Genomic DNA, 55,952 nt, shown 5'->3' on the forward strand with positions numbered 1-55,952 from the left:
CGCTGCAGGGCGCGTCGGCGGCGGTGGCCGCGCCCACCGCGATGGCGCTGGTCGCGACCACCTTCGCGCCGGGTAAACCCCGTAGCCAGGCCTTCGCGATCTACGCGGCGATGACGGGTGTCGGCTCGGTGGCCGGACTGATCCTCGGCGGTGTGCTGACCGAGGTGTCGTGGCGCCTCGTGTTCCTCATCAACGTGCCCATCGGACTGGTCGTCGTCATCGGTGCGATGCTCGCGCTGCGTGAGTCGCAGGGGGAACGGCTGCCCCTCGACGTCCCCGGCGCGGTGCTCGGCACCCTCGGCTGCACCCTGCTGGTGCTCGGCGTCAACGAGGGGCCCAACGGGTGGGACTCGCCGGTCGTGATCGTCTCGTTCGTGCTCGGCGCACTGGCACTCATCGCCTTCGTGATCGTCGAGCGCCGCGCTCCCAACCCGATCCTGCCGTTCTCCCTGTTCGACAACAGCTCACGCGTCGCGGCACTGCTGGCGATCCTGTTCGCCAGCATGATCATGATGTGCATGGCGGTCTTCATCTCGCTCTACCTGCAGGGCATCTTGAAGTACTCGCCGATCCAGAGCGGTCTGGCGGTCGTCCCGTTCGCCTTCGGTCTCGGAATCGCCGCGGCGATCGCGTCGAAACTCGCCCTGATGGTCCAGCCCCGCTGGCTGGTCCTGGTCGGCGGTGCGGTCATCCTCGCCGGCTGCTTCTATGCGTCGTCGATCGCCACCGATGCGCCCGATTACTTCCCGGGCATCTTCATCCCGGTCGTCGTGATCGGCTTCGGTGTGGGGCTCGCGGTGATCCCGCTGACCCTGTCCGTGGTCGCCGGCGTCGGCCCCCACGAGATCGGTCCGCTGACCGCCCTCGCACAGGTCGCCCAGAACCTCGGCGGCGCTGTCGGCCTGGTCGTGGTCGGTGCGCTGGTGACGTCGCGGGCGCTGTCTAAAGGCGGCACCACCGAACCGGTCGAGACCATGAATCCCGCCCAGCTGGCGGCCCAGGCGGAGGGTTACGGTCTCGCCTTCGCGGCCTGCGCCGGGATCGCGGTCGTCGCCGCGATCGTGGTCCTGTTCATGCGGTTCACCCCTGAGCAGGTCGCCGAGGGGCAGGCGGCCCAGGAGGCCGCCGACGCGGGCGTCGACAAGTAACCGACGATCAGTCCGTCAGCACGACGATCTGATCGGGTGCGGCGATCTCGACGCGTTTTCCCGCGTCGGACAGTACGGCGGCCAGTCCGTTGACGTCCCGCACGTTCCGCCGCGTGCGGACCAGCTCGCGGGCCATCAGGCCCTTGTAGTGCTTGTTGAAGTGACTCACGACCTTGCGTGAGCCGTCGGGCTGTTCGGTCATCACCGTTGCGGTGACCGCGCCGCGGACGGGGCCCAGCTGCTGGTAGACACCCGAACGAAGATCGATGACGAAGTCGTCGACCGCGTCCAGCGCGGGCGAGAGCTCCGGCTTCCAGATCGACGCGAGCGTCGCCATCCCGGGGAGCTTCGATCCGCCCGAGAGCCGGTAGGCGGGGATCGCGTCGGCGGCCCGCACCACACCGAACAGTGCCGATGCGATGGCCAGCCGTTCGGTGGCCTTGGTCTTGCCCGCCTTCGTCAGCGAGGCGTGGTCGAGGGCGTCGTAGAGGACGCCGGTGTAGCGCTCGATGGCGGGACGGGTGGGGGAGAGCCACAGGTCGGCGTTGCGGTCCACCTCGGCGAGCTGGGTGGCGCCCAGGCCGAGCGCCGAGCGGCTCGCGTCGAGGTCGCCGGCGAGGTCGACGATCGCCTCGCCGATCCGTTTGCGGACGGGGTTCAGCTCGGGAAAGGACAGGGTGTCCAGGTCGAGGGGAGCCCCGTGCCCACCGTCGGATTTGGTCTCGGAGGGAGGCAGGATGACGAGCACCGGAACACCATAACTAAGCTGGTTTGTCGTGATCACACGCATGTCGACCCTGTTCCTGCGGACCCTGCGCGACGACCCGGCCGATGCCGAGGTGCCCAGCCACAAGCTGCTGGTGAGAGCGGGCTACGTCCGCCGCGTCGCGCCCGGTGTCTACTCCTGGCTGCCGCTGGGTCTGCGCGTGCTCAAGGCCATCGAGAACGTGGTGCGCGAGGAGATGAACGCGATCGGCGGCCAGGAGATCCTGCTGCCGGCGCTGCTGCCGCGTGAACCGTACGAGGCGACCAACCGCTGGACCGAATACGGCGACGCGCTGTTCCGCCTCAAGGACCGCAAGGGTGCCGACATGCTCCTCGGGCCCACGCACGAGGAACTCTTCGCGACGCTGGTCAAGGGCGAGTACTCGTCCTACAAGGACATGCCGGTCATCCTGTACCAGATCCAGACCAAGTACCGCGACGAGGAACGGCCCCGCGCGGGCATCCTCCGCGGTCGCGAGTTCGTGATGAAGGACGCCTACTCCTTCGACCTCGACGACGACGGCCTCAAGAAGGCCTACAACCTGCATCGCGAGGCGTACCAGAAGATCTTCGAACGCCTGCAGATCAAGTACGTCATCGTCTCTGCCACGTCCGGCGCGATGGGCGGCAGCGCCTCCGAGGAGTTCCTGGCCGAATCCGAGGTCGGCGAGGACACCTTCGTGCGGTGCCTGGAGTCGGGTTACGCGGCGAACGTCGAGGCGGTCGTGACGCGTGCGCCCGAACCGAAGCCGATCGACGGCCTGCCCGAGGCCGTGGCACACGACACCCCGGACACCTCGACGATCGAGACCTTGGTGACGTGGGCGAACGAGACCCTCGACGGTGAGTTCGCCGCGGCCGACACCCTCAAGAACGTGATGGTGAAACTGCGTGCGCCGGGCAAGGACTGGGAGATCGTCGGCGTCGGCGTCCCCGGTGACCGCGAGGTCGACATGAAGCGTCTCGAGGCATCCGTCGAGCCGGCCGAGGTCGAGTTGCTCACCGACGCCGATTTCGCCGCCAACCCGTTCCTCGTCAAGGGGTACATCGGACCGAAGGCCCTGGCCGCCAACGGTATCCGTTATCTCGTCGACCCCCGTGTGGTCGACGGCACGTCGTGGATCACCGGTGCCGACGAGCCCGGACGCCACTACGTCGGCCTCGTCGCCGGCCGTGACTTCACGCCCGACGGCACCGTCGAGGCCGCGGAGGTCCGCTACGGCGATCCGTCGCCGGACGGCGCCGGAGTGCTGGTGAGCGCCAAGGGCATCGAGATCGGGCACATCTTCCAGCTCGGCCAGAAGTACACCGATGCCTTCGAGGTCGACGTGCTGGGCGAGAACGGCAAGCCGGTCCGGCTGACCCAGGGGTCCTACGGCGTCGGCGTGTCACGTCTGGTGGCGGTCATCGCGGAGCAGTCGCACGACGACAAGGGACTGCGCTGGCCGAAGACCGTGGCGCCGTTCGCCGTTCACCTCGTCATCGCGAACAAAGACGAGGCCGCGATCTCCGGTGCCGAGCAACTCGCCGCCGATCTCGATGCCGCCGGACTCGAGGTTCTCCTCGACGACCGCAAGGCGTCGCCCGGCGTGAAGTTCAAGGACGCCGAGCTCCTCGGCATGCCGACGGTGGTGGTGGTGGGACGCGGTTACGCCAACGGCACCATCGAGATCCGCGACCGCTTCACCGGTGAGACCACGGAGGTGGCCGTCGACGGGGCGGTGGACGCGATCGCCGCGGCCGCCCGCGCCTGAGAATCAGCCCCTGTTAGGCGACCCCGGGAACGCGACCGTGACCGGGGTCTCCTGCAGCAGCGCCCGCCAGGTGGCGGCGCGGACCGCGCAGTCCGACAGGCCGTCGACGCCGATCCGGCGGCCGGCCTCGTCATCGGCCTGCTCGAGCAGGGCCCGGTATGCCGTCGTGCAGTCCACCTCGGCCGCGAGTGCGGCCTGTGCGGCGGATTCGGGATCGGTGACCTGCACGGGGAGCGTGTAGCCCGCCGCGGCGAGCGGCGGGGTGCCACCGGCGGCGGAGATCGTCCGGTCGATCTCGTCACGACGGGCACGGTGCTCGGCGGCGTAGTCGCCGACCATGCGACGACGCGCGGCCGCGACGTACGCGGTGATCACCCCGTAGGCGAAGATCGCGGCGTTCTCGGCGTCGGCGGCGACGGCGAGCGGATCGCCGCTGTCGGCCACGGGCGACGGGGACGGGACGGGTGTGGTCATGCCAGTTGCACCTCTCGCATCGAGGTCACGGCGGCCGCGACCGATCCGACCAGTCCGGCCGGGTACCCGGACAGGGAGATCGCCACATTGCGGGCCTCGCCCGACGACCGCTCGAGTTCGGCCCGCAGGCTCACGAGGGTCGGCGGTGCGGCGGGTGCGGGTGACGTCGAGGGTTGCGGCTCGTCGACGGTCGCCGCGACCTCCTGGTCGAGACGGATGATCTCCTCCCGCAGCGCCCGCGCATGCTCGGCGCGCTGATCGGCCACGACGGTGAGCGCCGCCGTATACCCGGGTTCGGCGGTCGCGAGCGAGCGAGCGCTCTTCTCGTCGGCGAGAGCGCTGCGCACGAGGGGTACCAGTCGCTCGGCGGTGACGGTCTCCTCCGACGGTCCGGTGCTGCAGCCTGCAACGCCGACGACTCCCAGGCCGGCCACCGCGACCCCGAAAACGAGTCCGCCGCGCAGCACGGTGCGCCGATCCAATGTGGTCACGCGACACATGATGCCAGCCGCGAAACCGAGGTGGTCGGGGCATGCCCGTCGATCCACTAGGATGTGTCAGGCAACGACGTGCGAAACCAGGCACGGCCCGACAACTGAAGACGAGGGGAGTGGCATGCCGATCAGCCCGCCGCAGGTGAGTGAACTCGTCGAAAAGCTTGTCGCAGAGCAAGGTTTCGACCTCGAGGACGTCACCGTCAACCGGCGCGACGGCCAGGACGAACTGACGATCGTCGTCGACCGCGACGGCGGCAGCGACCTCGACGTCCTCGCCGACCTGTCCAACCGGATCTCCGAGGTCCTCGACGCGGTTCCCGAACTCGCCGAAGGCGACCCCTACGTCCTCGAGGTGACCTCGCCGGGGGTCGACCGCCCGCTGACTCTTCCGCGCCACTGGCGCCGCAACGCCGGTCGCCGCGTCGCCGTCGACGTGGCCGCGCGGGAGGGGAGTGAGGCCCGCTCCGTGACGGGCCGCATCGGCAAGCTCACCGGCGAGACCGTCGAGATCGTGATGAACCACCGCGGGCGGATCGCGGTCGAGTCCATCCCGCTCGACGCGGTGACGACAGCGGTCGTGCAGGTCGACTTCTCGCAGCCGAGCGTGACCGAACTCGAACTCTGCGGCCTCGACGCCGACGAGATCGAACGCCGGCGGGCGCGAGACCGGACGCAACTGAACAACTGAACAACCACTGACGAGAGAACTGCAGCGACAAGTGAAAAGCGGGGGACAAGTGAATAGGAGCCAGATCGCATGAACATCGACATCGGCGCACTGCGCATGATCGAGGCCGACAAGGGCATCTCGATCGAGACGGTCATCACCGCCATCGAGACCGCCCTGCTGACCGCCTACCGTCACACCGACGGCTTCGCGCCGCACGCGCGGGTCGACATCAACCGCAAGTCGGGTGCCGTCCGGGTGATGGCGCAGGAGGTCGACCAGAACGGCGACGTCGTCCACGAGTGGGACGACACCCCCGAGGGCTTCGGCCGGATCGCGGCCACCACCGCGCGCCAGGTCATTCTGCAGCGGCTGCGCGACGCGGAGAACGAGAAGAACTTCGGTGACCTCGTCGCCCACGAGGGTGAAATCGTCGGCGGCGTCGTCCAGCAGGACTCCCGCGCCAACGCCCGCGGCATGGTCGTGGTCCAGATCGGCAGCGACGCCAACAGCACCGAGGGCGTCATCCCGCCCGCCGAGCAGGTGCCCGGCGAGGTCTACACCCACGGTGACCGCATCAAGTGCTACGTCGTCGGCGTGAGCCGCGGCCCCCGCGGACCCCAGATCACGCTCTCGCGAACCCATCCGAACCTGGTCCGCAAGCTGTTCTCACTCGAGGTGCCCGAGATCGAGGACGGCTCGGTCGAGATCGTCGCGGTCGCCCGCGAGGCCGGCCACCGCTCCAAGATCGCCGTGCACACCGGTGTGGCCGGGCTCAACGCCAAGGGTGCCTGTATCGGCCCGATGGGACAGCGCGTGCGCAACGTGATGAGCGAACTCGCCGGCGAGAAGATCGACATCATCGACTACGACACCGATCCCGGGGTGTTCGTGGGGAATGCGCTGTCGCCTGCGAAGGTTGTATCGGTCACCGTGGTCGACGCGGCCGCGAAGGCGGCCCGCGTCGTCGTCCCCGACTATCAGCTCTCCCTCGCCATCGGCAAGGAAGGGCAGAATGCCCGGTTGGCCGCCCGGCTGACCGGTTGGCGGATCGACATCCGCTCCGACGCCGCGCCTGCGGTCGAAGGAGCCGCCGAGTGACGCGTGTGACAGCCGATTGTTCGCGACCGGCACGATCGCGCTAGACTGATCGATGGTTCAGCGTTCCGCCCCCCGCACGTCAACCAACCACAGGCCCGTCCGGATGTGTGTCGGTTGTCGGCAACGGGCAGAGATCACCGAGTTGGTACGCGTCGTCGCGCAGAAGTGTGACGACACCACCGGCCTCGTGGTCGATCCCGCGAAGACCATGCCGGGACGTGGCGCTTGGTTGCATGCGAGGGCGGAGTGCATCTCTGTCGCGACGCGACGCAGGGCCTTCGCCGCGGCACTCCGGACCCCCGGTCTGACCGCGGACCCGGAAGATCTCGCCGAACAGCTCGGCGTGATCACCCACTAAAAGATGGCTCCTCGGAGCCGGAACAGGTTGCAGAAGACATGAGCACACCGTGAAGTCCCCACGATGAGCATGTACCGGACATAAATCGAGGCCGTAGCGGGTTAGCCGCTTGGCCTCCAACAAAGGAGAGCAGTGGCAGGCAAAGCCCGCGTGCACGAACTGGCCAAAGAGCTCGGCGTGACGAGCAAGCAGGTGCTCGAGCGCCTTAAAGAACAGGGCGAGTTCGTCAAATCGGCGTCGTCGACGGTAGAGGCCCCAGTGGCCCGTCGACTGCGTGAATCATTCCCAGGCAAGGACGGGGTGAGCAAGGACGGCGGTTCGTCGTCGGCACCCGGTCCTCGCCAGTCGGCCAAGCCCGGACCCAAGCCGTCCGGTGCGCCGAAGCCCGGAGCCGCCCCGGCAGCGCCGGCGGCGGGTCGTCCCACCCCGGGACCCCAGTCCACCGCGCCCCAGACCGGCGCACCCCAGACCGGCGCACCCCAGACCGGCGCACCCAAGCCGGGCGGCCCGAAGCCGGGTCCAGCCCCGGTCGAGACCCCCGCACCGGCTGCGGCCGAGCGTCCCAGTCCGGCCCCCGCCCCAGGCGGTCCCAAGCCGGCACCGGCACCTGCGGCCCCGGCCGCGTCGGCAGCTCCCACGCCGCCGACCAAGGCCCCGGGTCCCCGTCCCGGCCCCAAGCCCGGCCCGCGTGCTCCGCGCGTCGGCAACAACCCGTATTCGTCGGCCCCGGCTCCCGCGCCGCGCCCGGCGGCTCGTCCCGGCCCCGGCCAGGGCGGTCCGCGTCCCGGTGGCGGTCGTCCCGGTCCCGCCGGCCAGGGCGGACCCCGTCCCGGTGGCGGTCGTCCCGCACCCGGCCAGGGTGGTCCGCGTCCCAACCCGGGCAACATGCCCCCTCGCCCCAGCCCCGGCGCGATGCCCTCGCGCGCGGCGCGTCCTGACGCCCGTCCGGGTGGTCGCGGCGGTGCCGGCGGCGGCCGTGGCGGAGGCGCCGGCGGCGGCGGTTACCGCGGCGGACCCGGTGGCGGCGGCGCACCCGGTGCACCCGCAGGTGGTGGCTTCCGCGGTCGTCCCGGTGGCGGCGGCGGTCGTGGCCGCGGCGGTGCAGCCGGTGCGTTCGGTCGTCCCGGCGGCGCCCCCCGCAAGGGTCGCAAGTCGAAGCGCGCAAAACGCGCCGAGTACGAGAGCATGCAAGCACCGGCCGTCGGTGGCGTCCGGCTGCCGCGCGGCAACGGCGAGATCATCCGTCTCGCACGTGGTGCCTCGCTCTCCGACTTCGCCGACAAGATCGACGCCAACCCGGCATCGCTGGTCCAGGCGCTGTTCAACCTCGGCGAGATGGTGACGGCGACCGAGTCGGTCAACGACGAGACGCTCGAGCTGCTGGGCTCGGAGATGAACTACCGCGTCCAGGTCGTCAGCCCGGAGGACGAGGACCGCGAGCTGCTCGGCAGCTTCGACCTCACCTATGGCGAGGACGAGGGCGGCGAGGAAGATCTCGAACAGCGCCCGCCGGTGGTCACCGTCATGGGCCACGTCGATCACGGTAAGACCCGACTGCTCGACACGATCCGTAAGGCGAACGTCCGCGAGGGCGAGGCCGGCGGTATCACGCAGCACATCGGTGCCTACCAGGTGAACACCCACCTCAACGGTGAGGATCGCCTGATCACGTTCATCGATACCCCGGGTCACGAGGCGTTCACCGCCATGCGTGCCCGTGGCGCGAAGGCGACCGACATCGCGATCCTCGTGGTCGCGGCCGACGACGGCGTCATGCCGCAGACGGTGGAAGCGGTCAACCACGCCCAGGCGGCCGACGTCCCGATCGTGGTCGCGGTGAACAAGATCGACAAGGAAGGTGCGGATCCGCAGAAGATCCGCGGACAGCTGACCGAGTACGGTCTGGTGCCCGAGGAGTACGGCGGCGACGCGATGTTCGTCGACATCTCGGCCAAGCAGGGCGAGAACATCGACGCACTGCTCGAGGCCGTGCTGCTCACCGCGGACGCATCGCTCGACCTGCGTGCCAACCCGGACATGGATGCCCAGGGTGTCGCCATCGAGGCGCACCTCGACCGCGGCCGTGGCCCGGTGGCGACCGTGCTGGTCCAGCGCGGCACCCTCCGCGTCGGCGACTCGATCGTCGCCGGTGACGCCTACGGTCGTGTCCGTCGCATGGTCGACGAGCACGGCGAGGACGTCCCCGAGGCACTGCCGTCGCGTCCGGTCCAGGTCATCGGTTTCACCTCGGTCCCCGGTGCAGGTGACAACCTGCTCGTGGTCGAGGAGGACCGCATCGCCCGGCAGATCGCCGACCGTCGCAACGCGCGCAAGCGCAACGCGCTGGCCGCGCGCAGCCGCAAGCGGATCAGCCTGGAAGACCTGGATTCGGCTCTCAAGGAGACCAGCCAGCTCAACCTCATCCTCAAGGGTGACAACTCGGGTACGGTCGAGGCCCTCGAAGAGGCCCTGCTGGGTATCGAGATGGGCGACGAGGTGTCGCTGCGCATCATCGACCGCGGTGTCGGTGGTGTCACCGAGACCAACGTCAACCTGGCGGCGGCATCGGATGCGATCATCATCGGCTTCAATGTCCGCGCGGAGGGCAAGGCCACCGAGCTGGCCAACCGCGAGGGTGTCGACATCCGGTACTACTCGGTGATCTACCAGGCCATCGACGAGATCGAGAGCGCGCTCAAGGGCATGCTCAAGCCGATCTACGAAGAGGTGGAGCTCGGCCGCGCCGAGATCCGCGCCATCTTCAAGTCGTCGAAGGTCGGCAACATCGCCGGTTGCCTCGTCCAGTCGGGCATCATGCGCCGCAACGCGAAGGCGCGCCTGCTGCGTGACAACGTCGTGGTCGCCGAGAACCTCACCGTGTCCTCGCTCAAGCGCGAGAAGGACGATGCCACCGAGGTTCGCGAAGGCTACGAATGTGGTCTCACGCTGACCTACTCGGACATCAAGGTGGACGACGTGATCGAGACCTACGAGCTGCAGGAGAAGCCGCGCGACTGATGCGCGTGGGCTCCGAGCTCTCGTAAGAAAACTCTCGACCCGCTGCCGTGCGCGTCGTTCCCGACCAGGGGACGGCGCGCACGGCACCGCTTACGGAAGGACTCCCGATGGCTGATCCAGCACGGGCACAGCGACTGGCCAAGCGGATCTCGACGATCGTCGCCTCGGCGATCGCCTCCGAGATCAAGGACCCGCGCCTGGCCTACGTGACGGTCACCGACACCCGCGTGACCAATGATCTGCACGACGCGACCGTCTACTACACGGTGATGGGTGAATCCATCGACGCCGAACCCGACTACGACGCCGCCGCGGCCGGACTGGCCAAGGCGACCGGCGTGCTGCGGTCCAAGGTCGGTGCCGGAACCGGCGTCCGCTTCACCCCGACCCTGCGTTTCGTCCTCGACACGGTGCCCGACGCGGCTCGTCAGATGGAGGAGCTCGTCGCACGCGCCCGCGCCAACGACGAACTCGTCGCACGGCGTCGGGCAGAGGCGTCACCGGCCGGTGACGCCGATCCCTACCGTTCGGCAGACGACGCCGGCGACGACGAGTGAACGCTTCGGCGAGTGCCGCGATCGCCGCAGAGCTGGCGACCGCATCGGCGGTGACCATCTGCTGTCACGTCCGCCCGGATGCGGACACGATCGGCAGCGGTCTCGCACTGGGACTGGCCCTCGACCGGCGTGGCGTCGACGTCGAGGTGTCCTATCCCGGTGCCGAACAGCTACCGGCATCGCTCGGCGGTCTGCCCGGCAGCAAGCTCCTGTGTTCACCGAACCAGGTGATCGGGCACCCGGTGGTGGTGTCGGTCGATGCCGCGAACCTCGAGCGCCTCGACTCGCTGGGCGCCGTCTTCAGTGCGGCCGACACCTCGATCACCATCGACCATCACGCGTCGAATCCCGGTTTCGGCGACCTCGATCTCATCGACCCGGCCGCCGACTGCACGTCGGTCCTCGTGCTCGACGTCCTCGACGAACTCGGGGTCGATCTCGACGCCGACATCGCCACCTGTATCTACGCCGGGCTGACCACCGACACCGGGTCCTTCCGCTGGGCCCGACCGCAGTCCTTCCGGATCGCGGCGCGCCTGCTGGAGACCGGCGTCGACGCACGCAAGTGGAGCCGCATCCTCTTCGATTCGCATCCGTTCGAGTGGTTCGCCATGATGTCGGACGTGCTGGCGTCGGCGAAGCTGGTCCCGTCGGCGTGCAACGGCGAGGGACTCGTCTACGCGATCGTCGACCAGCGGGCCCTCGCCGGAATGAGCTGGGAAGAGTCCGAGAGCGTCGTGGACACCATCCGGACCGCCCGCGACGCCGAGGTGGCCGCGGTGTTCAAAGAGAGTGCGCCCGGCGTCTGGACGGTGTCGCTGCGGTCCAAGGACGTCGTCGACCTCGTTCCGATCGCCCGCGCCCATGGCGGCGGCGGACATCGGCAGGCGTCCGGTTACAGCGACACCGGCACCGCCGACGAGGTGGTCGCGAGATTGTTGGAGTCGCTCTGAGCGATGATGCGGGTGTCGCGCGGATCGCGACGCTGACCGTCTCGGCGCTCGCGGTCCTGATCGCACCACCGCTCTACCTGCTTCTCGACCTCGCGGTCGTCGGTCGTCTCGGCGGCGAGCAGCTCGCCGCGCTCGGCGTCGGAACGCTGGTCCTCTCGATCGTCAGCACCCAGCTCACCTTCCTGTCGTACGGCACCACGGCCCGTGCGGCGCGCAGGTTCGGCGCGGGTGATCGGGCCGGTGCGGTGCACGAGGGCGTCCAGGCCAGCTGGATCGCGGTCGCCGTCGGTGTGGTGATCGTCGCGGTCGCCTATCCGCTCGCGCCCGCGGTCATGAGGTTGCTCGTCGGCGCATCGTCGCCGGATTCGGCCGCGGTGGCCGCCGACGCCGCACACTGGTTGCGGATCGCGATGTTCGGGGTGCCGCTGATCCTGCTGTCGATGGCCGGCAACGGCTGGATGCGCGGCGTGCAGGACACGCGCCGGCCGGTCTTCTACGTGGTCATCGGGCTGTCGCTCGCGGCGGTTCTGGTCGTCGGCCTCGTGCACGGCATCGGACCGTTTCCGCGTCTCGGCCTTCCGGGTAGCGCCGTCGCGAACGTGATCGGGCAAGGGGTCACGGGCATGCTGTTCGCGGTGCGGGTGATCCGCGAGGCGTCAGGGGAGTCGCAGGGGTTCCGACCGGACCGTCCGATCATCGTCGCCCAGCTCGCGATGGCACGCGATCTGATCGTGCGCAGTCTCTCGTTCCAGATCTGTTTCGTCTCGGCCGCCGCGGTGGCCGCCCGGTTCGGCGTCGCACAGGTCGCGGCCCATCAGCTCGTACTGCAGCTCTGGGAGTTCATGGCGCTGTTCCTCGACTCGGTCGCGATCGCCGCCCAGGCACTCGTCGGTGCCGCGCTCGGCGGTGGTCGCCTGACGATCGCCGACGCCGTGGCCCGCCGCGTGACCGGGGTGTCGGTGGTCGCCGCGACCGCGATGGCCGCCGTCTTCGCCGCCGGTGCGACGCTCATCCCGCGCATCTTCACCACCGACGACGCCGTGCTCGACGCCATCGGGGTGCCCTGGTGGTTCTTCGTCGGCATGCTGCCGATCGCCGGCGTGGTCTTCGCCCTCGACGGCGTGCTCCTCGGCAGTGGCGACGCCGCCTTCCTGCGCACCGCGACACTGACCGGTGCGCTCGTCGGGTTCCTGCCGCTGATCTGGCTGTCGCTGATCTTCGACTGGGGCCTGGCCGGCGTGTGGTCCGGCCTGGTGGTCTTCATGGTCATCCGGCTCGCGACCGTCGTGTGGCGTATTCGTTCCGGCCGGTGGCGGCAGGCAGGGGTCGTACCCGCTTGACCTGACCTCGTCCCTGCTCAGCGCTGCTCGTCGCCGGGACGCCTGATCTGCGTGGTGCGGAACGACGGGTCGTCGGGACGCCGCGGGGGCTGAGCGAGCGGCGGCGGTGACACGGGATACCGTTCCGTCTCCCGCTGGTCGATCTGATGGGCCTGCGTCCGGTACAGCTGGGTGGCGCGATGGTCCTCGACGCTCGCCGCGGCCGCGGGTGCGCCTGCCGCCCGGGGTTTCCGCGTGGCGAGGCCGATGCCGTCGCATGCCCACAGGATCAGGATCGCCGCGAGCACGAACGCGATCTCGAACGTCACCACGCCCACGTGGTAGCCGAGGGGCAGGGTGCCCCCGCTCGTGAGGTCCGCGCCGAAGTCGGGCTGATGGAAGTAGATCGCCCACGTCCCCAGGGAAAGCACCCCGGCCGCCGGGATCACGCCCAGCCAGGTGGCTGCCGACCGTCGCCGGGCGATGGACCAGACGATGACGACGCCGCTGTCGAACAGGGCGATGTTCGCCATCGCCGCCGCTTCGAGTACTCGCGCATTCCAGTCGGCGATCACGGACGAGTCGAGATAGAAGGGGAGGATCGCGACCCGTTCCAGAGCCAGGAGGAGCAGTCCCACGGGTAGCACGAGCGCAAGGCGCAGACCGCTGCGCGCCCACGCCGCCGTGATCAGCAGGAACACGAACGGCACGACTGCCGACGCGCCGAATCGAGCCCAGGAGTCGGTGCCCGCCGAATCCAGGGCGTAGAGCGACATCACGAGGGCGACGGTGAACGCGACGAGGATCGCGGTACTCACCAGCGCCTGCACCCACCAAGGTCCTCGATTGCCTACCACCGTTCGATCGTCCCACGTGAGACCGCCCCCGGCACGGAGTGATCACGACCTCTGGCACGATGGATCCTCGTGGCAACTTTGTGGGCGATCAGCGATCTGCACGTCGCCCATCGGGGCAACGAGCACATCATCGACGACATCCGGCCGACGTCGCCGGAGGACTGGCTCATCGTGGCCGGTGACGTCGCCGAACGCACCGACGACATCGTCGACACGCTCCGCCGCCTGCGGACCCGTTTCCACACCGTCATCTGGGTCCCGGGCAATCACGAGTTGTACACCACGGCCAAGGACCCGCTGCAGGTGTTCGGTGTCGCCCGGTACGACTATCTGGTGCAGGCGTGCCGCGACATCGGTGTGGTGACCCCCGAGGACATCTATCCGCTGTTCGATCCCGGCGACGGCGGCGAGCCGGTCCGGGTGGTCCCGATGTTCCTGCTGTACGACTACACGTTCCGGCCGGAGGGCACCGCCAACAAGCTCACCGCGCTGGCGCTGGCGCGCGAACGCAACGTGGTGGCGACCGACGAGTTCCTGCTCTCACCCGAGCCGTTCCCGACCCGCGACGCCTGGGGCCGGGCACGCATCGAGATCACCCGCCGCCGCTTGCAGGCGCTCGATCCGTCGGAGAAGACGGTCCTCATCAACCACTGGCCGTTGCGCCGCGAACCGTGCGATGCGCTCATCTACCCGGAGTTCGCGCTGTGGTGCGGCAGCGAGCTGACCGCCGAATGGCACACCGAGTTCAACGCCGCGTGCTGCGTGTACGGGCACCTGCACATCCCGCGGACGACCTGGTATGACGGCATCCGGTTCGAGGAGGTGTCGGTCGGCTATCCGCGTGAGTGGAAGCGGCGCGGCCTGCCGAATCCGTTGATGCGCAACATCGTGCCCGGTGATGGTCTCGGCGAGACCGATCTGCCTGAGCACGGGGTGCGCTTCGACCTGCCGCCCGACTATGCCGAGCGAGCCGCGGAATTCCGCGCGCGTGTGGAGCAGCGGCAGGCAGAGCGCCGGACCCGGCAGGTGGAACGGCAAGCAGGAAAGGACGACCGGTGATCGAACAACTCCTTCCATCCGGGGTCGCCTCGGCGGAGGCGTTCGACGATCCGCCCGGACTGACCCTGATGCCCGCCGAGCAGGCGCTCATCGGCAAGGCCGTCGAGAAGCGTCGCCGCGAGTTCACCACCGCCCGTCACTGTGCGCGGCAGGCGCTGGCGGAGTTGGGTTACGAGCCGGTGCCGATCCTCAAGGGGGACAAAGGCGCTCCGATCTGGCCGGCCGGCATCGTGGGCAGTCTCACGCACTGCGACGGCTACCGCGCGGCGATCGTCGCCCACTCGATGGGCGTGCGATCCCTCGGCATGGACGCCGAACCGCACGACGCGTTGCCCGACGGCGTGCTCGAGCACACCAGCCTGCCCGCCGAACGTGAGGTCCTGGCGACCCGTCCGTCCGGCCTGCACTGGGACCGGTTGCTGTTCTGCGCCAAGGAGGCCACCTACAAGGCGTGGTTCCCGATCACCAAGCGGTGGCTGGGTTTCGAGGACGCCCTGATCACCTTCGAACAGACCGCGGAGACGTCCGGGACGTTCATCTCCCGCATCCTCATCGACCCGGCCGCGGCCGACGGCGGTGCGCCGGTGCTTGAGTTCCACGGCCGTTGGCTCGTCGAGCGGGGCATCATCACCACGACGATCGCGATGGTCTGAATGGCCGACGCAACCATCGAGAAGGCCGGTCTGCTCATCGTGGACAAGCAGGCCGGGATCACCAGCCACGATGTCGTCTCGCGATGCCGCAAGATCTTCGACACCCGCCGGGTCGGTCACGCCGGCACCCTCGACCCGATGGCCACCGGCGTCCTCGTCGTCGGGATCGAGAGGGCGACAAAGCTTCTCGGTCTGCTGTCGCTGACCACCAAGTCCTACACCGCGACCATCCGGCTCGGTGCCTCGACCACCACGGACGACCGCGAGGGCGAGATCCTCACCACCGCGGACGCCTCCGGTGTCACCGACGACGAGATCGCCTCGGCCGTCGCCGATCTCACCGGCGACATCCAGCAGGTTCCGGCGAAGGTCTCGGCGATCAAGGTCGACGGCCGGCGCGCGCATGCACTCGTCCGCACCGGCGCCGAGTTCGACCTGCAGGCCCGGCCGGTCACCGTGTCACGATTCGACGTTCTGGCCACGCGGCGTGCGGGGGACACCGACAACGACACCGCGGGCGTCGTGGATCTCGATGTCGCGGTGGACTGTTCGTCGGGCACCTACATCCGGTCGCTCGCGCGCGATCTCGGTGCCGCGCTCGGCGTCGGTGGGCATCTGACCGCGTTGCGGCGCACCGCCGTGGGGCCCTTCACCCTCGAACACGCCCGCACGCTCGACGAGGTCCGCGAGGACGGCCGCGTCAGCCTCGACATCGACGAGGCGGTGAAGCTGTCCTTCCCCCGCCGCGACATCAGCGACGACGAGGCCGAATCCATCAGCCAGGGACGATGGCTCGAGCCGATCGGCATGAAGGGCGTCTACGTGGTCGTCGACCCGCACGAGCAGGCCATCGCGCTCATCCAGGAGAAGGGCCGCCGGGCGGGTTCGGTGATGGTGGTGCGTCCGGCCACCCTGCGCTAGCGCGGGACGACGAAGATCGCGCGCGCGGCGATGTCGCCGAGGTCGATCGGCGTCGCGTCGTCGAGGGATACCGAGATGGTGCCGGCGAAGGGCCGCTTCTCGGCGACGGTGACGACACGGTCGAGGGCCACGCCGACCTCGTCGAAGTAGCGGAGCATCTCCGGGTCGGTGTCGGAGATGCGGGCGATGCATCCCGACGCCCCGACCTCGAGGTCGGCGAGCAGTGCCGCGGCGGGTGTGGGGATCGAACCGTCGAGTGCGGGGATCGGGTCGCCGTGCGGATCCCGGTCGGGGAAGCCGAGTTTCGCGTCGAGCCGGGCCATCAGCCGATCCGAGACGGCGTGTTCGAGGATCTCGGCCTCGTCGTGCACCTCGTCCCAGCGGTATCCGAGTTCGCGGACGAGGAAGGTCTCGAGGAGACGGTGGCGCCGCACCATCAGGATCGCCGCCTCGCGGCCCTCGTCGGTCAGCGTCACCGCGCCGTAGGGCTCATGGGAGACCAGGCCCTGATCGGCGAGTTTGCGGATGGCCTCCGAGGCCGTCGACGGGGACACTCCGAGGGACTGGGCCAGCAGCTTGGTCGTGACCTTGACGTCTTCCCACTCCTGGCTGGTCCAGATGACCTTCAGATAGTCCTGGGTGACCTGTGACAGTTCGGTCACCGGACGGTCTGATCCCCTGGGCATGGGTATGAGCTTAGCGTCACCTTGTCTGCTCGCCGACATCTCGTCGTCGACACCCCGTCCGCTCGTAGGCGTGTGGCGGTGGTGGTTTGGAACTGGTGCTGCCCGTAGGCTGGTCGCGTGTTGCGATGGCGAGGTCTTGATGACATCCCCGCGGACTGGGGACGGTGCGTGGTCACCATCGGTGTCTTCGACGGTGTGCACCGTGGGCATGCCGAACTGATCCATGCCGCCACGAAGGCGGCCAAAGAGCACGGGGTGCCGTCCGTGCTGATGACCTTCGACCCGCATCCGTCGGAGGTCGTGCGGCCGGGATCCCATCCGCCGCAACTGACCACGCTGACGCGACGGGCGGAGCTGGCCGAGGAACTGGGGATCGACGTCTTCTGCGTCATGCCGTTCACCCCGGAACTCGCCGCGCGCTCGCCCAAGGACTTCGCCCACGACATCCTCGTGGAGACACTGCATGCCGCCGACGTCGTGGTGGGGGACAACTTCACCTTCGGGCGCAAGGCCGCCGGCGACGTCGCGAAACTGACCGAGCTGGGCGCCAAGTTCGGCTTCGAGGTGCAGGCCATCTCACTGTTCGGCGAACACGCGGTGACCTACTCGTCGACCTACATCCGTTCCTGCGTCGCGGCCGGTGACATGGACCGCGCCGCCGAGGCGCTCGGCCGCCCGCACCGGGTGGAGGGCGTCGTGGTGCGTGGGGACGGCCGGGGACGCGATCTCGGGTACCCGACCGCGAACGTCGCGCCGCCGATGTACGCCGCGATCCCCGCCGACGGCGTGTACGCCGCGTGGTTCACGATCCTGGGCGTGGGACCGGCCGTCGGCGAGGTGCTGCCGGGAGAGCGGTACCAGGCGGCGGTGTCGGTGGGCACCAACCCGACCTTCTCCGGGCGCACCCGCACCGTCGAGGCCTTCGTCCTGGACAAGAACGCCGACCTCTACGGCCAGCACGTGGCCGTGGACTTCGTGCACCGCATCCGCGGCATGGTCCAGTTCGACGGGATCGACGACCTCGTCACCGCCATGGGCGACGACGTGGCGAAGACCAGGGAGATCCTGGCGGCGGCCGAGACGCCGTGAGTACACCGCGCACAGGTGGCGCGCAGACCTCGGCGGTCGCCGCGGCCCTCGCGTCGGTCGTGCTGGGCCTGGTGGTCGTGGCCGCCACCTTCATGGAGTGGGTCGACCTCGGTTCGGTGGGGCTCGCACCGCTCAACCCGAACGGTTTCGGGGTTCACAACGGGCACTACGCGCAGACACTCGGAACCCAGCTGACGCTGGGGTGGTTCACCACCGCACTCGGCCTTCTCATCATCATCGGTGGTCTCCTGGCCCTGTTCGCCGTCGTGCGTCGGGTGGGGGCGCCTCATCCGGGTTTCGCCCTGGTCGCCGGGGCCGGTGTGGGCGTCGTCGTCATGGCCGGTGCGGTACCCGTGCGGCCTCTCGGTCTGACGCTGCCGCTGGGCCAGATCGGGGCGACGTCGGCGGCCGCCGACGTCGGTGAACCGACCGCCGGGTTGTTCCTGATGCTCGCCGCCGCTCTGACCTCGGTCGTCCTCGGCCTGGTCGGTGTGTCGCTCACCGGTCGCGAGTCCGCCGGAGCGGCCCGTCGCCTCCTCGCGATCGCGATCGTCGTCGGCGCCCTCATCGGCGTCATCGCGGTCGCACTGGTGTGGTGGTGGCTCGGCCGCGATGCGGCCCTGAGCATCCACGGATTTGGGTCCGCACCGGGCGACAGGTAGCCTGATCAGTCGGTGTTGCTGCAGTCCGCGGTGGCACACCAGTGGTTCTCTTCCAGACGCGGCACTGAGAAACAGGAGTATCTCCATGGCATTGACTGCCGAGCAGAAGAAGGAAATCCTCACCGAATACGGTCTGCACGAGACCGACACCGGTTCGCCTGAGGCCCAGGTCGCGCTGCTGACCAAGCGCATCGTCGACCTGACCGAGCACCTCAAGCAGCACAAGCACGACCACCACAGCCGTCGCGGTCTGCTGCTGCTCGTCGGCCGTCGTCGTCGCCTGCTGAAGTACGTCGCCAAGGTCGACATCAACCGCTACCGTTCGCTCATCGAGCGTCTCGGCCTGCGTCGCTGATCGCGGACCTGCGCGGAACAGACTTGCCGACCGGCCACCTCCCATCGGGGAGGTGGCCGGTTTCGTCTGTGTGCGGGCTCGTCATATTGAGGTATTGACAGCACGCGGTGATAGGCTGACAGACGGATCGTTGCCGTGAACTGATGGCAGTGCGTGACGACGAGCCAGATCGGTCCTCGGTAGTGGCCGCCGGAGCAAAGGTTCCGGCCGCTTCGATCGAAGGCCGTCTGAGCACTCAGCCGGGCGCGAACACGTCGCGCCATTCACCCGCTGCCGTGTTTTCTCGGCGCGTTCTGGGTCGGTCCGATCCGCGCGTGCGACGAGTTCGACAGCACGACTGCACCGGCATCGGTGCACGCTGCGCACCTCGCGATGACCACCCTCAACCGCACAAGCGGCCATGTCTGAGTGGCCGCGCATCATGACGGCCGCTTACGGCAGCCGCTACGAAGGGATTCCACCCCACATGACAGATGTGACCACCACCGAAGACTTCACCGACGAGTACGACGACGCGATCACCGAGGCCACCGCGATCATCGACAACGGGAGCTTCGGCACCCGCACGATCCGGTTCGAGACCGGACGTCTCGCCCTGCAGGCCGCCGGTTCGGTGACCGCCTACCTCGATGACGAGAACATGCTGCTCTCGACCACCACGGCGTCGAAGCACCCGAAGGAGCACTTCGACTTCTTCCCGCTGACCGTGGACGTCGAGGAGCGGATGTACGCCGCCGGCCGCATCCCCGGGTCGTTCTTCCGTCGCGAGGGTCGTCCGTCGACCGACGCGATCCTGACCTGCCGCCTGATCGACCGCCCGCTGCGCCCGTCCTTCGTCGACGGTCTCCGCAACGAGATCCAGGTCGTCGTGACCGTGCTGTCGCTCAACCCGGACGACCTCTACGACGTCGTGGCCATCAATGCCGCGTCGGCGTCGACCCAGCTCGCGGGTCTGCCGTTCTCCGGCCCGGTGGGTGGCGTGCGCGTCGCGCTCATCCCGACCGAGGAGAACAAGGCCGGTCAGTGGGTCGCGTTCCCGACCGTCGAGCAGCTCGAAGGTGCCGTGTTCGACATGGTCGTCGCGGGCCGCATCGTGAGCGGTGAAGGCGACACCGCCGACGTCGCGATCATGATGGTCGAGGCCGAGGCGACCGACAACGTCATCGACCTGATCGCCGGTGGCGCGCAGGCACCGACCGAGGCCATCGTCGCCGAGGGCCTCGAGGCCGCCAAGCCGTTCATCGCCCGCCTGTGCGAGGCGCAGAAGTCGCTGGCCGCGGCCGCTGCCAAGGACACCGGCGAGTTCCCGCTGTACCCGCCGTACCAGGACGACGTCTACGAGGCCGTCGCCGCCGCCGGCACCGAGCGCCTCGCGGAGATCCTGACGATCGCCGGCAAGCAGGAGCGCGACGACAAGACCGACGAGCTCAAGGCCGACATCCTCGCCCAGCTCGGCGAGCAGTTCGAGGGTCGTGAGAAGGAGATCGGCGGCGCCTACCGTTCGCTGACCAAGAAGCTGGTGCGCCAGCGCATCCTGACCGACCACTTCCGCATCGACGGTCGCGGCATCACCGACATCCGTGCACTCTCCGCCGAGGTCGGCGTGATCCCGCGCGCCCACGGCAGTGCGCTGTTCGAGCGTGGCGAGACCCAGATCATGGGCGTCACCACCCTCGACATGGTGAAGATGGCACAGCAGGTCGACTCGCTCGGACCCGAGACGTCCAAGCGGTACATGCACCACTACAACTTCCCGCCGTACTCGACCGGTGAGACCGGCCGCGTCGGTTCGCCCAAGCGTCGCGAGATCGGCCACGGAGCGCTCGCCGAGCGTGCCCTGATGCCGGTGCTCCCGAGCGTCGAGGACTTCCCGTACGCGATCCGTCAGGTCTCGGAGGCGTTGGGCTCCAACGGTTCCACCTCGATGGGTTCGGTCTGCGCCTCGACCATGTCGCTGCTCAACGCCGGTGTGCCGCTGCGCGCCCCGGTCGCCGGGATCGCCATGGGCCTCGTCTCCGACACCGTCGACGGCGAAACCCGTTATGTCGCACTGACCGACATCCTCGGCGCCGAAGACGCCTTCGGCGACATGGACTTCAAGGTCGCGGGCACCAAGGACTTCGTGACCGCCCTGCAGCTCGACACCAAGCTCGACGGCATCCCCTCGCCGGTGCTCGCGGGTGCGCTCAGCCAGGCCAAGGATGCGCGGCTGACCATCCTCGACGTCATGGCCGAAGCCATCGACGAGCCCGACGAGATGAGCCCGTTCGCACCGCGGATCACCACCATCAAGATCCCGATGGACAAGATCGGCGAACTGATCGGCCCCAAGGGCAAGACGATCAACGGCATCACCGAGGAGACCGGCGCCAACATCTCCATCGAGGACGACGGCACCGTGTTCGTCGGCGCCTCGGATGGCGTCAAGGCGCAGGCGGCGATCGACCGCATCAACGCGATCGCCAACCCGCAGCTGCCCAAGGTCGGCGAGCGTTTCCTCGGCACCGTCGTCAAGACCACCGCGTTCGGTGCGTTCGTGTCGCTGCTGCCGGGTCGCGACGGCCTCGTTCACATCTCGAAGCTCGGTAAGGGCAAGCGCGTCAACAAGGTCGAGGACGTCGTGAACGTGGGCTCCAAGCTCCGCGTGGAGATCGCCGACATCGACGAGCGCGGCAAGATCAGTCTCGTCCCGGTCGACGACGACGCAGACAAGGCCGAGGCCGCGGCTGCCGAAGCGGCCACCGCCGACGCCTGATCCGTTCTGATCGAACCCACACCGGGCCCGTCGTCCATCACGGACGGCGGGCCCGGTGTCGTCTTCGACTCTCGGCCGCGTCCGCCTATCATCCGAGGGATGAACGGTCCGTCCGACCAGTTGACCGTCGCGCACCGCCGCGACGCGCAGCGCACACCTTCCGCGCGAACCGTGGCGGATCTGCTGCGGACCGCACCGGTGATCGGGCGGGCCGACATGACCGTGCGGCAGGCCGCGGTGCTGATGACCGAACGCGGTCAGGATTACGTGGTGATCCCGTTGTCCGACGCTGGACAAGGACCGGGCGGACACGGACCGGGGAGCCACGGGCTGCTCACCGACGCCGACATCCGGGCGCGGGTCGTCGGCGCCGGACGAAGCATCGACACCCCGGTGGGTGAGGTCATCGACGGTCCGGCGTTCGTCGTCGACTCCCGGACGGCGCCGGTCGACGCCCTCACCGAACTCGTCGACCGCGACCTCGCGGTCATCCCGGTCTGCGATGCCGCCGGGGCGGTGCTCGGTGTAGTCGGCGCCGGGGACTTCGTCGCCGACCCTGCGGGCGCGAGTATGCCGCTGCGCGAACAGATCTCGCGGTCGCAGACGGTCGGGGAACTACAGGAGCACGCCCGCCGGCTACCGCAGCTGGTCGCCGATCTCGTGCGACGGGACCGGCCGGCACACGAGGTCACCCGGGTCGCATCGCTCATCGTCGACGCCGTCGTGGTGCGGGGCCTGGCATTGGTCGTCGATCCGCATCCCGGCGTCGATCCCGCTGCCTACACGTGGTTGTCGCTCGGCAGCAACGCGCGCCGGGAACCGGTGCTGAGTTCCGATGTCGACTCGGCGGTGGTGTTCGACGACGCTCTCGGCAGTTCTGACCTCGACGCCCATCGCACGGCGTTCGAGAAGCTGGACGACCTGCTCCGCGGTGCCGGGCTGACCGTCGACACCAACGGGGCGGTCGCATCGAAGCCCCTGTTCTCGCGGACCCGCGCCCAGTGGCAGACGGCGGCGCGCGGCTGGATCGACGAGCCGCTGGCGAACAAGGGGATGATCTTCACCTCGCTGATCCTCGATGGCCGGCCCCTGTTTGCGTCGCGTCGGGAACTGTCCGGTTCACGTCGGGAATCGACCACGCCGACACCGGGAGTCGAGATCATCGGCGCATTGCGTGCCGATCCGCGCACCATGCGTCTACTGCTGGCGGAGTCGTTGTCGACCAAGGCGCGGCTGCGGTCGATGCGCGATGTCCTGACGCGGCGCGGCGGGACCCTCGACCTGAAGACCCATGCGCTGACTCCGCTGATCAACATCGCCCGGTGGGCGGCACTGAGCGTCGAATCCACCGAGGTGAACACGCGGGCACGGCTGCAGGCCGCCGCGGGCAGTGCATTGCTGCCGACCGGCGATGCAGCGACGCTGATGGAGGTGTTCGACGTCCTGCAACGGGTGCGGTTGCGGTACCAGGTGGCGCAGTTCGATCAGGGTGAGACGCCGACCGACGTCCTGGAGATGAAGCGGCTGTCTCCGCTCGACCGGAGCCTGGTGGCCCAGGCGGTGCGGGAGATCGCCGGCGTCCAGCGCAGAATGGCCGGTATGAGCCACTACCAGGTGAACTGAGATGCCATGTGCCTGATCCTCTTCGCGTGGAATGCGCATCCCGAGCATCGTCTGATCGTCGCGGCCAACCGCGACGAGTATCACCGGCGACGCACGTATGCGCTGTCCCGATGGGATGACCTGCCGATCATGGCCGGACGCGATGCGCTGGCCGGCGGCACCTGGTTGGGTGTCTCCGCGGAGGTGCCCGGCCGTGTGGCGATGGTGACGAACGTGCGGGTCGGTCCGCCGGAACGCACGGGCGTCCGTTCACGTGGGCAGCTGCCGGTGGACTTCCTCGGCGGTGGCGATGACCCGAAGGTGTTCGCCGACCGCGTCGTCGAACAGGCCGCCGACTACGACCCGGTGAACCTGCTCGTCGGTGACACCGGGACCAACGGGGACGCCGACGACCTCTGGTGGGTGACGAACCGACCGCACCCGCACGCCGAACGGGTCGCCGACGGTGTGCACGGCGTGTCCAACGGTGCGCTCGACAACGACTGGCCGAAGGTCGTCGACGGTACTGCTGCGCTGCGCGACCTGATCGCCGGCGGTGCCTCCGACGAGGACTACTTCGCGATGCTGGCCGACCAGGACCGGCCCGATCCGGTGCGTCTGCCCGACACCGGTGTCGGACCCGAGTTCGAGGCGGCCCTGTCGTCGAAGTTCATCAACATCCCGGGTTACGGCACGAGGGCGTCGACCGTGCTGCGCATCGGCTACGACGGCCACGGCGAGATCACCGAACGCCGCTACGGGTGGCGCGGGAAGCGGCGAGGGACCACCACGCTCAGGTTTTGAACTGCGCTCAGGTTTTGAACTGCGCACCGGTTCTGAACTAGTTGTGTGCGAACGGCAGAACCGCGACCGGTAGGCCGAGGGCCTCGCCGACCTCGGCGGTGAACAGCTCGCCGCCATGGGTGCTCAACCCGGACGCGAGAGCTGGATCAACCGCGCAGGCCGTCTCCCAGCCCTGATCGGCCAGACGCACGACGTAGGGGAGGGTCGCGCCGGTCAGCGCCTGTGTCGACGTGCGCGCGACCGTGCCCGGCATGTTGGCCACGCAGTAGAAAATGGTGTCGTGCACGGCGAAGGTCGGTTCGGCGTGCGTCGTCGGGTGCGAGTCCTCGAAGCAGCCGCCCTGGTCGATGGCGATGTCGACGAGGACTGTGCCGGGCTTCATCTCTGCGACCAGGCTGTTGGGCACCAGGACCGGTGCCTTCGCGCCGGGGACGAGGACGGCGCCGATGACGAGGTCGGCGTTCTTCACCGCCTCGTCGAGCGCGAGTCGGGTGCTGTAGCGCGTGTGGACGCGGCCGCCGAAGCGCGCGTCGATCGCGCGGAGTTTGGCGATGTCGAGGTCGAAGACGCTGACCTGCGCGCCCATGCCCACCGCGATGGTCGCGGCGTTCACGCCGCTGACCCCACCGCCGATGATGACGACCTCGGCGGGCTCGGTGCCGGGGACACCGCCCATGAGGGTGCCGCGACCGCCCTCGGACTTCATCAGGTGATAGGCACCGACCTGTGGTGCGAGACGTCCGGCGACCTCACTCATCGGGGCGAGAAGGGGAAGTGCGCCGTCGGCGGTGCGGACCATCTCGTAGGCGATGGACGTGGTGCCGGAGGCGAGCAGGGCCGCGGTGCACTCCTCGCCCGCTGCCAGGTGGAGGTAGGTGAAGATCGTCTGGCCCGCCCGCAGCAGGCCGAACTCCGAGGCGATCGGTTCCTTGACCTTGAGCAGCAGGTCGGCCTGCTCCCACACCTCGGCGGCCGTACCGAGGATCTGCGCGCCGGCGGCCTTGTAATCGTTGTCGGTGATCGCCGAACCCTCTCCGGCGCCCGCCTGGATGATCACGTCGTGCCCGCGATGGTGCAGTTCGGTGACGCCGGCCGGGGTGATGGCGACGCGGTATTCGTGGTTCTTGATCTCGGTGGGGACGCCGACGCGCATGAGGCTCACTCTCGTCTCGAAGTTTGTACTGATAACCTGCCTTCAGGGTGAAGGAACTTCGGAAGTGTCACAATGTGCGCGAGGAAGATTCTCAAGAGCCCCGGAATTGTGAAGATGGTTCAGATCAGGAGGCTGAGATGCCCGCCACTCCGAAGGATGTTCAGCCCGGAGACCTCGACGCAACCGACCGCGAACTGCTGAAGCTCCTGCAGTCCGACGCCCGCATGCCCAACAGTGAGCTGGCCCAACGCGTCGGGATCGCTGCGTCGACGTGTCACGGCCGCATGCGCAGGCTCGTCGACCTCGGGGTCATCCGTGGATTCTTCGCCGACGTCGACCCGGCCGCCGTCGGCCGCCCGCTGCGCGCGATGGTCGCGGTCAGTCTCCAATCCGATGCGCGTGGTCAGATCCGACGATTCGTCGGCGAGATCGCCGCCTACGACGAGGTGATCGACGTGTTCTTCCTCGCCGGTGCCGACGACTACATGCTCCACGTGGCCACCGCCGACACCGAGGCGCTGCGCCAGTTCGTCGAGCGGCTCAACAGTCGACGCGAGGTCGCGGGCACCACCACGTCGCTGGTCTTCGAGCATCGTCGCGGCGATGCGCCGATCTACTGAGCAGGTGGTCGCCACTAGACTGGGCCCGTTGGCACGTCGAGATCGAAGAGGGTGGACATGAGCGGTATCAAGGTGGGCGTCCTGGGTAGCCAGGGCAAGGTCGGGCAGGCGATCGTCACGGCGGTCGAGAAGGCCGACGACCTCACCTACACCGTGGGCGTCGACAAGGGCGACTCGCTGGAGTTCTTCTCCGACACCGACACCGAGGTGGTCGTCGACTTCACCCACCCCGACGTCGTCATGGACAACCTGAAGTTCTTCATCGCCAACGGGATTCACGCCGTCGTCGGCACCACCGGCTTCACCGAGGAACGTCTCGGGACCGTCCGCGGCTGGCTCGCCGAGAACCCGAAGGTCGGCGTGCTGATCGCCCCGAACTTCGCCATCGGCGCGGTGCTGTCGATGCGGTTCGCCGCGCAGGCCGCCAAGTACTACGACTCGGTGGAGGTCGTCGAACTCCACCATCCGCACAAGGCCGACGCGCCGTCGGGCACCGCCTACCGCACCGCCGCACTGATCGGCCGCGCACGCGCCGAGGCCGGCGTCGGACCGAGTCCCGACGCCACCACCGAAGAACTCGACGGCGCGCGTGGGGCGGTGGTCGACGGAGTGCACGTCCACTCGGTGCGCCTTGCCGGCCTCGTCGCCCACCAGGAAGTGCTGCTGGGCACAGAGGGCGAGACCCTCACCATCCGCCACGACTCCCTCGACCGGTCGTCGTTCGCGCCCGGCGTGCTCCTCGGGGTGCGCAGCATCGCCGACCGTCCGGGTCTGACCATCGGGCTCGAAGAACTGATGGACCTCTGATTCCCATGGTCGATGACGGCACGCACGACGAGGGCACCCACACCGGCGACACCGAGGGTGGCGCGCCGCAGCTGGGTCCGAAGAAGAAGGACGCCCGGCCGATCGTCTGGATGATCGGCTTCCTGGTCGTGGCGCTGGTCGTCTACTTCGTACTTCTCGGCTGGCGTGGGTTCCAGTTGATCGCGACGGGAACCGTCGCGGGAATCGGGCTGGGACTCGGTGTCATCGCACTGCCGCTCATCGGCGCGTGGCTGATCTACGCGACGCTGCGCGCGGGTCTGGAACACCAGAAGCTCGCGGCGATCATGGCCGAGGAAGGCCGCGAGCTCGACATCTCGAACCTCCCGCACCGCGCTTCGGGCCGCATGGAACGCGACGCCGCCGACGAATTGTTCGCGCAGGTCAAGGCCGAGTGGGAAGCCGACCCGAACGACTGGCGCAACACGTACCGCATCGCCCGCGCCTACGACTACGCCGGCGACCGCCCCCGCGCCCGCGCGATGATGAAACGCGCGGTCGCACAGTTCCACGGGCGTGAGCAGTAGCGGAGTCTTATCCGACAGTGTGGGAGGACAGATGAACGATCGCCAGATGAACGACCCGGGACCCTGGCTCGACGAGGCCGCCCGGCTGTGGGCCGATCATCTGGCGAACGCCGGACCCGAGAGGCTGCGCGACGCAAGTGGTTGCGCGGGATGGACCAATAGGGACCTGATCAACCACCTCATCGGCGGCGGCTACCGCTACTCGATGCTGCTCGAGGGTGCGAGCACCGCCGACACTCTCTCGACGCGCGACGTCGACTACCTCGAGGCCGGTGATCCGATCGCTGAATTCTGGCGTAGTGAGAACGCCTTCCGTGCCGCCGTCGGCTCCGCCGACCTCGACGTCGATGTCGATCATCGCGCCGGGCGCCGACCGGGCCGTCAGCTCCTGGTGATGCGGATCATGGAGCTGGCGTTGCATTCCCACGATCTGTGCGTCGGCATCGATGCGGAGTGGGAACCGTCGGACGGGCTCGTCGGCTTCCTGCTCACCGACGCCGCGCCCGTCATCGAGGAGCTACGTGCGGCCGGACTGTTCGAGGCGCCGATCGAGCCGGCGTCGGAGAGTGCCGCAGACCGGTTGCTCGCGTTTGCAGGGAGGTCCTGATGGCGGACAAGAGGCTACTGATCGTTCACCACACGCCGTCGCCCCACTGCCAGGAGATGTTCGAGGCTGTGGTGTCGGGTGCCACCGACCCGGAGATCGAGGGCGTCGAGGTGGTACGTCGAGCCGCTCTCGCGGTAACCGCGAGCGACTTCCTCGAGGCCGACGGCTACATCCTCGGCACCCCCGCCAACCTCGGATACATCAGCGGCGCACTGAAACATGCGTTCGACGTCAGTTACTACCAGATCCTCGACTCGACGCAGGGACGCCCGTTCGGTGCGTACTTCCACGGGAACCAGGGGACCGAGGGGGCCGAGAAGGCAGTCGACGCCATCACCACCGGGCTCGGGTGGGTGAAATCGGCTGAGTACGTGGTGGTCTCGGAGAAACCGACCAAAGGCGACCGCGAGGCGTGCTGGGAACTGGGTGCGACGGTCGCGGCTGGGTTGATGGGTTGACCGTGGTACTTCGGTCGGCGGCAGGCACGGCGACATTGTCGGAGTCAGTGGGCTACGAAATCTCCCGCCGGGTCATGCGCCGATGGCGACAGTGTTCCGCGGAACGCTCATGAAGCGTTGACCTGCGGAATTGTCGGTGGTCGGCGGTAGCTTGTTCGTATATCTGTTCGAACTGGCTGGGGGGTCTCGGTGTCTGTTGCTGTGTTGCGTTCTGAAGGTGTCGCGTCGATGTTCGATGGGGCGGATCCGTCGTCATTGCCGGATGGGGTGCTCGAGGTTCGGGTGCTGGGTTACGCCGCGCAGATCACGGCGTTGACTGCGGAGTTCCTCGATCTGGTAGCCGAGTTGGATGAGCGGGAGTCGTGGCGAGGGCCGGGGATTCATTCATTGGCGCACTGGTTGTCGTGGAAGGCGGGGATTTCGCAGCGGACGGCGCATGAGCAGGTACGGGTGGCCAAATCGTTGCGGGAGTTGCCGGTAGTCCGGCAAGCGTTCGGTGAGGGGCGGTTGACGTATTCGAAGGTGCGTGCGTTGACGCGGGTGGCTACCCCGATGCGGGAGCAGGAGTTGGTGAATCTTGCGTTGTCGTGCACCGCGTCGCAGGTGGAGAAGGCGGTGCGGGCCATGCGTCAGATCGACCGCGGGCACGGCGAGGACGGGGAACTCGTGGCGCCGACGGAGTCGTGGGGTCGGTGGAAGTGGAATCTCGACGGTTCGTTGTCGGTGTCGATGACCCTGTCGCCTCTGGACGGCGCACGTTTCCTCGCCGGGGCGGTGCGTGCTGAGTACGAACGGACCCGCACGGCTGAAGATTCGGACCTGCCGAGTGTTCCGCGGAACACTTCGGGTGAGCTGGAGACAGAGTCCGGTGAACGAGATTCGGAGGGAAAGCCGACGAATCGTCGGGATCTTTGGCGGCAGGTGCCGTCGAATCTGGCGCCGGCGGTGGTGGCGATGGCGGACATGGTGCATGACGGGATCGCGATGCCCGATCTTGCGCCGGGTGCGGAGATCTTGATCCATGCCGGTGATGGGGTGGAACACGCGCATCTCGATGACGGTCCGGCGGTGTCGGAGGCCGAGCTCGAGGAGGCTCGGTGTGGGGCGGTGACGCGGGAGGCGTTGTCTGCCAGGGTTCCTGGTGGTCCGGGGAAGTTGGCGTTGTTGGGGTTGGGTCGCAAGCGGCGAACTCCGAACAAGGCTCTGATCAGGGCGTTGTTCCTGCGGGATCGGTGCTGTCAGACGCCGGGGTGTGAACGCACACGGCATCTGCACGCGCATCATGTGGTGTTCTGGTCGGCCGGTGGGGAGACCGAGTTGGACAACCTGATTTTGTTGTGTGGAAGCTGTCACCGTGCGTTGCATCGTGGTGAGTTCAGTATCACCGGTCATGGGTCGCAACGGTTTTCGTTCCACGGGCCGGGTGGTTCGGTGATCGAGGTGAGCCCACCGACGCGTGCGCTAGGAGAGTGGTTGCCCGATGGGCGAATCGCGGCTGACGCGACGGTGCCTGTGGGTGGCGGCAAGCTCGACCTCGGGTATGCGACCGAGGTGATCTACGCGGTGTGGGAGTGGAAGGAACGTAACGCAAGCCAGGTGTCCGCCGCGGCCTGACGTCCGGCAGACCCACCACTTTTCGGCAGAATCACCACCCTCGGGGGTGCTGGGTTTGCTGAAAACGGGTGGTTCTGCGGCTATTTGGCGGTCAGCTTGATGACCGGCAGCTGCCGGTCGGTCTTCTCCTGATAGCCGGCGAACCGCTCGTTCTTGCTGATCTGCTTCCAGGCCTGTGCGCGTTCGTCGCCGTGGAGTTGCTCGGCGCGGACCTGGACGGTCTTGCCGTCCACCTCGATCCGCGCCTTGTCGGGATGCGCCTTGAGGTTGTGATACCAGCCGGGGTTGTTGGCGGCACCGTTCGCCGAGGCCACGATCAGCCAGCTGCCGTCGGGTCCGGGGAACCAGGCGAGCGGGTTGGCCCGCTCCTGTCCACTCTTGCGGCCGACGGTCGTCAGCACGAGGGCGTTCATGCCGCCGAACTGCCCCTTCCGGCGGATCATCGGGGCGACAATCTTGTTCACGACGCGAACGAACGGTCCCTTCGGCGACCGGCCGCCGCGTGTACCCACCGAGGTCTCGAAGCTCATCGTCGTCTCTCCTTTGCCGCGATGGTCCCAGTGTGCGCCATCAGAGTGTTCCGCGGAACACTTCGCGGTCCGGCCGGTGACGATTCTTCGGCTATTCGACGTCGGCGAGGAGCCGGCTCACCTCATACTGCCGGACCAGGAACGCCTTCTCGTCGAGCTTCTTGCGGCGCATCCAGGTGGTGACCTCGGAATTGCACTTGCTCGCGTTGCACGAGCCGCAACACGGCACGACGTTGGCGACGGTGTAGCGCCCGCCGCGGGAGATCGCGAGCATGCAGTCGCGCTGGAGAGCCACCCCGGCCGCGCCGCAGTACGCACACCCGCCCCAAGCCTCCTGGAGTGCGAGCCACTGGGTGTCGGTGAGGTCGTTGTCGCGGGCGGCAACACGCTTGCGGCGTCGCTTCGCATAGCGATTGGCGCGGGTCGTGCTGCGAGTGGCCACGGGAGGAGAATACCCGCGAGGTCACATCCGTCACAGCAGCCACAGTAGGTGGAGTGCGCGTGTCGTGCGCCCGGCGACGTGTCGGCACCTTTGCCTACACTGACACCCGTGAGCACGGCCATCCGCGACATCTCATCGACCGGGACGATCCCCACTCCGTACGAGGACCTCCTGCGCCTCGTGCTCGAGACGGGTACCCCGAAGGCGGATCGCACCGGCACAGGCACAAAGAGCCTCTTCGGTCATCAGCTGCGCTACGACCTGGCCGAGGGGTTCCCGCTGATCACCACCAAGAAGGTCCACCTCAAGTCGATCATCTACGAACTGCTCTGGTTCCTGCGCGGCGACTCCAACGTCCGCTGGCTCCAGGAACGCGGCGTCACCATCTGGGACGAGTGGGCCGACGAGAACGGTGACCTCGGACCGATCTACGGCGTCCAGTGGCGCAGCTGGCCGACGCCGTCGGGGGAGCAGATCGACCAGATCTCCGCGGCCCTCGAGACGCTCAAGACCAATCCCGATTCGCGACGCAACATCGTGTCCGCATGGAACGTGGGCGAGATCCCGCAGATGGCGCTGCCGCCGTGCCACGCGTTCTTCCAGTTCTACGTCGCCGACGGCAAGCTCTCCTGCCAGCTCTATCAGCGGTCCGCCGACCTGTTCCTCGGGGTGCCGTTCAACATCGCGTCGTACGCGCTGCTGACCCACATGATGGCGCAGCAGGCTGGCCTCGAGGTCGGCGAGTTCGTGTGGACGGGTGGCGACTGCCACATCTACGACAATCACGTCGACCAGGTGAACCTGCAGCTCTCGCGCGAGCCCTATCCGTATCCGAAACTCGAACTGCGCAAGCGTGATTCGATCTTCGACTACGAGTACGAGGACATCGAGATCGTCGGCTACCAGTCGCATCCGGGGATCAAGGCGCCGGTGGCGGTGTGAGGCCCCGTGTCCGGCTCGTCTGGGCGCAGGGGCACGAGGTCGCGGGTGCCGGGGCCGCGATCGGGCGGGACAACACCATCCCGTGGCGCGTCCCCGAGGACATGGCGCGCTTCAAGGAGAAGACCCTGGGCAACCCGGTCATCATGGGTCGCAAGACCTGGGATTCACTGCCGCCGAAGTTCCGGCCCCTGCCCGGTCGCACCAACATCGTGGTGACGCGGAACCCGAACTGGTCCGCCGACGGCGCGGTGGTGGCCCGATCCGTCGACGAGGCGTTGATGCTGGCCGACGGAGACACCGTCGGGGTCATCGGCGGTGGTGAGATCTACCGGGCCGCACTGTCATTCGCGACGGATCTGTGCGTCACCGAGATCGACGTCGACGTTCTGGGTGCCGATGCATTCGCGCCGGAGATCGGACCGGAGTGGACGGTCGCCGACAAGAGGGAGTGGCAGACGTCCTCGACCGGCCTTCGCTACCGCTTCATCGACTACACACGCGCCGGCAGAGACTGAGGGCACGGGGCTGATGGCGACGGAACGGTTGTCCGCGGCCCAGGCGCGTCGAACCGCGCTGGCCGCACAGGGATTCACCGATCGCTCACCGTCGGGCGCGCCGACCATGGCGCATCTGAAGCGGGTCGTCGGCCGGACCGGTCTGCTCCAGATGGACTCCGTCAACATCGTCGCGCGGGCGCACTTCATGCCGCTCTACAGCCGGCTGGGTCCTTACGACCCCGACCTTCTGCATCGCGCTGCCTGGCAGCCGGTGCGGGGCCGACGCCGTCTGGTCGAGTACTGGGCGCACGAGGCCGCGCTGATCCCGGTCGAGGACTGGCCGCTGTTCCGTTGGCGGATGGACGAATTCGCCGATGGCCGCTATCGGCACACCCGGGAGATCATGCGTCGCAACCGGAGTCTCGCCGACGACGTACGGGGTGTGATCGACGAGATCGGTGCCGCGACGCCGCGCACCATCGAGGCGGAACTCGGCATCGAGCGTGAACCCGGAACGGCCGGGAGTTGGTGGCAGCGTGGCGAGGTCAAACACCTGTGCGAGGCGATGTTCGCCGCCGGCGACCTGTCGGCCGTGCGGAACGGCAACTTCGTTCGCCACTACGATCTCACCGACCGTGTCGTCGGCGCCGACGTCGCCGCGGTGCGACCTGATCGTGCGCAGGCGCAACGCGAGCTCATCGCCCGCGCCGCACGCTCGCTCGGGGTCGCGACCGTCACCGACCTCGCCGACTACTACCGCATCAAGCCGGCGGATGCCCGGCCGGCCGTCGCCGACCTCGTCGAAGCGGGTGTGCTGCACGAGGTCTCGGTCGACGGGTGGCGTGACCCCGCCTACCTCGCCGACGGCGCGCCCATGCCGCGACGCATCGACACCTCGGCGATCCTGTCGCCGTTCGACCCCCTCGTGTTCTTCCGCCCACGTGCGCAGCGACTCTTCGACTTCCACTACCGCATCGAGATCTACGTCCCCGAACACAAACGCGTGCACGGCTACTACGTGCTGCCCTACCTATTGGGCACCGACCTCGCCGCACGCGTCGACCTCAAGGCCGACCGGAGATCCCGAACCCTGTTGGTACTCGCCGCCTTCGGCGAGCCCGGCCACGATCGCCGCGTCGTCGCCGAGCGATTGGCTGCCGACCTGCGGAGATTCGCGGGCTGGCTCGACCTGGATGACGTGACGGTCGGCGCGAAGGGTGACCTCGCGCGCGATCTCCGAGCGGTGATGGGATGCTGAGCACCGGGAGATCGAAGAAACATGACGGGGACGACCTGAAGGAGAGATGCGACGATGACCGTGTCGTATGAAGGCAACGACTATCGCTTGGTGATGTTCGACCTCGACGACACCCTCGCACCGTCGAAGAGCCCGCTCGACGACCAGATGGTGGACCTGCTGCACCGGATGCTCGAGGTCAGCCTCGGTTGCATCATCTCCGGCGGCAACTTCACCCAGTTCGAGAAGCAGGTTCTCGCGCGCCTCGGCACCTTCGACTCGGTGGGCAACCTCCACCTGATGCCCACCTGCGGCACCCAATACGTCCGCTGGGACGGCGGCGAGTGGGAGACCGTCTACGCGGAGTACCTCAGCGACGACGAGAAGAAGCGCACGCTCGACGTCCTCGAGACCGGTGCCAAGGAACTGGGACTGTGGGAGAGCGAGACCTGGGGCGACATCCTCGAGGACCGCGGCAGCCAGATCACCTTCAGCGCGCTCGGGCAGAAGGCCCCGGTCGACGCCAAGGCCGCCTGGGATCCCGACGGCGCGAAGAAGGAGTCGCTGCGGGCATATGCCGCCGAGCGGCTGCCCGACCTCGAGGTGCGCAGCGGTGGTTCGACGTCGGTCGACGTCACCAAGAAGGGCATCGACAAGGCGTACGGCGCGCTCAAGCTGATGGACATCCTCGGCCTGACCACCTCCGACATCCTGTTCTTCGGCGACCGTCTCGACGAGGGCGGCAACGACTACCCCGTCAAGGCACTCGGTATCACCTCGATCGCCGTCCACGGCTGGCCCGACACCCACGCCAAACTGTCGGCGATCCTGGATCAGAGCACGTAGGTCACACGGCGGGGCGCCCGACGGGTTGGACACGCTGCGTCCCGCTGCGCACCCGGAAGGACTTCGCGTAGAACTGGCCCGACCGCGGATCGGTCTTGTCGTTCAGGAAATACCAGTCCATCTGGGTGGCGGACGGGGTGACGGTCAGCACCGAGTATCCGTGCGAGTCCAGCTCGCAGTAGCGGACGTGGTGATTGGCCGCACTGAACGCGGCCGCGATCGTCGGACCGGCGGTGTTAGCCGGCACGTTGAACATCTCGTCGATGTTGGTCGACGTCACCGACGTCCCGACCAGTTCCGTCGCGACGGTCCCGGCGCCGGGATAGTTCGCGACGTCCACCGGGATGTCGCATGCCCACGACGAGTGGATGTCCCCGGTGATGAACACGACGTTGTCGACGCCGTTGTCCCTGATCGAGTCGAGGAGGCGCCGCCGGTCGGCGGCGTAGCCGTCCCATTGATCCGCGTTGTAGGGGATGCCCTCCTCCGGTATCCCGAGCAGTTCGGTGACCGCCCCGGTGGTCTTCGGATCGAGCGGCGGGATCAGTACCGGCGAGATCATGACCGGATTGCCGACGATCTTCCACCGCGTCTCCGACGAGGTGAGGCCATTGGTCAGCCAGGACATCTGAGCCCGACCCAGCATCGTGCGGGACGGCTCGTCGATCCGTGCCGACACCGCGCTCACCTGGAGGTCGCGGTAGGAGCGCAGATCCAGCATCGACAGCTCGAGAAGTTTCCCGAACCGCAGGCGGCGGAACAGATGTCGGCCTTGCGGGTCGACGCCGGGACGGATCGGCATCCACTCGGAGTAGGCACGCAGGGCGGCGGCGCGTCGAACCTGCCACGACCCTTCGCCGGGCTGGTGATTCTCGGCACCCCCGCGCCAGCTGTCGTTCGCCGACTCGTGGTCGTCCCAGATGCAGATGAACGGCGTCGACCGGTGCAGCGCGGCGAGGTCGGGATCGGTCTTGTACTGACCGTGACGGGTCCGGTAGTCACGCAGCGTTCGGATCTCGTGACGCGGGTCGTGGATCCGGACCGCGCCGGTCTTACCGGTGTACCGGCCGGTTTGGTACTCGTAGTAGTAATCGCCCAGGTGCACCACGGCGTCGAGGTCCCGCTGGTTGTTCAGGTGCCGGTAGGCGGCGAAATACCCGGCCTCCCAGTTGGCGCAGGACACGACGCCGAAGCGGATTCGTCCGACGTCGGCGCCGGTGGCGGGTGCGGTGCGGGTCGTACCGATCGGTGACGTCGCCCCGGCGACCGGTCCGGATGTCACGGTGAACCGGTAGTGGTACGTCGTCCGCGGACTCAGCCCGGTGGCGTCGACCTTGACGGTGAAGTCCCGCTCGGCCGAGGTCTGCACGACACCCGACCCGACGACCGCACCGAAGCCCGCGTCGCGCGCGATCTCCCAGCGCACCGAACATGCCGGTCCCACACCGGAACCCGGCGTCGAGGCGGCGGACTGGGTGATCCGGGTCCACAGGATGACCGCGTCGGGCAGCGGGTCGCCGGAAGCCACGCCGTGGGCGAAGGCCCGCGGGGAAGCAGCCTGAGCTGGGCCGGGATCAGCGACGACGGCGGGCAGGGTGAGTGCGGCCCCGGTGGCGACTGCACCGGTCCGCAGGAAAGTCCGTCGGGTGGACTCATGTCGGGTGGACACACAGGGACCTTACCCACCGTGGCCCGCGACGTCAGGCCGAATCCGAGCCCTTCGGGGCGGTGGGGGACAATCAGGGCACACAAACGTCGAATGGAGGGGACTGCGTGTCCGAATTGGTGCCGCTGAAGGTGCAGATGGTCGCCATGACCCAGTTCACCCCACCGGAGGACGTGACGTGGAGCACGGACGCCGAGGGCGGTGAGGCGCTCGTCGAGTTCGCCGGCCGCGCCTGCTACCAGAGCTGGGACAAGCCGAACCCGCGCACCGCCACCAATGCCGGATACCTTCGGCACATCCTCGAGGTGGGGCACCTGTCGCTGCTCGAACACGCGTCGGTCACCTTCTACATCAGCGGGATCTCGCGCTCGTGCACCCATGAGCTGATCCGGCACCGGCACTTCTCCTATTCGCAGCTGTCGCAGCGGTTCGTGCCCGAACACGACTCCAACGTCGTCGCGCCGCCCGCGATCGTCGGCGACGACCACCTCGAGGAACTCTTCACGGCCGCCACCGATGCGAGTCGTGAGGCGTACACCGAACTCCTCGCCGCACTGGAGGCGAAGTTCGCCGACGTGCCCAACGCGATCCTGCGTCGCAAGCAGGCACGTCAGGCCGCACGGTCGGTGCTGCCCAACGCCACCGAGACCAAGATCGTCGTGACCGGCAACTACCGTGCGTGGCGGCACTTCGTCGGCATGCGCGCCACCGAGCACGCCGACGTCGAGATCCGCCAGCTCGCGGTCGAGTGCCTGCGGCAATTGATGCAGGTGGCTCCCACCGTCTTCGGCGATTTCGAGATCGGCACGCTCGCCGACGGCACCGAGGTCGCGACCTCACCGTTCGTGCTGGAAGGGTGAGGCCCGTCACGGATACGGAGGCGGTAGCCTTGAGCACCATGAACGCAGTCCAGGAACCGCTGCACGAGCATCCCTTCGGGACGAACGTGGTGGCGATGGTGACCCCCTTCCGTCCCGACGGAAGTCTCGATCTGGACAAGGCCGCCGTCCTGGCCGACCACCTCGTGTCGAAGGGGTGCGACGGACTCGTCGTGTCCGGCACCACCGGCGAATCGCCGACCACCACGGTGCCCGAGAAGCTCGATCTGTTGCGCGTCGTGCTGGACGCCGTCGGCGACCGCGCCCGGATCACCCAGGGAGCGGGTAGCTACGACACCGCCGAGAGCGTGCGGTTCGCGATCGAGTCGGAGAAGGTCGGTGCCCACGGCCTGCTCGTGGTGACCCCGTACTACTCCAAGCCGCCGCAGTCGGGCATCCTCGCGCACTTCCGGACCGTCGCCGACGCCACCGCACTTCCCGTGCTGCTCTACGACATCCCGCCGCGCTCGATCGTGCCCATCGCCAACGAGACGATGCTCGCGCTCGCCGAACATCCGAACATCCGCGGTGTCAAGGACGCCAAGGGTGACCTGCACTCGGCCGCCGGCCTCATCGCCACCACCAAGCTCGAATACCTCTCGGGTGAGGACGCACTGAACCTCCCGTGGCTGTCGATCGGCGCCACCGGATTCGTCAGCGTCATCGGGCACCTGGTGCCGGATCGCTTGCGCGAGATGCAGATCGCGGTCGAGAAGGGTGATCTCGCGACGGCGCGGACGCTCAACACGTCGATGCTTCCGCTCGTCAACGCGATGGGACGCCTCGGAGGTGTCACGATGGTGAAGGCGGCGCTGCGCGTTCTCGGACTCGAGGTGGGCGATCCGCGTCTGCCCCAGGTGCCCGCCACCGGGCCCCAGATCGAGGAGCTGATCGTGGATCTTCGTGCGGCAGGTGTTCTCGCCTGATGACCGACAACACCGGCAGCGACAGCGGCGGGCCCGAAGCGCGGCCGGCGCGCACCCGTCGCCGCGCCGCCTCCCGCAAGGCCGGACCGCCCGCCACTCCGCCGGTGTCCGCGGAGCCGACCCCCGCGGAGCCGACCCCCGTGGAAGCCGTCCCGGTGGACTCCGTCCCGGCCACGATCGCGCCCGACCCGGCACCGCCTCGCGCCCCGAAGTCCGAGTCCGCCCCGAAGTCCGAGTCTGCACCGAAGCATGCGTCCCGGCAGCGGTCCGGGTCGTCGTCCGGTGCCCGGCGCGGTCGCCACGAACGCGGCGGCGACGCGCGTGGTCGCCGGAACGAGCCGGCGACCCCGGCACCGGTCGATCGTCTCGGCACCCCGCGGCGCCTGCCCAAGGGCGGACTCCGGATCGTCGCGCTCGGCGGCATCGGCGAGATCGGCCGCAACATGACCGTCTTCGAGTACGACGGCCGTCTCCTGATCGTCGACTGCGGCGTGCTGTTCCCCGAGGACCAGCAGCCCGGCGTCGACCTGATCCTGCCGGACTTCCGCTACATCGAGGACCGCATGGACGATGTCGACGCGGTGATCCTCACCCATGGGCACGAGGATCACATCGGCGCGATCCCGTTCCTTCTGCGGCTGCGCAGCGACATCCCCGTCGTCGGGTCGAAGTTCACCCTCGCCCTCGTCGAGGCCAAGTGTCGGGAACATCGCCTGCGGCCCAAGCTCGTTCAGGTCACCGAGGGGGAGCGGACCACCCACGGTCCGTTCGACTGCGAGTACTTCGCGGTCAACCACTCGATCCCGGACGCCATCGCGCTCGCGATCCGCACGCCGGCGGGTCTCGCCCTGCACACCGGCGACATCAAGCTCGACCAGCTGCCCCTCGACGGTCGTCTCACCGACCTGGCCGGGTTCAGCCGTCTCGGTGACGAGGGCGTCGACCTGTTCCTCGTCGACTCGACCAACGCCGAGGTCCCCGGCTTCGTCACCCCCGAACGTGAGATCGGTGGTGTGCTCGACCAGGTCATCGGCAAGGCCAGGCAACGCGTCATCGTCGCGTCCTTCGCCAGCCACGTGCACCGCATCCAGCAGATCATCGACGTCGCGCACACCCACAACCGGCGCGTCTGCTTCGTCGGCCGGTCGATGGTGCGGAACATGCAGATCGCGCAGGACCTCGGCTACCTGTCGGTGCCGGACGGGGTGGTCGTCGACCTCGACACCGCCGCAACGCTTCCCGACCATCGCATCGTGCTGATCTCGACCGGTTCGCAGGGCGAGCCGCTGTCGGCGTTGTCGCGGATGGCGCGCGGTGAGCACCGCCAGATCAACATCCGCGCCGATGACCTGGTCGTGCTGGCCTCGTCGCTGATCCCGGGCAACGAGAACTCGGTCTTCGCCGTCGTCAACGGCCTGGCCAAGCGCGGTGCCACCGTGATCACCCAGCAGAGCGCCAAGGTCCACGTGTCCGGCCACGCCTCGGCGGGTGAGCTGCTGTACCTGTACAACGCGGTGCGGCCGTCGAATGTGATGCCGGTGCACGGTGAATGGCGCCACCTGCGTGCGAATGCCGCGCTCGCGGTCGCGACCGGTGTGTCCGAGGATCAGGTCGTGCTGGCCGAGGACGGCGTCGTGGTCGACCTCGTCGACGGCCGGGCCGAGATCGTCGGGCGCGTGCCGGTCGGACACGTCTACGTCGACGGACTGTCGGTCGGTGACGTCGGCGAGTCGACCCTGTCGGAGCGTCTCGTGCTCGGTGAGGGCGGTTTCATCGCGATCACCGTCGCGATCGATGCGACGACGGGGCGCGCGGTCAGCTCGCCGGAGGTCTCCGGCCGTGGCTTCTCCGACGACCCGGATGCGCTGAAGGCGGCTGCCGACCTGGTCAACCAGGTTCTCGACTCCCTGGCCGCCGAGGGTGTGAGCGACGCGCATCGCATCGCGCAGGGGATCCGGCGCGCCGTGGGCCGGTGGGTCTCCGAGGCCTACCGCCGCCGCCCGATGATCGTGCCGACGGTTCTCGCGGTGGGAGCCGACTGAACGGTACGACCGTATCGGAAACGCTCGCTACTGTGGACGGGGTGACAGGTGCACAGGAGGAACGAGCGGCTCTCGTCGAGACCCTGAAGAAGGTGGGCCCGGACGCGCCCACCCTCTGTGAGGGCTGGACCACCCGCGATCTGTTGGCTCATCTCGTCGTTCGCGAACGACGCCCCGACACCGGGCCGGGCATCCTGATCCCGGCGTTCGCCGGATACACCGAGAAGGTGCGGACCAAGGCCGCTCGGCGGGACTTCGACGAGTTGCTCGACGAACTCGCCTCGGGTCCGCCGGTCTACTCACCGTTCAAGCTCGTCGACCGGTTCGCCAATCTCGCCGAGATGTTCGTCCACCACGAGGACGTGCTGCGCGGGGGAGCGGACCCGGCGGGCCGCTGGACGCCGCGGATGCTGTCACCCGAACTCGAGGCCGAGCTGCGCGGTCCGGCCACCTCGATGGGCAGGATGACGCTCAAGAAGATCCCCGCACGCGTCACCCTCCGCACGACCGCCGGTGAGGACCTCCTGACCGTCGGCTCCGGGAAGGACGTCGTGGTCACCGGGTCGATCGGTGAGCTCGTCCTGTTCGCGTTCGGACGGGCACCCGTCGCCGTGACCTTCGACGGCGATGCGGACGCGATCGCCGCGGTTCGTGAGAGTTCTCACGGCCTCTAGGGCGTGTCCCGATGCGACCGGGTAACAACTTCGACACGGCGCCGTTATCGGTGTTGCCCATGTGACTGAAGTGAACTCTGCCGACTAGTCTGTCGGTATGGCTTCGAAGGCAAGCACGGGTACGCGCACGTCCGCGTCTGGGTCGCGGGCATCCGGCACTCGCTCGGGTGCGAAAAGTGCCGGACGGTCGACGGGTTCGGCGGCACGTTCGGGCGCGAGCAAGTCGGCCGGGACACGCTCCGGTTCCACCCGCTCCGGCGCGGGCAAAGCCGGATCGTCGCGCGCGTCGAACCGATCCACCGGCAGCGGCAAATCCCGCACACGGCAGTCCGCCACCGCGACGCCGCGCCGCCGGAACACGTCGGCCTCCGCCGAATCGGTCGATCTCCACCGCCGTTCGGTCGCCGCCGCCGGCGCCTCCGCGGTGGGGAAGGGGATCGGAGCCGGCTGGTCACTGTTCGCTCGTGGTGTCGGCAGCGCGGCCCGCGTGGGTTCCGGAGTCGGCCGCGGACCGCGGACCGAGTCGCGTCCGTTCGACGACGACGATTTCGATCTGGATGCCGTCGACGGTGACGACGCCGAGTACGACGATGTCGACGCGGACGTGGTGGGTCCGCGCGGTCAGGGCCATAGTCATCGCCGGGACGGCGTCGCGCTCGGCCTGCTCGGGTTGGGACTCCTGGTCGCGGCCAGTGTGTGGTTCGGTGCCGCCGGGCCGGTCGGTGCGTTCATCGAGGCGTTGATCCGCGCGATCGTCGGGTCCGCGGCCGTCGTGATGCCGGTCGCGCTCGTCGTTGTCGCGATCATGCTGATGCGGCGTCCGGCCGCACCCGAACGCCGTGGGCGCTACCTCGGCGGTGGCTCCCTCGTCGTGCTTCCCCTGCTCGGCATCATGCATCTGATCGCCGGTGCACCGCTGGATCTGCCGGGCCGTTCGGCGGCGGCGGGCTTCGTCGGTTTCGCCATCGGCACGCCGCTCACCGCGGGGGTCACCGCCTGGGTGTCCGTCCCGATCCTGTTGCTGTGCATGGCCTTCGGTGTGCTGATCCTCAGTGGTCGGACCGTGCGCGAAGTCGTCGACGCCGCCGCCGGATACCTCGGCCTGGGCGTGCCCGGTGCCGACGGCGCGCCGTGGGAGGGCGACCTCGACTGGGACGAGGACGCGGAGAACTACGAGGATCCCGACTTCAGGGATCCCGCAGCGGACGATGCCGACGACGATGACGCGGACACCTACGGCTCCCGGGCGACTCGTCGCTCGTACTCGTCGAACCCGTACGACAACTACCCGCCCGACGAGACCCCGTCGCGGCCCTCGAGTCGGTCGCGGCGCAAGCCGGCCAAGGTCGCCGAGGAACCGATCGAAGACGCGGTCACCGAGAACTTCGCCGATGCGTTCACCGAGCCGTTCGGGGACAACGCCCCCGACGAGCAGATGACCGAGGTGATCGACCCCCCGGCCCGTCCGGCTGCTCGCCGCACGACGCCCGCCGCGCGTCCGGCACCCAAACCGGCACCCAAACCGGCACCCGAGCCCGAACCCGACCTCGACGACGAGGAGGCCTTCTCACCGGCGGCCCCGGCTGCCGAGGGCGACTACCTGCTGCCGCCCCCGCATCTGCTGCTCGAAGGCGACCCGCCGAAGGCCGGGACCAGCGCCAACGACGAGATGATCGACCGGATGACCGGTGTCCTCGAACAGTTCAAGATCGATGCCGCGGTCACCGGCTACACGCGCGGACCGACGGTCACCCGGTACGAGGTCGAGCTGGGACCGGGCGTGAAGGTCGAGAAGATCACCGCGCTCCAGCGCAACATCGCCTACGCCGCGGCCACCGACAACGTCCGCCTGCTCGCGCCGATCCCGGGCAAGTCCGCGGTCGGTATCGAGGTACCCAACGCCGATCGTGAGATGGTCCGCCTGGCCGACGTCCTCAGCGCGTCGTCGACCCGCAAGGACAAGCATCCGCTCGTGATCGGTCTGGGCAAGGACATCGAGGGCGACTTCGTCAGCGCGAACCTGGCGAAGATGCCGCACCTGCTCGTCGCCGGTTCGACCGGCTCCGGTAAGTCGAGCTTCGTCAACTCCATGCTGGTGTCACTCCTGAGCCGCGCCACCCCGGAGCAGGTCCGGATGATCCTCATCGACCCGAAGATGGTGGAACTCACGCCTTACGAGGGCATCCCGCACCTGATCACCCCCATCATCACCCAGCCCAAGAAGGCGGCCGCCGCCCTCGCATGGCTGGTGGAGGAGATGGAGCAGCGCTACCAGGACATGAAGGCGTCGCGGGTGCGTCACATCGACGACTTCAACGCGAAGGTGCGCTCCGGCGAGATCACCACTCCGCTCGGCAGCGAGCGGGTGTACAAGCCGTACCCGTACATCCTCGCCATCGTCGACGAACTCGCGGACCTGATGATGACCGCGCCGCGCGACGTGGAAGAGGCGATCGTCCGCATCACGCAGAAGGCGCGCGCCGCCGGCATCCACCTGGTCCTCGCGACGCAGCGTCCGTCGGTCGACGTCGTCACCGGTCTGATCAAGACCAACGTGCCATCGCGCCTGGCGTTCGCCACGTCGTCGCTGACCGACTCGCGCGTCATCCTCGATCAGCCGGGCGCCGAGAAGCTCATCGGCATGGGTGACGGCCTGTTCCTGCCGATGGGCGCCAACAAGCCGATCCGCATGCAGGGCGCCTACATCTCCGACGAGGAGATCGCGGCCGTCGTCGACTTCACCAAGGAGCAGGCCGAGCCGGAGTACACCGAGGGTGTCACCGCGGCGAAGGCCGGCGAGAAGAAGGACATCGACAGCGACATCGGCAACGACCTCGACGACCTGCTGCAGGCGATCGAACTCGTCGTCTCCAGCCAGTTCGGGTCGACGTCGATGCTGCAGCGCAAGCTGCGGGTCGGCTTCGCGAAGGCGGGGCGCCTGATGGACCTCATGGAGACCCGCGGCGTCGTCGGACCCAGCGAGGGTTCCAAGGCGCGCGAGGTGCTCGTCAAGCCCGACGATCTCGCGGGCGTGATCGCCTCGATCACCGGCGGTGGAGACGAAACGGACGGATCGGGAGACTGAAGAACTCTCTGACCTGAGGTTTCTGCGGAACTACTACAGCCTGTACTAAAGTGACGGCAGATCCATGAGGGGAGTATCCCCGACGCGGCGTCTCCGTCAATACGGTCAGGGCCCGCGATGATGCCGATCATCGTCGCAACCCTGGCCCGGAGCGTCGGCCGCCATCTCGGCGGGAGAGACCTCTGGCTCGTCAGCTTATGCTGCCTGCTGGAGGAATGCTGTGGATGTCTCTGTATCCGTGTGGCTGATCACTGTTGCGGTGATCCTCGGATTGTTCGTGTTCGACTTCTTCTCCCACGTGCGCGTGCCGCACGCCCCGTCGCTCAAGGAATCGGGCACCTGGTCGGCGGTGTACATCGCGCTCGCCATCGTGTTCGGGCTGTTCGTCTGGTGGAAGTGGGGATCGACGTTCGGCGGCGAGTACTTCGCCGGCTACGTGACCGAGAAGGCGCTCTCGGTGGACAACCTGTTCGTGTTCGTCATCATCATGGCGAAATTCGCGGTGCCTCGTGAGTATCAGCAGAAGGTGCTGCTGCTCGGCATCGTCATGGCGCTGGGCATGCGCGGCATCTTCATCGCCGTCGGCGCCGCCGCGATCAACGCCTACAGCTGGGTGTTCTACCTGTTCGGCGCGTTCCTGATCTTCACCGCCGTCAAGCTCGTCCGGGAGAGCGACGACCCCGTGGAGCACGAGGAACAGCGGGAGAGTCGCCTCGAGCGGTTCGTCAAGCGGTTCCTGCGCACCCATGACTCCTACGACCGCGACAAGCTGTTCACCCGCGTCAACGGCAAGCGTCTCGCGACGCCGATGCTGATGGTCCTCATCGTCATCGGGTTCACCGACGTGCTCTTCGCCCTCGACTCGATCCCGGCGATCTACGGCCTGACCCAGGAGCCGTACCTGGTGTTCACCGCCAACGCCTTCGCGCTGATGGGCCTGCGTCAGCTGTACTTCCTGCTCGGCGGGCTGCTCGACCGGCTGGTGTACCTGTCGATCGGCCTGTCGATCATCCTTGCGTTCATCGGTGCGAAGCTCGTCCTGCACGCGCTGCACGAGAACACCCTGCCGTTCGTCAACGGCGGTGAGCATGTAAGCGTCCCGGAGATCTCGACGCCGATGTCGTTGTCGGTGATCGTCGGTGTCCTGGTGATCACCACCGTCGCAAGCCTGGTCAAGAGCAGGTCGGCGGTGTCGAAGAGTTAGCGGCAGGGGTCAGAACGGTCCGAAGACCTGGGTCCACTCGTCGATCCGTACGGCGTCGACCGCCTCGTGCGCCTGGAACGGGTCGTTGGCGAGGAACGCCTCGGCGGCCTCGAGGTCGGCCGCGCTGATGATGATCAGCGCGCCCGACCCGTCCGGGTACGGTCCCGCGATGAGCACGTTTCCCGCGGTGTTCTCCTCGCCGAGCCACTGCCGATGAAGCGGCCGGTGCTGGTCGCGGAGCGCGGCCTTGGCCGGACGGTAGGTGTACTGGACGGCGAAATAGGGCATCGGTTCACTCCTGGGTGATGGTGGCCAGCATCCTGGTGTTCCCCAGGGTGTTGGGTTTGACGTAACTCAGGTCGAGGAACTCCGCGACACCGGTGTCGTACGAGCGGCACATCTCCTCGAACACCTCGCGCGTGACCGGGGTGCCCTCGATCTCGCGGAAGCCGTGCTTGGCGAAGAAGCTCGTCTCGAAGGTCAGCACGAAGACGCGGGCCAGTTCGAGTTCGCGGGCGATCTCCATCAGCCGGCCGACGATCTTGTGCCCGATGCCACGTCCGGAGAACACGGGATCGACCGCGACCGTGCGAACCTCGCCGAGATCGGCCCACAGTACGTGGAGCGCACCACATCCCACGACCAGCCCGTCGACTTCGGCGACCCAGAACTCCTGGACCGACTCGTAGAGGGTGACGAGGTTCTTCTCCAGGAGGATCCTGCCCGCGTACTTGTCGATGAGTTCCTTGATGCGCGGTACGTCCGACGTACGCGCGCGCCGGACGGCGATGTCCCGAGTAGTCGGTTCGGGCGCAACGGGATCCGCCGCGGACTCGGGTTGGGCGGGCTCCGGGGAGACGGGGGACATGGGAACTCACCTTAGTCCTGTGAGGTCGTGCGCCCCACGGTGATGTCGGGGCGCGTAGCGGCCCGGGTGACCTTCCGCGGGGCGTGGACCGATACCCTGTGGGGTGTGAGTACGAGAATTCCCGTGTATCGCGGAACCTGTCCGCGCTCGGGGGTGTGCTCATGACCGATCGCATTCGGCGGGCCGTCGACGAAAAAGGTATCGCAAATGTGGGCCGCGGGCCGGACCACATCACCGATCCCGTCGACCCGGTCCCGGTCGTCAACATCGCGAATGCCCTGACCGTCTTCCGGATCCTCCTGGTTCCGGTGTTCCTGACGGTGCTGTTCCTCGAGTCCGGGGAGTCCACGCTGTGGCGCACGGTGGCGACGGTCGTCTTCGCCGTCGCGGCCCTGACCGATCGGTACGACGGCCGCATCGCCCGCGAGCGCGGCCTGATCACCGACTTCGGCAAGATGGCCGACCCGATCGCGGACAAGGCCCTGATCGGTGGTGCGCTCGTCGGACTCTCGATCCTCGGCATCCTGCCCTGGTGGGTCACCGCGGTCATCATCGCGCGCGAACTGTGGGTCACCGCGCTGCGCTTCTGGGTGCTGCGGCACAAGGTCATCCCCGCCAGTCGCGGCGGAAAACTCAAGACGCTGCTGCAGGCGGTCGCCATCGGCCTGTACCTTGCGCCCCTCGGCGGCGGTTGGGACATCGCCGCCGGCATCGTGATGGGTCTCGCGGTGGTCGTCACCATCTACACCGGCCTCGACTACACCTGGCAGGCGATCAAGGTAAGGTCCGCCGGCGGTTCCCGCCCCGGCACCCCCGATCCAGAGCCGGCACCGCAGACGCGACGGGCCGTGGGAGGAACCGGCGCGGGGCGCTGAGTTCGACTACTGTCGGTGGAACCGCGGCCGGGGAACGATCCGGCTGCGTGAGGCGTTGGCCGAGGAGTGGACAGGGAGAGGAGACTCGATGGCGATGCTCTTACGTGAGGCGCTCGGCGACAGCCTGCGTCGGGTCCGCACGCAGCAAGGCCGGACCCTGCGTGAGGTGTCCACCGGTGCACGCGTGAGCCTGGGCTACCTCTCCGAGGTCGAGCGCGGTCAGAAAGAGGCCTCGAGCGAACTACTCGCGGCCATCTGCGATGCACTCGACGTGGAGATCGCCGACCTCCTCCTCGACGTCGGGAACGCGATGCGTCCGGCCGAGACCATGACCCCCGAGGTCGCCGAGGCCGGTCTCACCGCGACCAAGGTGGTCATTCCCGCACCCGCCGGACGCCGGGACGCGACGGCGCTCGCGGCCGCCTGATGCACGTCGTCCGAATGACCATTTGAGTGCTGCGGCACTATCGGGAACCCGCAGCCACTAAATTGGTCTGCACAGTTCTCTCAAACCCCTGAATGGAGTGACGTAGAGCATGGCGAACCCGTTCGTGAAGTTGTGGCGGTACCTGACGGCACTCGGCAACGCGAAGATCGACGAACACGCCGACCCGAAGGTCCAGATCCAGCAGGCGATCGAAGATGCCCAGCGTCAGCATCAGGCGTTGTCGCAGCAGGCCGCCTCGGTCATCGGCAACCAGCGACAGCTCGAGATGAAGCTCAACCGGCAGCTCGAGGACATCGAGCGTCTGCAGGCCAATACCCGCCAGGCACTGACGCTGGCCGACCAGGCCGCTGCCGCCGGCGACACCCAGAAGGCCACCGAGTACACGAACGCCGCCGAGGCGTTCGCGGCGCAGCTCGTGACCGCCGAGCAGAGCGTCGAGGACCTCAAGTCCCTGCACGACCAGTCGCTGCAGGCCGCCGACCAGGCCAAGAAGGCCGTCGAGCGCAACGCGATGATCCTCCAGCAGAAACTCGCCGAGCGTTCCAAGCTGCTCAGCCAGCTCGAGCAGGCCAAGATGCAGGAGCAGGTCAGCGCATCGCTCAACCAGATGAGCGAGTTGTCGGTGCCCGGCAACACCCCGAGTCTCGACCAGGTCCGCGAGAAGATCGAGCGCCGCTACGCCAACGCCCTCGGTTCGGCCGAGCTGGCCAAGAACTCGGTCCAGGGCCGCATGCAGGAGGTCGAGCAGGCGGGCATCCAGATGGCCGGTCATTCGCGCCTGGAGCAGATCCGCGCCAGTATGCGCGGCGACGCCCTGCCGTCCGCGGGTGCCACCGCTCCGCCGTTGCAGAAGGGTCAGCCGGCGACGCAGGCCACCCCGCCGACCACCGAGCCGCCCGCGCAGAACTGATCCGCGGCACGTGCATGTTGCACTTGTCGCGGGTTCCGATGCGGGACATGCCTTTCCGGCGTTCGCCCTCGCCGAGCGGTTCACCGCGGCCGGGCATCGGGCCACTGTCCACACCGGACTGAACTGGTCGGCCGCCGCGCGTCGTCGTGGCATCGACATCGCCGAGCTCCCGGGTCTCGCGGCCACGGACGTCGACGACGACGCCGACGCCGGGGACAAACTCAGCGGCCGCGCGGCGCGCATGGCCGATCTGCTCGCGCCCCTGCTGGCGGAGTCCGGTGCCGATCTCGTCGTCTCCGACGTCATCACGGTCTGTGGGGGATGGGCCGCGCAGCTCCGGGGCCTTCCGTGGATCGAGCTGTCGCCGCACCCGCTGTACATGCCGTCTCGCGGCCTGCCGCCGATCGGTTCGGGGCTCGCCCCGGGAACCGGCATCCGCGGTCGCGTTCGGGACACGCTGATGCGTGCCGCGACCGCGACCTCCATTCGCAAAGGTGAACGGCAGCGTGCTGCGGCACGGCTGTCGATCGGTCTCCCGGCGCTCCACGGTGGTCCGTGCGCGCGATTCGTGGCGACGCTGCCGGGTCTCGAGGTGCCGCGGCCCGACTGGCCGGCCGACACCCATCTCATCGGTCCGCTCCTGTGGGAACCCACCGACGACCTCTTCGACCGTCCCGACGGCGATGCACCGCTGGTGGTGCTCGCCCCGTCGACGGCGCAGACCGGCGCCCCCGACATGGTCGGTGTGGTCCTCGAGGCGCTGTCCGAGCGGGTTCTGGGCCGTCGTGTCCGGGTGGTGGTCTCCGGGCTGCATCGTCCGTCCACCGCGGATCTCGCCCGCTTCGGCGACTCCTCGGCCCCGATCGCCGCAGGGCTGGGACGGCAGGACGAGGTGGTGGCCGACGCGCAGGTACTGATCTGCGGCTCCGGTCACGGGATCCTGGCCAAGGCGATGAGCGCCGGGGTACCGGTCGTCGCAGTACCCGGCGGCGGCGACCAGTGGGAGCTGGCGAACCGTCTCCGTCGCGCGGGTGCCGGCCGATTGGTCCGCCCGCTGACGGTCGAGGCCGCCGCCGATGCCGTCCGCACCGTTCTCGACGACCCGGAGTACGCCCGGAGCGCACGGCGGATCGGGGCGAGCGGTGCCGACACAGTGGACCCCGTGGCGGTGGCCCACGCCGTCCTGGACCGTGCCTCCTTCCGTAGGGTGGGGCCGTGCGCCTGACCGAGTTCAACGAACTGATGACCACCGAATTCGGTGTGTCCAGGGCGGATTCGATCCTCGTCGACCACGTGCTCACCGAATTCGGTGGACGCACCGGGGCGCAGGCGATCGACGACGGGGTCGACCCGCGCGACGTCTGGGTCGCCATCTGCCGCGACTTCGACGTACCGCGACGGCGTTGGTGACATACCTCGCGTGTCACACTTGCCATCGAACACCTGTTCGTTCATCCTGGTGATCAGACGGAACCGTACGGACCGCCGCCGCGTCTGAGATATGGGGATCGGGAAGCAGTGTCGGGCCCGGGGAGGGCCGCCGAGACTTGTCGGACCCACGCGATACCTTTCAGACATGAACGCCCGGACCGCACCGACCACCCGCCGGAAATCCGGCTCACAACCGAGGAGAACTCCCATGGCACCTGCGCCTCAAGACCGTGAGAAGGCCCTCGATCTGGCCCTCGCCCAGATCGACAAGAACTTCGGCAAGGGCTCGGTGATGCGCCTGGGCGAGGAGACCCGCCAGCCGATCGAGATCATCCCGACCGGTTCGATCGCACTCGACGTCGCCCTCGGTATCGGCGGTCTGCCCCGTGGCCGCGTCGTCGAGATCTACGGTCCGGAATCCTCGGGTAAGACCACGGTCGCGCTGCACGCCGTCGCCAACGCCCAGGCCCTGGGCGGTATCGCCGCGTTCATCGACGCCGAGCATGCGCTGGACCCCGATTACGCCGCCAAGCTCGGCGTCGACACCGACGCCCTGCTCGTGTCGCAGCCCGACACCGGTGAGCAGGCGCTCGAGATCGCCGACATGCTGATCCGCTCCGGCGCGCTCGACATCCTGGTCATCGACTCGGTCGCCGCGCTCGTGCCCAAGGCCGAGATCGAGGGTGAGATGGGCGACAGCCACGTCGGTCTGCAGGCCCGCCTGATGAGCCAGGCGTTGCGCAAGATGACCTCCGCGCTGAACCAGTCGAAGACCACCGCGATCTTCATCAACCAGTTGCGCGAGAAGATCGGCGTGATGTTCGGTTCCCCCGAGACCACGACGGGCGGTAAGGCTCTCAAGTTCTACTCGTCGGTGCGCCTGGATGTCCGCCGTATCGAGACCCTGAAGGACGGCACCGATGCGGTGGGTAACCGTACCCGCGTGAAGGTCGTCAAGAACAAGGTCGCGCCGCCGTTCAAGCAGGCCGAGTTCGACATCCTCTACGGGCAGGGCATCAGCAAGGAGGGCTCACTGATCGACATGGGTGTGGCCGAGGGCTTCATCCGTAAGTCGGGCTCGTGGTTCACCTACGAGGGCGATCAGCTCGGCCAGGGCAAGGAGAATGCCCGCAAATTCCTGCTCGAGAACGTCGACATCCGCGACGAGATCGAGAAGAAGATCAAGGAGAAGCTCGGCATCGGCGCGACCGTCGACGCCGACGACATCGCCCCGGCACCGGTCGAATTCTGATCGGCTCCGCCTGATCCGATATGAACGAGGCATCAAGCCCCGAACCGACGGACCCCGAACGGACGCGCACGCGTCGGGATGACAACCCCGACCGGCGAGGCCCCAGCGCATGGGACTCTGCACTGCGACTGCTCGGGGTCCGTGCGCGTTCACGGCACGAGATGCGGGAGCGGTTGACCCGCAAGGGGTTCGACACGGACACCGTCGACGAGGTGATGGCGCGACTCGACAAGCACCAGTTGCTCGACGACACCGACTTCGCCGCCGAGTGGGTACGCTCCCGCCACCTGAACTCCGGAAAGGGACGCGTGGCGCTGCGTCATGAGCTCCGGACCAAGGGAATCTCCGAGTCGATCATCGCCGAGACCCTCGCCGAGATCGATCCCGACGACGAACGCGAGATCGCGGCCGGACTCGTCGCACGGAAGCTGACGCCGTCGGTCGTCGAACGCGTTGTCGCCGATCGTGCCGAACGAGAGAAGACCCTGCGTCGTCTGGTCGGTTTCCTTGTCCGGCGCGGCTATTCGCAGTCGCTGGCCTTCGACGTGGTGGGGGAGGCGCTCGGCGCACTGGAGGACGCCTGAGGCCTCTCCCCGTCACTCCGACGGCACGCTTCAGAGCAGGTTCTCCGACGCGGCCAGTTCGGTCTTCTCCGGGTCGGCCGGCTCGGCGGCCGACCGCCGACCCTGACGCACACGTCGCTCGACGTAGGTCGCGAGGTTCGAGAGCCCGAAGTTGATGACGATCATGATGATCGCCACCACGATCAGCGCCGGGATGTAGTTGCCGTAGCGGGAGGCCGACAGCAGGCCGCTGCGCACGACCTCCGAGTAGCCGATGATGTAGCCGAGCGCACTGTCCTTGAGTGCCACCACCATCTGCGAGATCAGCGCCGGCATCATCGCGGTGATCGCCTGGGGGAGCAGCACGATGCGCATCATCTGGCTCTTGCGCAGACCGAGCGACATGGATGCCTCGGTCTGGCCCTTCGGCAGCGAGTTGATGCCGGAGCGCAGGATCTCGGCCATCACCGACCCGTTGTAGAGCGTCAGCCCGGTGACCACCGCGGCGAACGCCAGCATCGACGACGGGAATATGCCGTAGATGGCGAACAGGAACCAGGTGAACACCATCAGGATCAGGACCGGGATCGCACGGAAGACCTCGACGAACACGCCCGAGACGGCCCGTACCCAGCGATGATCCGACAGCCGGCCGATGCCGAGGACGGCGCCGAGGATCAGCGAGAACACGATCGAGACGGCGGCCGCCGCCAGAGTGCGCCACAGGCCGGGCAGGATGTAGCCGGTCCAGGTGGACCAGGTGACGAACGGGCTCCACTTCTCGCCGGTGAACTGTTCGTTGGCGGCGAGTACGGAGATCACGTAGATCGCGATCGCCGCGAGGACCGCGATGAACAGGATCGCCGTCAGGCGATTCCGGGCTCGTGCGCGTGGTCCGGGTGCGTCGTACAGGACAGTCGATTCGGCGCTCATCGTTTCACCGCCAGTCGCTTGGCGAGGTAGCCGAAGACGGCCCCCTCGGTGAGGGTGATGATCATGAAGCCCACGGCGATGACGCCGAAGATCACGAACAGCTGGTCGGAGAAGGTCTCGATCTCGGTCTTCATGAGAGCCGCGGCCTCGGCGACACCGATGACCGAGGCGACCGTGGTGTTCTTGGTGAGCGCGATCAGGACGCTGCCCAGCGGGCCGATGACCGATCGGATCGCCTGCGGCAACACGATGACCCCGAACACCTGGGTGAACGACAGACCCAGCGACCGGGCCGCCTCAGCCTGTCCCAGGGGCACGGTGTTGAAGCCGGACCGGAGCGTCTCGCAGACGAAGGTCGACGTGTAGAGGACGAACGCGAGCACCGCGAGCCAGAAGTTGTTGGACTTGATCGTCGGCGCGAAGGTCAGGCCCAGATTCTGGTAGAGACCGATTGCGCAGAACAGCACGACGAGCGTCAGCGGGGTGTTGCGGACCACGTTCACGTAGACCCCGGCGAAACCGCGCATCACCGGGACGGGGGAGACCCGCATCGCGGCGAGGGCCGTGCCCCACACCAGCGAGCCGATCGCCGAGTAGAAGGTCAGCTGGATGGTCACCCAGAAGGCGGGCCACAGCTGAGGACCCATGCTCTCCCACAGAGAGGCGTCATTCATCGATGGTTCCTCTCACTCGAGTCCGGGCGGGCACGGCTTGGATGGTGAATCGAGGAATTCGAGGTCACCGGGGTCGGGTTTGTAGGGGAACTTCGACCCGGGACGATCCGCGCGGGCGATGATCTCGTCCACGTACTCGTTGCCGAGAGCTTCGCGCAGGTCGGCGTTCCATGGTGACTCCCCGAGGCCGGCATCAGAGCTCCCGGCCGGGGTCAGCATGGCGTCGAGGGCCTTGTTGATCGCATCCACGGCGGCTTTGTCGCCGAGAGCGACACCGACGCCGTAGCGCTCGGTCGAGAACGGACTGCCGGCCGTTTTCAAGGCGTCCTTCACGCACGCGTCCTTGAGGTAGGTCATCTCGACGAGCTTGAACTCGTCCTTCCAGAAGTTGGCGTAACCGGCGAGGATCGCCTCGTCGGTCGTCAGGGCGTCGACCTTGTCTCGGCGCAGCGCCTCGACACACGCCGAGTAGGAGTCGTACTCCTGCAGCTGGACCGTCGGCAGCTGGGCCTTCACGTTCTGCGCCGATGTCGAGCCGGTGACCGAACAGAGCTTCTTGCCCTTGTCCAGGTCGGTGAGTTCGTCGATCGAGTTGTCGTCGGCGCGCACCATCAGACCCTGATAGGTCTGTAGGTAGGGGCCGCCGAACGACACCTTCTTGGAGCGGCTCGCGTTGATCGAATAGGTGGCGGCGATGAGGTCGACCTCGCCGTTGTCGATCATCGCCTCGCGACGGGCCGACGGCGTTTCCCGCCAGGTGATCTCCGGGTGGTCCACGCCGAGGTCGTCGGCTATGGAATTGACCACATACGTGGCGACCGACGCGTCGAAGCCGGTGACGTTGCCGTTCGGCTCGTAGAGCCCGAGTCCCGGCTGGTCGAACTTGACGCCCAGGACCACCGAACCGTCGCGGATCGAGTTCAGCAGGCTGCGGGGCTCGGTGCTCCCGCAGGCCGACAGCAGTCCGGTCAGCAGTGCCCCGACCGCGAGAAGCAGGCCGGCACGACGCCATCGGGACAAGTGTTGATGTGTGTGTGGTGTGGTGTGGCTCATCCGCATCTCAGTGCCCCAGGATCTTGCCGAGGAAGTCGCGCGCTCGGTCGGTCTTGGGGGCGGTGAAGAAGGTGTCGGGTTCGGAGTCCTCGATGATCGCGCCGTCGGCCATGAAGATCACCCGGTCGGCGGCCTTGCGGGCAAAGCCCATCTCATGGGTGACGACCAGCATCGTCATGCCCTCCTTGGCCAGGGAGACCATCACGTCGAGCACCTCGTTGACCATCTCCGGGTCGAGCGCCGACGTCGGCTCGTCGAACAGCATGATCTTCGGGTCCATCGCGAGGGAGCGGGCGATGGCGACGCGCTGCTGCTGGCCCCCGGACAGCTGGGCCGGGTACTTGTCCTTCTGGCTCGCGATGCCGACCCGCTCGAGCAGTTCGAGTGCGCGCTTGTCCGCGTCGGCCTTGGACTTCTTGCGCACCTTCGTCGGTGCGAGGGTCACATTCTCGAGAATCGTCTTGTGCGAGAACAGGTTGAAGGACTGGAACACCATGCCGACATCGGCGCGCAGTCGCGCGAGGTCCTTGCCCTCGGCCGGCAGGACCTGACCCTCGACCCGGATCTCGCCCTCATCGATCGGCTCGAGCCGGTTGATGGTCCGGCACAGCGTCGACTTGCCCGACCCGGATGGACCGAGGACCACCACCACCTGTCCGGCGGGAACCTCGAGGTCGATGTCCTTGAGTACGTGCAGCGAACCGAAGTGCTTCTGCACCCCGCGCATCGCGATCATCGGCTGGGACCCTGGGCCCGCGGACTTGCTCGGCGAAACGGTCATTCGTGAACCCTAACCAAATACGTGCCATCGAGTCGCGCAGGTGACGCCGAATCGGCGATTTGCGTGGGCCCCGTACCCTGGTAGGAGTGAGTATCGAGTTGTCGGATCGGCCTGACGAGGCTGCATCAGCCCAGTCACCCCGCAGCTATCAGGTCCGTACCTATGGCTGCCAGATGAACGTCCACGACTCCGAACGCATCTCCGGTCTTCTCGAGGACGCGGGATACGTCCGTGCGGCCGAGGACGACGACGCCGATCTGGTCGTCTTCAACACCTGCGCGATCCGCGAGAACGCCGACAACAAGCTCTACGGCAACCTGTCGCATCTCGCGCCGGTGAAGTCCAGCCGTCCGGGCATGCAGATCGCCGTCGGTGGATGCCTCGCGCAGAAGGACAAGGACACCGTCGTCGCCAAGGCGCCGTGGGTCGACGTCGTGTTCGGCACCCACAACATCGGCTCGCTGCCGGCGCTGCTCGACCGTGCCCGTCACAACGCGGAAGCGCAGGTCGAGATCCTCGACTCCCTCGAACGATTCCCCTCGACGCTGCCCGCGAAGCGCGACTCGGCCTACTCCGGATGGGTGTCGGTGTCGGTGGGCTGCAACAACACGTGCACCTTCTGCATCGTGCCGTCGCTGCGCGGCAAGGAGGTCGACCGACGACCCGGTGACGTACTGGCCGAGGTCCAGGCGCTCGTCGACCAGGGCGTCGTCGAGGTGACCCTGCTCGGTCAGAACGTCAACGCCTACGGCATGTCCTTCGCCGATCCCGACCAGCCCCGCAACCGCGGCGCCTTCGCCGAGTTGCTGCGGGCCTGCGGGACCATCGAGGGGCTCGAGCGGGTCCGCTTCACCTCGCCGCATCCGGCCGAGTTCACCGACGACGTGATCGAGGCGATGGCGCAGACCCCCAACGTGTGCCCGCAGCTGCACATGCCGCTGCAATCCGGCTCCGACCGCATCCTGCGCGCCATGCGACGCAGCTACCGCCAGACCAGATTCCTCGGCATCCTCGACAAGGTCCGTGAGGCGATGCCGCATGCGGCGATCACCACCGACATCATCGTCGGGTTCCCGGGGGAGACCGAGGAGGACTTCCAGGCGACCCTCGACGTCGTCGAACGTGCGCGGTTCTCCAGCGCTTTCACCTTCCAGTACTCGCCGCGTCCCGGGACGCCGGCCGCGACGATGCCCGACCAGGTGCCGGCCGAGGTCGTCGGCGAGCGCTACCAGCGCCTCATCGCCCTGCAGGAGCGGATCTGCCTGTCCGAGAACGAATCCCTGACCGGCACCGAGGTGGAGCTGCTCGTCGTCGCCGACGAGGGACGCAAGTCCGCC

Annotated in this window: 57 protein-coding genes (1 of these 57 running past the window's edge); 42 read left to right on the forward strand and 15 right to left on the reverse strand. The window is 67.9% G+C overall.

Features of this window, described 5'->3' with window-relative positions; translation table 11 throughout:
• Positions 1 to 1,148, forward strand: a 1,148-nt coding sequence (locus BPODLACK_RS04765) for an MFS transporter (protein ID WP_236577605.1), incomplete at its 5' end; no start/stop codon positions are given.
• A 7-nt stretch (positions 1,149 to 1,155) separates the two neighbouring features.
• Here BPODLACK_RS04765 and yaaA read toward each other — a convergent pair.
• Positions 1,156 to 1,938 (reverse strand): peroxide stress protein YaaA, encoded by a 783-nt coding sequence (gene yaaA, locus BPODLACK_RS04770; RefSeq protein ID WP_193748662.1) that lies wholly within the window; start codon positions 1,936 to 1,938, stop codon positions 1,156 to 1,158.
• Between yaaA and BPODLACK_RS04775 the strand changes: the two genes are divergently transcribed.
• Entirely contained in the window at positions 1,937 to 3,667 is a 1,731-nt protein-coding gene (locus tag BPODLACK_RS04775) for a proline--tRNA ligase (RefSeq protein WP_024498437.1), read from the forward strand. The genes yaaA and BPODLACK_RS04775 overlap by 2 nt on opposite strands.
• 3 nt (positions 3,668 to 3,670) lie before the next feature.
• Here BPODLACK_RS04775 and BPODLACK_RS04780 read toward each other — a convergent pair whose 3' ends face one another.
• Positions 3,671 to 4,141, reverse strand: a complete 471-nt coding sequence (locus tag BPODLACK_RS04780) for a ferritin-like domain-containing protein (RefSeq protein ID WP_024498438.1) — start codon at positions 4,139 to 4,141, stop codon at positions 3,671 to 3,673.
• Complete coding sequence (locus tag BPODLACK_RS04785) at positions 4,138 to 4,641, reverse strand: hypothetical protein (RefSeq protein ID WP_051349600.1); 504 nt, start codon at positions 4,639 to 4,641, stop codon at positions 4,138 to 4,140. Before BPODLACK_RS04785 ends, BPODLACK_RS04780 begins: the two co-directional genes overlap by 4 nt.
• Before the next feature lie 115 nt (positions 4,642 to 4,756).
• On the opposite strand from BPODLACK_RS04785, the gene rimP reads away from it, so the two are divergent.
• The 7 genes from rimP to BPODLACK_RS04820 all read left to right on the forward strand — a co-directional run bounded on the left by rimP (position 4,757) and on the right by BPODLACK_RS04820 (position 12,632).
• Positions 4,757 to 5,326, forward strand: a complete 570-nt coding sequence (gene rimP, locus BPODLACK_RS04790; RefSeq protein WP_024498440.1) for a ribosome maturation factor RimP — start codon at positions 4,757 to 4,759, stop codon at positions 5,324 to 5,326.
• 69 nt (positions 5,327 to 5,395) lie between these two features.
• Positions 5,396 to 6,406: a transcription termination factor NusA gene (gene nusA, locus BPODLACK_RS04795; RefSeq protein WP_006436405.1), complete on the forward strand. Its 1,011-nt coding sequence runs from the start codon at positions 5,396 to 5,398 to the stop codon at positions 6,404 to 6,406.
• A 103-nt stretch (positions 6,407 to 6,509) separates the two neighbouring features.
• Positions 6,510 to 6,764 (forward strand): YlxR family protein, encoded by a 255-nt coding sequence (locus BPODLACK_RS04800; RefSeq protein WP_024498441.1) that lies wholly within the window; start codon positions 6,510 to 6,512, stop codon positions 6,762 to 6,764.
• 132 nt (positions 6,765 to 6,896) lie between these two features.
• Positions 6,897 to 9,782, forward strand: coding sequence for a translation initiation factor IF-2 (gene infB, locus BPODLACK_RS04805; protein WP_024498442.1), 2,886 nt, complete (start codon positions 6,897 to 6,899; stop codon positions 9,780 to 9,782).
• A gap of 107 nt (positions 9,783 to 9,889) precedes the next feature.
• Complete coding sequence (rbfA, locus tag BPODLACK_RS04810) at positions 9,890 to 10,339, forward strand: 30S ribosome-binding factor RbfA (RefSeq protein WP_006436409.1); 450 nt, start codon at positions 9,890 to 9,892, stop codon at positions 10,337 to 10,339.
• Positions 10,336 to 11,292: a DHH family phosphoesterase gene (locus tag BPODLACK_RS23435; RefSeq protein ID WP_024498443.1), complete on the forward strand. Its 957-nt coding sequence runs from the start codon at positions 10,336 to 10,338 to the stop codon at positions 11,290 to 11,292. The genes rbfA and BPODLACK_RS23435 overlap by 4 nt, the downstream gene beginning before the upstream one ends.
• 23 nt (positions 11,293 to 11,315) lie before the next feature.
• Complete coding sequence (locus tag BPODLACK_RS04820) at positions 11,316 to 12,632, forward strand: MATE family efflux transporter (protein WP_375295609.1); 1,317 nt, start codon at positions 11,316 to 11,318, stop codon at positions 12,630 to 12,632.
• A gap of 17 nt (positions 12,633 to 12,649) precedes the next feature.
• On the opposite strand, the gene BPODLACK_RS04825 is transcribed toward BPODLACK_RS04820, so the two are convergent.
• Complete coding sequence (locus tag BPODLACK_RS04825) at positions 12,650 to 13,429, reverse strand: hypothetical protein (RefSeq protein ID WP_232513104.1); 780 nt, start codon at positions 13,427 to 13,429, stop codon at positions 12,650 to 12,652.
• A 108-nt stretch (positions 13,430 to 13,537) separates the two neighbouring features.
• Between BPODLACK_RS04825 and BPODLACK_RS04830 the strand changes: the two genes are divergently transcribed.
• The 3 genes from BPODLACK_RS04830 to truB are packed head-to-tail and all read left to right on the forward strand — an operon-like array spanning position 13,538 to position 16,101.
• A complete protein-coding gene (locus tag BPODLACK_RS04830) occupies positions 13,538 to 14,527 on the forward strand; it encodes a metallophosphoesterase family protein (protein ID WP_024498447.1) in 990 nt (329 codons plus the stop codon).
• Entirely contained in the window at positions 14,524 to 15,180 is a 657-nt protein-coding gene (locus BPODLACK_RS04835) for a 4'-phosphopantetheinyl transferase family protein (protein WP_024498448.1), read from the forward strand. The genes BPODLACK_RS04830 and BPODLACK_RS04835 overlap by 4 nt, the downstream gene beginning before the upstream one ends.
• A complete protein-coding gene (gene truB, locus BPODLACK_RS04840; RefSeq protein WP_024498449.1) occupies positions 15,181 to 16,101 on the forward strand; it encodes a tRNA pseudouridine(55) synthase TruB in 921 nt (306 codons plus the stop codon). It abuts the gene before it with no gap.
• Here the strand turns inward: truB and BPODLACK_RS04845 are convergent.
• Positions 16,098 to 16,787, reverse strand: a complete 690-nt coding sequence (locus BPODLACK_RS04845) for a metal-dependent transcriptional regulator (RefSeq protein WP_006436416.1) — start codon at positions 16,785 to 16,787, stop codon at positions 16,098 to 16,100. The genes truB and BPODLACK_RS04845 overlap by 4 nt on opposite strands.
• Positions 16,788 to 16,904: 117 nt before the next feature.
• On the opposite strand from BPODLACK_RS04845, the gene BPODLACK_RS04850 reads away from it, so the two are divergent.
• The 6 genes from BPODLACK_RS04850 to BPODLACK_RS04875 all read left to right on the forward strand — a co-directional run bounded on the left by BPODLACK_RS04850 (position 16,905) and on the right by BPODLACK_RS04875 (position 24,054).
• On the forward strand, positions 16,905 to 17,876 hold the full coding sequence (locus tag BPODLACK_RS04850) for a bifunctional riboflavin kinase/FAD synthetase (protein WP_081712412.1): 972 nt from the start codon (positions 16,905 to 16,907) through the stop codon (positions 17,874 to 17,876).
• The gene (locus tag BPODLACK_RS04855; RefSeq protein WP_024498452.1) at positions 17,873 to 18,538 is read left to right on the forward strand and encodes a hypothetical protein; all 666 of its coding nucleotides are present in this window, start codon (positions 17,873 to 17,875) and stop codon (positions 18,536 to 18,538) included. The genes BPODLACK_RS04850 and BPODLACK_RS04855 overlap by 4 nt, the downstream gene beginning before the upstream one ends.
• Before the next feature lie 85 nt (positions 18,539 to 18,623).
• On the forward strand, positions 18,624 to 18,893 hold the full coding sequence (rpsO, locus tag BPODLACK_RS04860) for a 30S ribosomal protein S15 (protein ID WP_006436419.1): 270 nt from the start codon (positions 18,624 to 18,626) through the stop codon (positions 18,891 to 18,893).
• Between the two features lie 466 nt (positions 18,894 to 19,359).
• Positions 19,360 to 21,648 (forward strand): polyribonucleotide nucleotidyltransferase, encoded by a 2,289-nt coding sequence (locus BPODLACK_RS04865; RefSeq protein WP_006436420.1) that lies wholly within the window; start codon positions 19,360 to 19,362, stop codon positions 21,646 to 21,648.
• A 99-nt stretch (positions 21,649 to 21,747) separates the two neighbouring features.
• Positions 21,748 to 23,271, forward strand: a complete 1,524-nt coding sequence (locus tag BPODLACK_RS04870; protein WP_024498453.1) for a putative nucleotidyltransferase substrate binding domain-containing protein — start codon at positions 21,748 to 21,750, stop codon at positions 23,269 to 23,271.
• Between the two features lie 6 nt (positions 23,272 to 23,277).
• Positions 23,278 to 24,054: an NRDE family protein gene (locus BPODLACK_RS04875; protein WP_024498454.1), complete on the forward strand. Its 777-nt coding sequence runs from the start codon at positions 23,278 to 23,280 to the stop codon at positions 24,052 to 24,054.
• Between the two features lie 37 nt (positions 24,055 to 24,091).
• Here BPODLACK_RS04875 and ald read toward each other — a convergent pair whose 3' ends face one another.
• Positions 24,092 to 25,207, reverse strand: coding sequence for an alanine dehydrogenase (gene ald, locus BPODLACK_RS04880; protein ID WP_024498455.1), 1,116 nt, complete (start codon positions 25,205 to 25,207; stop codon positions 24,092 to 24,094).
• 137 nt (positions 25,208 to 25,344) lie between these two features.
• Here ald and BPODLACK_RS04885 point away from each other — a divergent pair, with 137 nt between their 5' ends.
• From BPODLACK_RS04885 to BPODLACK_RS04910, 6 genes are all read left to right on the forward strand, one after another.
• Positions 25,345 to 25,827 carry an Lrp/AsnC family transcriptional regulator gene (locus tag BPODLACK_RS04885; protein WP_024498456.1) on the forward strand — a complete coding sequence of 161 codons (483 nt, stop codon included), beginning with the start codon at positions 25,345 to 25,347 and terminating at the stop codon, positions 25,825 to 25,827.
• A 57-nt stretch (positions 25,828 to 25,884) separates the two neighbouring features.
• Complete coding sequence (dapB, locus tag BPODLACK_RS04890) at positions 25,885 to 26,634, forward strand: 4-hydroxy-tetrahydrodipicolinate reductase (RefSeq protein ID WP_024498457.1); 750 nt, start codon at positions 25,885 to 25,887, stop codon at positions 26,632 to 26,634.
• 5 nt (positions 26,635 to 26,639) lie between these two features.
• Positions 26,640 to 27,179, forward strand: coding sequence for a membrane protein (locus BPODLACK_RS04895; RefSeq protein WP_024498458.1), 540 nt, complete (start codon positions 26,640 to 26,642; stop codon positions 27,177 to 27,179).
• 31 nt (positions 27,180 to 27,210) lie between these two features.
• Positions 27,211 to 27,786 (forward strand): maleylpyruvate isomerase N-terminal domain-containing protein, encoded by a 576-nt coding sequence (locus tag BPODLACK_RS04900; protein WP_006436427.1) that lies wholly within the window; start codon positions 27,211 to 27,213, stop codon positions 27,784 to 27,786.
• Positions 27,786 to 28,244 (forward strand): flavodoxin family protein, encoded by a 459-nt coding sequence (locus tag BPODLACK_RS04905; RefSeq protein ID WP_006436428.1) that lies wholly within the window; start codon positions 27,786 to 27,788, stop codon positions 28,242 to 28,244. Before BPODLACK_RS04900 ends, BPODLACK_RS04905 begins: the two co-directional genes overlap by 1 nt.
• Positions 28,245 to 28,472: 228 nt before the next feature.
• A complete protein-coding gene (locus tag BPODLACK_RS04910; RefSeq protein WP_159404827.1) occupies positions 28,473 to 29,858 on the forward strand; it encodes an HNH endonuclease in 1,386 nt (461 codons plus the stop codon).
• Positions 29,859 to 29,938: 80 nt separating this feature from the next.
• On the opposite strand, the gene BPODLACK_RS04915 is transcribed toward BPODLACK_RS04910, so the two are convergent.
• Positions 29,939 to 30,388, reverse strand: coding sequence for a nitroreductase/quinone reductase family protein (locus tag BPODLACK_RS04915; protein WP_006436430.1), 450 nt, complete (start codon positions 30,386 to 30,388; stop codon positions 29,939 to 29,941).
• A 91-nt stretch (positions 30,389 to 30,479) separates the two neighbouring features.
• Positions 30,480 to 30,830: an HNH endonuclease gene (locus BPODLACK_RS04920; RefSeq protein WP_006436431.1), complete on the reverse strand. Its 351-nt coding sequence runs from the start codon at positions 30,828 to 30,830 to the stop codon at positions 30,480 to 30,482.
• Positions 30,831 to 30,938: 108 nt separating this feature from the next.
• On the opposite strand from BPODLACK_RS04920, the gene BPODLACK_RS04925 reads away from it, so the two are divergent.
• Genes BPODLACK_RS04925 through BPODLACK_RS04940 form a run of 4 tightly spaced genes read left to right on the forward strand, consistent with a single transcriptional unit; the run spans position 30,939 to position 34,352 of the window.
• Positions 30,939 to 31,772 (forward strand): thymidylate synthase, encoded by an 834-nt coding sequence (locus BPODLACK_RS04925; protein ID WP_040004744.1) that lies wholly within the window; start codon positions 30,939 to 30,941, stop codon positions 31,770 to 31,772.
• Complete coding sequence (locus tag BPODLACK_RS04930) at positions 31,769 to 32,287, forward strand: dihydrofolate reductase (protein WP_159404828.1); 519 nt, start codon at positions 31,769 to 31,771, stop codon at positions 32,285 to 32,287. The genes BPODLACK_RS04925 and BPODLACK_RS04930 overlap by 4 nt, the downstream gene beginning before the upstream one ends.
• Before the next feature lie 13 nt (positions 32,288 to 32,300).
• Entirely contained in the window at positions 32,301 to 33,527 is a 1,227-nt protein-coding gene (locus tag BPODLACK_RS04935) for a winged helix-turn-helix domain-containing protein (RefSeq protein WP_024498467.1), read from the forward strand.
• A 54-nt stretch (positions 33,528 to 33,581) separates the two neighbouring features.
• The gene (locus BPODLACK_RS04940; protein ID WP_024498468.1) at positions 33,582 to 34,352 is read left to right on the forward strand and encodes an HAD-IIB family hydrolase; all 771 of its coding nucleotides are present in this window, start codon (positions 33,582 to 33,584) and stop codon (positions 34,350 to 34,352) included.
• Between the two features lies 1 nt (position 34,353).
• On the opposite strand, the gene BPODLACK_RS04945 is transcribed toward BPODLACK_RS04940, so the two are convergent.
• On the reverse strand, positions 34,354 to 36,021 hold the full coding sequence (locus BPODLACK_RS04945; protein ID WP_159404829.1) for an alkaline phosphatase D family protein: 1,668 nt from the start codon (positions 36,019 to 36,021) through the stop codon (positions 34,354 to 34,356).
• A gap of 104 nt (positions 36,022 to 36,125) precedes the next feature.
• On the opposite strand from BPODLACK_RS04945, the gene thyX reads away from it, so the two are divergent.
• The 6 genes from thyX (at position 36,126) to BPODLACK_RS04975 (ending at position 44,827) form a co-directional block, all read left to right on the forward strand.
• Entirely contained in the window at positions 36,126 to 36,878 is a 753-nt protein-coding gene (thyX, locus tag BPODLACK_RS04950) for an FAD-dependent thymidylate synthase (protein ID WP_024498470.1), read from the forward strand.
• Between the two features lie 38 nt (positions 36,879 to 36,916).
• Positions 36,917 to 37,822, forward strand: coding sequence for a 4-hydroxy-tetrahydrodipicolinate synthase (gene dapA / locus BPODLACK_RS04955; RefSeq protein ID WP_024498471.1), 906 nt, complete (start codon positions 36,917 to 36,919; stop codon positions 37,820 to 37,822).
• The gene (locus tag BPODLACK_RS04960) at positions 37,822 to 39,864 is read left to right on the forward strand and encodes a ribonuclease J (protein ID WP_159404830.1); all 2,043 of its coding nucleotides are present in this window, start codon (positions 37,822 to 37,824) and stop codon (positions 39,862 to 39,864) included. Before dapA ends, BPODLACK_RS04960 begins: the two co-directional genes overlap by 1 nt.
• 41 nt (positions 39,865 to 39,905) lie before the next feature.
• On the forward strand, positions 39,906 to 40,538 hold the full coding sequence (locus BPODLACK_RS04965; RefSeq protein ID WP_024498473.1) for a TIGR03085 family metal-binding protein: 633 nt from the start codon (positions 39,906 to 39,908) through the stop codon (positions 40,536 to 40,538).
• A gap of 97 nt (positions 40,539 to 40,635) precedes the next feature.
• Positions 40,636 to 43,623, forward strand: coding sequence for a DNA translocase FtsK (locus tag BPODLACK_RS04970; RefSeq protein ID WP_035760355.1), 2,988 nt, complete (start codon positions 40,636 to 40,638; stop codon positions 43,621 to 43,623).
• Positions 43,624 to 43,843: 220 nt separating this feature from the next.
• Entirely contained in the window at positions 43,844 to 44,827 is a 984-nt protein-coding gene (locus tag BPODLACK_RS04975; protein ID WP_024498476.1) for a TerC family protein, read from the forward strand.
• A 9-nt stretch (positions 44,828 to 44,836) separates the two neighbouring features.
• Here the strand turns inward: BPODLACK_RS04975 and BPODLACK_RS04980 are convergent, their stop codons facing one another.
• Together BPODLACK_RS04980 and BPODLACK_RS04985 are read right to left on the reverse strand one after the other, a co-directional pair.
• Complete coding sequence (locus BPODLACK_RS04980; RefSeq protein ID WP_024498477.1) at positions 44,837 to 45,115, reverse strand: YciI family protein; 279 nt, start codon at positions 45,113 to 45,115, stop codon at positions 44,837 to 44,839.
• Between the two features lie 4 nt (positions 45,116 to 45,119).
• Entirely contained in the window at positions 45,120 to 45,695 is a 576-nt protein-coding gene (locus BPODLACK_RS04985) for an amino-acid N-acetyltransferase (RefSeq protein WP_024498478.1), read from the reverse strand.
• Between the two features lie 161 nt (positions 45,696 to 45,856).
• On the opposite strand from BPODLACK_RS04985, the gene pgsA reads away from it, so the two are divergent.
• From pgsA to BPODLACK_RS05020, 7 genes are all read left to right on the forward strand, one after another.
• Entirely contained in the window at positions 45,857 to 46,570 is a 714-nt protein-coding gene (gene pgsA, locus BPODLACK_RS04990) for a CDP-diacylglycerol--glycerol-3-phosphate 3-phosphatidyltransferase (protein ID WP_024498479.1), read from the forward strand.
• An 88-nt stretch (positions 46,571 to 46,658) separates the two neighbouring features.
• The gene (locus BPODLACK_RS04995) at positions 46,659 to 46,997 is read left to right on the forward strand and encodes a helix-turn-helix domain-containing protein (protein ID WP_006436448.1); all 339 of its coding nucleotides are present in this window, start codon (positions 46,659 to 46,661) and stop codon (positions 46,995 to 46,997) included.
• Positions 46,998 to 47,106: 109 nt separating this feature from the next.
• Positions 47,107 to 47,928 carry a phage shock protein PspA gene (pspA, locus tag BPODLACK_RS05000; RefSeq protein ID WP_006436449.1) on the forward strand — a complete coding sequence of 274 codons (822 nt, stop codon included), beginning with the start codon at positions 47,107 to 47,109 and terminating at the stop codon, positions 47,926 to 47,928.
• A 10-nt stretch (positions 47,929 to 47,938) separates the two neighbouring features.
• Positions 47,939 to 49,153, forward strand: coding sequence for a glycosyltransferase (locus tag BPODLACK_RS05005; protein WP_159404831.1), 1,215 nt, complete (start codon positions 47,939 to 47,941; stop codon positions 49,151 to 49,153).
• The gene (locus tag BPODLACK_RS05010; protein ID WP_006436451.1) at positions 49,144 to 49,338 is read left to right on the forward strand and encodes a DUF3046 domain-containing protein; all 195 of its coding nucleotides are present in this window, start codon (positions 49,144 to 49,146) and stop codon (positions 49,336 to 49,338) included. Before BPODLACK_RS05005 ends, BPODLACK_RS05010 begins: the two co-directional genes overlap by 10 nt.
• A gap of 229 nt (positions 49,339 to 49,567) precedes the next feature.
• Positions 49,568 to 50,611: a recombinase RecA gene (gene recA / locus BPODLACK_RS05015; protein WP_006436452.1), complete on the forward strand. Its 1,044-nt coding sequence runs from the start codon at positions 49,568 to 49,570 to the stop codon at positions 50,609 to 50,611.
• 20 nt (positions 50,612 to 50,631) lie between these two features.
• Positions 50,632 to 51,195 (forward strand): regulatory protein RecX, encoded by a 564-nt coding sequence (locus BPODLACK_RS05020; protein ID WP_159404832.1) that lies wholly within the window; start codon positions 50,632 to 50,634, stop codon positions 51,193 to 51,195.
• 30 nt (positions 51,196 to 51,225) lie between these two features.
• Here BPODLACK_RS05020 and BPODLACK_RS05025 read toward each other — a convergent pair whose 3' ends face one another.
• Genes BPODLACK_RS05025 through gluA form a run of 4 tightly spaced genes read right to left on the reverse strand, consistent with a single transcriptional unit; the run spans position 51,226 to position 54,570 of the window.
• Entirely contained in the window at positions 51,226 to 52,107 is an 882-nt protein-coding gene (locus BPODLACK_RS05025; RefSeq protein WP_024498482.1) for an amino acid ABC transporter permease, read from the reverse strand.
• A complete protein-coding gene (locus tag BPODLACK_RS05030; RefSeq protein WP_159404833.1) occupies positions 52,104 to 52,781 on the reverse strand; it encodes an amino acid ABC transporter permease in 678 nt (225 codons plus the stop codon). Before BPODLACK_RS05030 ends, BPODLACK_RS05025 begins: the two co-directional genes overlap by 4 nt.
• Positions 52,782 to 52,793: 12 nt before the next feature.
• The gene (locus tag BPODLACK_RS05035) at positions 52,794 to 53,834 is read right to left on the reverse strand and encodes a glutamate ABC transporter substrate-binding protein (RefSeq protein ID WP_236577606.1); all 1,041 of its coding nucleotides are present in this window, start codon (positions 53,832 to 53,834) and stop codon (positions 52,794 to 52,796) included.
• A gap of 7 nt (positions 53,835 to 53,841) precedes the next feature.
• The gene (gluA, locus tag BPODLACK_RS05040) at positions 53,842 to 54,570 is read right to left on the reverse strand and encodes a glutamate ABC transporter ATP-binding protein GluA (protein WP_024498485.1); all 729 of its coding nucleotides are present in this window, start codon (positions 54,568 to 54,570) and stop codon (positions 53,842 to 53,844) included.
• 143 nt (positions 54,571 to 54,713) lie between these two features.
• On the opposite strand from gluA, the gene miaB reads away from it, so the two are divergent.
• A protein-coding gene (gene miaB / locus BPODLACK_RS05045; RefSeq protein ID WP_159404867.1) for a tRNA (N6-isopentenyl adenosine(37)-C2)-methylthiotransferase MiaB crosses the window boundary here: on the forward strand, positions 54,714 to 55,952 show its 5' portion. 309 nt of this gene lie beyond the right edge of the window; 1,239 of the gene's 1,548 nt are visible here — the first part of the coding sequence; it begins with the start codon at positions 54,714 to 54,716; its stop codon lies off the right edge, out of view.

This window comes from Gordonia sp. YY1, from assembly GCF_009872315.1.
In the GTDB taxonomy this organism is placed as follows: Bacteria; Actinomycetota; Actinomycetes; order Mycobacteriales; family Mycobacteriaceae; genus Gordonia; species Gordonia amicalis.

What these genes read in the sequence shown, in the direction of transcription:
- BPODLACK_RS04775 (WP_024498437.1), top strand. Translation starts at nt 1,937, where the DNA reads ATGTCGACCCTGTTCCTGCGGACCCTGCGCGACGACCCGGCCGATGCC.
- yaaA (WP_193748662.1), bottom strand. Translation starts at nt 1,938, where the DNA reads ATGCGTGTGATCACGACAAACCAGCTTAGTTATGGTGTTCCGGTGCTC.
- BPODLACK_RS04780 (WP_024498438.1), bottom strand. Translation starts at nt 4,141, where the DNA reads ATGACCACACCCGTCCCGTCCCCGTCGCCCGTGGCCGACAGCGGCGAT.
- BPODLACK_RS04785 (WP_051349600.1), bottom strand. Translation starts at nt 4,641, where the DNA reads ATGTGTCGCGTGACCACATTGGATCGGCGCACCGTGCTGCGCGGCGGA.
- rimP (WP_024498440.1), top strand. Translation starts at nt 4,757, where the DNA reads ATGCCGATCAGCCCGCCGCAGGTGAGTGAACTCGTCGAAAAGCTTGTC.
- nusA (WP_006436405.1), top strand. Translation starts at nt 5,396, where the DNA reads ATGAACATCGACATCGGCGCACTGCGCATGATCGAGGCCGACAAGGGC.
- BPODLACK_RS04800 (WP_024498441.1), top strand. Translation starts at nt 6,510, where the DNA reads ATGTGTGTCGGTTGTCGGCAACGGGCAGAGATCACCGAGTTGGTACGC.
- rbfA (WP_006436409.1), top strand. Translation starts at nt 9,890, where the DNA reads ATGGCTGATCCAGCACGGGCACAGCGACTGGCCAAGCGGATCTCGACG.
- truB (WP_024498449.1), top strand. Translation starts at nt 15,181, where the DNA reads ATGGCCGACGCAACCATCGAGAAGGCCGGTCTGCTCATCGTGGACAAG.
- BPODLACK_RS04845 (WP_006436416.1), bottom strand. Translation starts at nt 16,787, where the DNA reads ATGCCCAGGGGATCAGACCGTCCGGTGACCGAACTGTCACAGGTCACC.
- rpsO (WP_006436419.1), top strand. Translation starts at nt 18,624, where the DNA reads ATGGCATTGACTGCCGAGCAGAAGAAGGAAATCCTCACCGAATACGGT.
- BPODLACK_RS04865 (WP_006436420.1), top strand. Translation starts at nt 19,360, where the DNA reads ATGACAGATGTGACCACCACCGAAGACTTCACCGACGAGTACGACGAC.
- BPODLACK_RS04870 (WP_024498453.1), top strand. Translation starts at nt 21,748, where the DNA reads ATGAACGGTCCGTCCGACCAGTTGACCGTCGCGCACCGCCGCGACGCG.
- BPODLACK_RS04875 (WP_024498454.1), top strand. Translation starts at nt 23,278, where the DNA reads ATGTGCCTGATCCTCTTCGCGTGGAATGCGCATCCCGAGCATCGTCTG.
- ald (WP_024498455.1), bottom strand. Translation starts at nt 25,207, where the DNA reads ATGCGCGTCGGCGTCCCCACCGAGATCAAGAACCACGAATACCGCGTC.
- BPODLACK_RS04885 (WP_024498456.1), top strand. Translation starts at nt 25,345, where the DNA reads ATGCCCGCCACTCCGAAGGATGTTCAGCCCGGAGACCTCGACGCAACC.
- dapB (WP_024498457.1), top strand. Translation starts at nt 25,885, where the DNA reads ATGAGCGGTATCAAGGTGGGCGTCCTGGGTAGCCAGGGCAAGGTCGGG.
- BPODLACK_RS04895 (WP_024498458.1), top strand. Translation starts at nt 26,640, where the DNA reads ATGGTCGATGACGGCACGCACGACGAGGGCACCCACACCGGCGACACC.
- BPODLACK_RS04900 (WP_006436427.1), top strand. Translation starts at nt 27,211, where the DNA reads ATGAACGATCGCCAGATGAACGACCCGGGACCCTGGCTCGACGAGGCC.
- BPODLACK_RS04905 (WP_006436428.1), top strand. Translation starts at nt 27,786, where the DNA reads ATGGCGGACAAGAGGCTACTGATCGTTCACCACACGCCGTCGCCCCAC.
- BPODLACK_RS04910 (WP_159404827.1), top strand. Translation starts at nt 28,473, where the DNA reads ATGTTCGATGGGGCGGATCCGTCGTCATTGCCGGATGGGGTGCTCGAG.
- BPODLACK_RS04915 (WP_006436430.1), bottom strand. Translation starts at nt 30,388, where the DNA reads ATGAGCTTCGAGACCTCGGTGGGTACACGCGGCGGCCGGTCGCCGAAG.
- BPODLACK_RS04935 (WP_024498467.1), top strand. Translation starts at nt 32,301, where the DNA reads ATGGCGACGGAACGGTTGTCCGCGGCCCAGGCGCGTCGAACCGCGCTG.
- BPODLACK_RS04940 (WP_024498468.1), top strand. Translation starts at nt 33,582, where the DNA reads ATGACCGTGTCGTATGAAGGCAACGACTATCGCTTGGTGATGTTCGAC.
- dapA (WP_024498471.1), top strand. Translation starts at nt 36,917, where the DNA reads ATGAACGCAGTCCAGGAACCGCTGCACGAGCATCCCTTCGGGACGAAC.
- BPODLACK_RS04960 (WP_159404830.1), top strand. Translation starts at nt 37,822, where the DNA reads ATGACCGACAACACCGGCAGCGACAGCGGCGGGCCCGAAGCGCGGCCG.
- BPODLACK_RS04970 (WP_035760355.1), top strand. Translation starts at nt 40,636, where the DNA reads ATGGCTTCGAAGGCAAGCACGGGTACGCGCACGTCCGCGTCTGGGTCG.
- BPODLACK_RS04980 (WP_024498477.1), bottom strand. Translation starts at nt 45,115, where the DNA reads ATGCCCTATTTCGCCGTCCAGTACACCTACCGTCCGGCCAAGGCCGCG.
- BPODLACK_RS04985 (WP_024498478.1), bottom strand. Translation starts at nt 45,695, where the DNA reads ATGTCCCCCGTCTCCCCGGAGCCCGCCCAACCCGAGTCCGCGGCGGAT.
- pgsA (WP_024498479.1), top strand. Translation starts at nt 45,857, where the DNA reads ATGACCGATCGCATTCGGCGGGCCGTCGACGAAAAAGGTATCGCAAAT.
- BPODLACK_RS04995 (WP_006436448.1), top strand. Translation starts at nt 46,659, where the DNA reads ATGGCGATGCTCTTACGTGAGGCGCTCGGCGACAGCCTGCGTCGGGTC.
- pspA (WP_006436449.1), top strand. Translation starts at nt 47,107, where the DNA reads ATGGCGAACCCGTTCGTGAAGTTGTGGCGGTACCTGACGGCACTCGGC.
- recA (WP_006436452.1), top strand. Translation starts at nt 49,568, where the DNA reads ATGGCACCTGCGCCTCAAGACCGTGAGAAGGCCCTCGATCTGGCCCTC.
- BPODLACK_RS05020 (WP_159404832.1), top strand. Translation starts at nt 50,632, where the DNA reads ATGAACGAGGCATCAAGCCCCGAACCGACGGACCCCGAACGGACGCGC.
- BPODLACK_RS05025 (WP_024498482.1), bottom strand. Translation starts at nt 52,107, where the DNA reads ATGAGCGCCGAATCGACTGTCCTGTACGACGCACCCGGACCACGCGCA.
- BPODLACK_RS05030 (WP_159404833.1), bottom strand. Translation starts at nt 52,781, where the DNA reads ATGAATGACGCCTCTCTGTGGGAGAGCATGGGTCCTCAGCTGTGGCCC.
- BPODLACK_RS05035 (WP_236577606.1), bottom strand. Translation starts at nt 53,834, where the DNA reads ATGAGCCACACCACACCACACACACATCAACACTTGTCCCGATGGCGT.
- gluA (WP_024498485.1), bottom strand. Translation starts at nt 54,570, where the DNA reads ATGATCGCGATGCGCGGGGTGCAGAAGCACTTCGGTTCGCTGCACGTA.